General features: G+C 34.6%; 66 protein-coding genes. 3 read left to right on the top strand and 63 right to left on the bottom strand.

The features are described 5' to 3' along the window. Positions 1-193: 193 nt before the first annotated feature. The 18 genes from AC1TPB_RS23065 to AC1TPB_RS22980 form a co-directional block, all read right to left on the bottom strand. The gene (locus AC1TPB_RS23065) at positions 194-565 is read right to left on the bottom strand and encodes a hypothetical protein (RefSeq protein ID WP_482078634.1); all 372 of its coding nucleotides are present in this window, start codon (positions 563-565) and stop codon (positions 194-196) included. 238 nt (positions 566-803) lie between these two features. Further along, the gene (locus AC1TPB_RS23060; protein WP_482078633.1) at positions 804-1013 is read right to left on the bottom strand and encodes a hypothetical protein; all 210 of its coding nucleotides are present in this window, start codon (positions 1011-1013) and stop codon (positions 804-806) included. A 32-nt stretch (positions 1014-1045) separates the two neighbouring features. Then, positions 1046-1597 carry a hypothetical protein gene (locus AC1TPB_RS23055; protein ID WP_482078632.1) on the bottom strand — a complete coding sequence of 184 codons (552 nt, stop codon included), beginning with the start codon at positions 1595-1597 and terminating at the stop codon, positions 1046-1048. 587 nt (positions 1598-2184) lie between these two features. Then, the gene (locus AC1TPB_RS23050) at positions 2185-2400 is read right to left on the bottom strand and encodes a hypothetical protein (RefSeq protein ID WP_482078631.1); all 216 of its coding nucleotides are present in this window, start codon (positions 2398-2400) and stop codon (positions 2185-2187) included. A gap of 22 nt (positions 2401-2422) precedes the next feature. Next, a complete protein-coding gene (locus tag AC1TPB_RS23045; RefSeq protein ID WP_482078630.1) occupies positions 2423-2641 on the bottom strand; it encodes a hypothetical protein in 219 nt (72 codons plus the stop codon). A 188-nt stretch (positions 2642-2829) separates the two neighbouring features. Then, positions 2830-3000 carry a hypothetical protein gene (locus AC1TPB_RS23040; protein ID WP_482078629.1) on the bottom strand — a complete coding sequence of 57 codons (171 nt, stop codon included), beginning with the start codon at positions 2998-3000 and terminating at the stop codon, positions 2830-2832. A gap of 19 nt (positions 3001-3019) precedes the next feature. Further along, complete coding sequence (locus tag AC1TPB_RS23035; protein ID WP_482078628.1) at positions 3020-3202, bottom strand: hypothetical protein; 183 nt, start codon at positions 3200-3202, stop codon at positions 3020-3022. A gap of 477 nt (positions 3203-3679) precedes the next feature. Continuing rightward, positions 3680-3949 (bottom strand): hypothetical protein, encoded by a 270-nt coding sequence (locus tag AC1TPB_RS23030; RefSeq protein ID WP_482078627.1) that lies wholly within the window; start codon positions 3947-3949, stop codon positions 3680-3682. Positions 3950-4018: 69 nt separating this feature from the next. Further along, on the bottom strand, positions 4019-4429 hold the full coding sequence (locus AC1TPB_RS23025) for a hypothetical protein (protein ID WP_482078626.1): 411 nt from the start codon (positions 4427-4429) through the stop codon (positions 4019-4021). Between the two features lie 251 nt (positions 4430-4680). Further along, the gene (locus tag AC1TPB_RS23020; protein WP_482078625.1) at positions 4681-5658 is read right to left on the bottom strand and encodes a DNA adenine methylase; all 978 of its coding nucleotides are present in this window, start codon (positions 5656-5658) and stop codon (positions 4681-4683) included. Between the two features lie 41 nt (positions 5659-5699). After that, positions 5700-5957, bottom strand: a complete 258-nt coding sequence (locus tag AC1TPB_RS23015; protein ID WP_482078624.1) for a hypothetical protein — start codon at positions 5955-5957, stop codon at positions 5700-5702. A 115-nt stretch (positions 5958-6072) separates the two neighbouring features. Then, positions 6073-7215 carry a hypothetical protein gene (locus AC1TPB_RS23010; RefSeq protein ID WP_482078623.1) on the bottom strand — a complete coding sequence of 381 codons (1143 nt, stop codon included), beginning with the start codon at positions 7213-7215 and terminating at the stop codon, positions 6073-6075. An 18-nt stretch (positions 7216-7233) separates the two neighbouring features. Continuing rightward, entirely contained in the window at positions 7234-7794 is a 561-nt protein-coding gene (locus tag AC1TPB_RS23005) for a hypothetical protein (RefSeq protein WP_482078622.1), read from the bottom strand. A gap of 145 nt (positions 7795-7939) precedes the next feature. Next, entirely contained in the window at positions 7940-8233 is a 294-nt protein-coding gene (locus tag AC1TPB_RS23000; RefSeq protein ID WP_482078621.1) for a LuxR C-terminal-related transcriptional regulator, read from the bottom strand. After that, the gene (locus AC1TPB_RS22995; RefSeq protein ID WP_482078620.1) at positions 8212-8553 is read right to left on the bottom strand and encodes a sigma-70 family RNA polymerase sigma factor; all 342 of its coding nucleotides are present in this window, start codon (positions 8551-8553) and stop codon (positions 8212-8214) included. Before AC1TPB_RS22995 ends, AC1TPB_RS23000 begins: the two co-directional genes overlap by 22 nt. Positions 8554-8585: 32 nt before the next feature. Further along, positions 8586-9752, bottom strand: a complete 1167-nt coding sequence (locus AC1TPB_RS22990; protein WP_482078619.1) for a DUF1173 family protein — start codon at positions 9750-9752, stop codon at positions 8586-8588. A gap of 32 nt (positions 9753-9784) precedes the next feature. Beyond that, positions 9785-10486, bottom strand: coding sequence for a hypothetical protein (locus tag AC1TPB_RS22985; RefSeq protein WP_482078618.1), 702 nt, complete (start codon positions 10484-10486; stop codon positions 9785-9787). Between the two features lie 16 nt (positions 10487-10502). Next, positions 10503-10952 carry a hypothetical protein gene (locus AC1TPB_RS22980; RefSeq protein WP_482078617.1) on the bottom strand — a complete coding sequence of 150 codons (450 nt, stop codon included), beginning with the start codon at positions 10950-10952 and terminating at the stop codon, positions 10503-10505. Positions 10953-11251: 299 nt separating this feature from the next. On the opposite strand from AC1TPB_RS22980, the gene AC1TPB_RS22975 reads away from it, so the two are divergent. Then, entirely contained in the window at positions 11252-11914 is a 663-nt protein-coding gene (locus AC1TPB_RS22975) for an HD-GYP domain-containing protein (RefSeq protein ID WP_482078616.1), read from the top strand. 49 nt (positions 11915-11963) lie between these two features. On the opposite strand, the gene AC1TPB_RS22970 is transcribed toward AC1TPB_RS22975, so the two are convergent. The 17 genes from AC1TPB_RS22970 to AC1TPB_RS22890 form a co-directional block, all read right to left on the bottom strand. Next, the gene (locus tag AC1TPB_RS22970) at positions 11964-13343 is read right to left on the bottom strand and encodes a helix-turn-helix domain-containing protein (protein WP_482078615.1); all 1380 of its coding nucleotides are present in this window, start codon (positions 13341-13343) and stop codon (positions 11964-11966) included. Between the two features lie 602 nt (positions 13344-13945). Further along, entirely contained in the window at positions 13946-14158 is a 213-nt protein-coding gene (locus AC1TPB_RS22965; protein WP_482078614.1) for a hypothetical protein, read from the bottom strand. Between the two features lie 89 nt (positions 14159-14247). After that, positions 14248-14976: a hypothetical protein gene (locus AC1TPB_RS22960; RefSeq protein ID WP_482078613.1), complete on the bottom strand. Its 729-nt coding sequence runs from the start codon at positions 14974-14976 to the stop codon at positions 14248-14250. A 126-nt stretch (positions 14977-15102) separates the two neighbouring features. After that, entirely contained in the window at positions 15103-15381 is a 279-nt protein-coding gene (locus tag AC1TPB_RS22955; RefSeq protein WP_482078612.1) for a hypothetical protein, read from the bottom strand. Between the two features lie 53 nt (positions 15382-15434). Further along, positions 15435-15620 (bottom strand): hypothetical protein, encoded by a 186-nt coding sequence (locus AC1TPB_RS22950; RefSeq protein ID WP_482078611.1) that lies wholly within the window; start codon positions 15618-15620, stop codon positions 15435-15437. Positions 15621-15650: 30 nt separating this feature from the next. Beyond that, positions 15651-16130 carry a hypothetical protein gene (locus AC1TPB_RS22945; protein WP_482078610.1) on the bottom strand — a complete coding sequence of 160 codons (480 nt, stop codon included), beginning with the start codon at positions 16128-16130 and terminating at the stop codon, positions 15651-15653. Positions 16131-16232: 102 nt separating this feature from the next. Next, positions 16233-16427 (bottom strand): hypothetical protein, encoded by a 195-nt coding sequence (locus AC1TPB_RS22940; RefSeq protein WP_482078609.1) that lies wholly within the window; start codon positions 16425-16427, stop codon positions 16233-16235. A gap of 200 nt (positions 16428-16627) precedes the next feature. After that, the gene (locus AC1TPB_RS22935; protein ID WP_482078608.1) at positions 16628-16906 is read right to left on the bottom strand and encodes a hypothetical protein; all 279 of its coding nucleotides are present in this window, start codon (positions 16904-16906) and stop codon (positions 16628-16630) included. 65 nt (positions 16907-16971) lie between these two features. Continuing rightward, positions 16972-20484, bottom strand: a complete 3513-nt coding sequence (locus AC1TPB_RS22930; RefSeq protein ID WP_482078607.1) for a DNA translocase FtsK — start codon at positions 20482-20484, stop codon at positions 16972-16974. A 129-nt stretch (positions 20485-20613) separates the two neighbouring features. After that, positions 20614-21777 (bottom strand): stalk domain-containing protein, encoded by a 1164-nt coding sequence (locus AC1TPB_RS22925; protein WP_482078606.1) that lies wholly within the window; start codon positions 21775-21777, stop codon positions 20614-20616. 103 nt (positions 21778-21880) lie between these two features. Next, on the bottom strand, positions 21881-22309 hold the full coding sequence (locus AC1TPB_RS22920) for a hypothetical protein (RefSeq protein WP_482078605.1): 429 nt from the start codon (positions 22307-22309) through the stop codon (positions 21881-21883). Between the two features lie 203 nt (positions 22310-22512). Next, positions 22513-22818 carry a hypothetical protein gene (locus AC1TPB_RS22915; protein ID WP_482078604.1) on the bottom strand — a complete coding sequence of 102 codons (306 nt, stop codon included), beginning with the start codon at positions 22816-22818 and terminating at the stop codon, positions 22513-22515. A gap of 15 nt (positions 22819-22833) precedes the next feature. Continuing rightward, on the bottom strand, positions 22834-23649 hold the full coding sequence (locus AC1TPB_RS22910) for a hypothetical protein (RefSeq protein ID WP_482078603.1): 816 nt from the start codon (positions 23647-23649) through the stop codon (positions 22834-22836). Positions 23650-23657: 8 nt separating this feature from the next. Then, a complete protein-coding gene (locus AC1TPB_RS22905) occupies positions 23658-24227 on the bottom strand; it encodes a Holliday junction resolvase RecU (protein WP_482078602.1) in 570 nt (189 codons plus the stop codon). Positions 24228-24955: 728 nt separating this feature from the next. Continuing rightward, positions 24956-25132 (bottom strand): hypothetical protein, encoded by a 177-nt coding sequence (locus AC1TPB_RS22900; RefSeq protein ID WP_482078601.1) that lies wholly within the window; start codon positions 25130-25132, stop codon positions 24956-24958. 59 nt (positions 25133-25191) lie between these two features. Next, positions 25192-25314, bottom strand: coding sequence for a hypothetical protein (locus AC1TPB_RS22895; protein ID WP_482078600.1), 123 nt, complete (start codon positions 25312-25314; stop codon positions 25192-25194). Between the two features lie 53 nt (positions 25315-25367). Next, complete coding sequence (locus tag AC1TPB_RS22890; RefSeq protein ID WP_482078599.1) at positions 25368-26222, bottom strand: zeta toxin family protein; 855 nt, start codon at positions 26220-26222, stop codon at positions 25368-25370. 1007 nt (positions 26223-27229) lie between these two features. Here AC1TPB_RS22890 and AC1TPB_RS22885 point away from each other — a divergent pair. Then, positions 27230-28444 (top strand): protein kinase family protein, encoded by a 1215-nt coding sequence (locus AC1TPB_RS22885; RefSeq protein ID WP_482078598.1) that lies wholly within the window; start codon positions 27230-27232, stop codon positions 28442-28444. A gap of 378 nt (positions 28445-28822) precedes the next feature. Here AC1TPB_RS22885 and AC1TPB_RS22880 read toward each other — a convergent pair whose 3' ends face one another. From AC1TPB_RS22880 to AC1TPB_RS22790, 19 genes are all read right to left on the bottom strand, one after another. Beyond that, positions 28823-29215: a hypothetical protein gene (locus tag AC1TPB_RS22880; RefSeq protein WP_482078597.1), complete on the bottom strand. Its 393-nt coding sequence runs from the start codon at positions 29213-29215 to the stop codon at positions 28823-28825. Between the two features lie 140 nt (positions 29216-29355). Continuing rightward, positions 29356-29772 carry a hypothetical protein gene (locus tag AC1TPB_RS22875; protein ID WP_482078596.1) on the bottom strand — a complete coding sequence of 139 codons (417 nt, stop codon included), beginning with the start codon at positions 29770-29772 and terminating at the stop codon, positions 29356-29358. Positions 29773-29901: 129 nt separating this feature from the next. Next, positions 29902-30294 carry a hypothetical protein gene (locus AC1TPB_RS22870; RefSeq protein ID WP_482078595.1) on the bottom strand — a complete coding sequence of 131 codons (393 nt, stop codon included), beginning with the start codon at positions 30292-30294 and terminating at the stop codon, positions 29902-29904. A gap of 274 nt (positions 30295-30568) precedes the next feature. Next, positions 30569-31249 (bottom strand): hypothetical protein, encoded by a 681-nt coding sequence (locus tag AC1TPB_RS22865; protein ID WP_482078594.1) that lies wholly within the window; start codon positions 31247-31249, stop codon positions 30569-30571. Positions 31250-31405: 156 nt separating this feature from the next. Then, entirely contained in the window at positions 31406-31732 is a 327-nt protein-coding gene (locus tag AC1TPB_RS22860) for a hypothetical protein (protein ID WP_482078593.1), read from the bottom strand. A 28-nt stretch (positions 31733-31760) separates the two neighbouring features. Beyond that, positions 31761-33389 (bottom strand): stalk domain-containing protein, encoded by a 1629-nt coding sequence (locus AC1TPB_RS22855; protein WP_482078635.1) that lies wholly within the window; start codon positions 33387-33389, stop codon positions 31761-31763. A 139-nt stretch (positions 33390-33528) separates the two neighbouring features. Continuing rightward, positions 33529-34176, bottom strand: coding sequence for a hypothetical protein (locus AC1TPB_RS22850; protein ID WP_482078592.1), 648 nt, complete (start codon positions 34174-34176; stop codon positions 33529-33531). Positions 34177-34185: 9 nt separating this feature from the next. After that, positions 34186-34539 (bottom strand): hypothetical protein, encoded by a 354-nt coding sequence (locus AC1TPB_RS22845; protein WP_482078591.1) that lies wholly within the window; start codon positions 34537-34539, stop codon positions 34186-34188. 58 nt (positions 34540-34597) lie between these two features. Continuing rightward, positions 34598-34831, bottom strand: a complete 234-nt coding sequence (locus AC1TPB_RS22840; protein ID WP_482078590.1) for a hypothetical protein — start codon at positions 34829-34831, stop codon at positions 34598-34600. Between the two features lie 14 nt (positions 34832-34845). Next, positions 34846-35037 (bottom strand): hypothetical protein, encoded by a 192-nt coding sequence (locus AC1TPB_RS22835; protein ID WP_482078589.1) that lies wholly within the window; start codon positions 35035-35037, stop codon positions 34846-34848. Between the two features lie 370 nt (positions 35038-35407). Next, the gene (locus AC1TPB_RS22830; RefSeq protein ID WP_482078588.1) at positions 35408-35776 is read right to left on the bottom strand and encodes a hypothetical protein; all 369 of its coding nucleotides are present in this window, start codon (positions 35774-35776) and stop codon (positions 35408-35410) included. A 56-nt stretch (positions 35777-35832) separates the two neighbouring features. Beyond that, positions 35833-36126, bottom strand: coding sequence for a hypothetical protein (locus tag AC1TPB_RS22825; RefSeq protein ID WP_482078587.1), 294 nt, complete (start codon positions 36124-36126; stop codon positions 35833-35835). A 104-nt stretch (positions 36127-36230) separates the two neighbouring features. Further along, positions 36231-36404 (bottom strand): hypothetical protein, encoded by a 174-nt coding sequence (locus AC1TPB_RS22820; RefSeq protein WP_482078586.1) that lies wholly within the window; start codon positions 36402-36404, stop codon positions 36231-36233. 48 nt (positions 36405-36452) lie between these two features. Then, positions 36453-36641 carry a hypothetical protein gene (locus AC1TPB_RS22815; RefSeq protein ID WP_482078585.1) on the bottom strand — a complete coding sequence of 63 codons (189 nt, stop codon included), beginning with the start codon at positions 36639-36641 and terminating at the stop codon, positions 36453-36455. A gap of 39 nt (positions 36642-36680) precedes the next feature. After that, positions 36681-36917 carry a hypothetical protein gene (locus AC1TPB_RS22810; RefSeq protein ID WP_482078584.1) on the bottom strand — a complete coding sequence of 79 codons (237 nt, stop codon included), beginning with the start codon at positions 36915-36917 and terminating at the stop codon, positions 36681-36683. A 46-nt stretch (positions 36918-36963) separates the two neighbouring features. After that, a complete protein-coding gene (locus AC1TPB_RS22805) occupies positions 36964-37620 on the bottom strand; it encodes a hypothetical protein (protein WP_482078583.1) in 657 nt (218 codons plus the stop codon). Positions 37621-37683: 63 nt separating this feature from the next. Further along, positions 37684-37890: a hypothetical protein gene (locus tag AC1TPB_RS22800; RefSeq protein ID WP_482078582.1), complete on the bottom strand. Its 207-nt coding sequence runs from the start codon at positions 37888-37890 to the stop codon at positions 37684-37686. Between the two features lie 46 nt (positions 37891-37936). Then, entirely contained in the window at positions 37937-38077 is a 141-nt protein-coding gene (locus AC1TPB_RS22795; protein WP_482078581.1) for a hypothetical protein, read from the bottom strand. Between the two features lie 140 nt (positions 38078-38217). Beyond that, on the bottom strand, positions 38218-38454 hold the full coding sequence (locus AC1TPB_RS22790; protein ID WP_482078580.1) for a hypothetical protein: 237 nt from the start codon (positions 38452-38454) through the stop codon (positions 38218-38220). A 432-nt stretch (positions 38455-38886) separates the two neighbouring features. Between AC1TPB_RS22790 and AC1TPB_RS22785 the strand changes: the two genes are divergently transcribed. Continuing rightward, positions 38887-39132, top strand: coding sequence for a hypothetical protein (locus AC1TPB_RS22785; protein WP_482078579.1), 246 nt, complete (start codon positions 38887-38889; stop codon positions 39130-39132). A 74-nt stretch (positions 39133-39206) separates the two neighbouring features. Here AC1TPB_RS22785 and AC1TPB_RS22780 read toward each other — a convergent pair whose 3' ends face one another. The 9 genes from AC1TPB_RS22780 to AC1TPB_RS22740 form a co-directional block, all read right to left on the bottom strand. Then, positions 39207-39548, bottom strand: coding sequence for a hypothetical protein (locus tag AC1TPB_RS22780; RefSeq protein WP_482078578.1), 342 nt, complete (start codon positions 39546-39548; stop codon positions 39207-39209). Positions 39549-39839: 291 nt separating this feature from the next. Beyond that, positions 39840-40316 carry a JAB domain-containing protein gene (locus AC1TPB_RS22775; RefSeq protein WP_482078577.1) on the bottom strand — a complete coding sequence of 159 codons (477 nt, stop codon included), beginning with the start codon at positions 40314-40316 and terminating at the stop codon, positions 39840-39842. Positions 40317-40361: 45 nt separating this feature from the next. Next, positions 40362-40487, bottom strand: a complete 126-nt coding sequence (locus AC1TPB_RS22770) for a hypothetical protein (RefSeq protein WP_482078576.1) — start codon at positions 40485-40487, stop codon at positions 40362-40364. A 54-nt stretch (positions 40488-40541) separates the two neighbouring features. Next, positions 40542-40892: a hypothetical protein gene (locus tag AC1TPB_RS22765; protein WP_482078575.1), complete on the bottom strand. Its 351-nt coding sequence runs from the start codon at positions 40890-40892 to the stop codon at positions 40542-40544. 294 nt (positions 40893-41186) lie between these two features. Continuing rightward, positions 41187-41441, bottom strand: coding sequence for a hypothetical protein (locus tag AC1TPB_RS22760; RefSeq protein ID WP_482078574.1), 255 nt, complete (start codon positions 41439-41441; stop codon positions 41187-41189). A 65-nt stretch (positions 41442-41506) separates the two neighbouring features. Further along, complete coding sequence (locus AC1TPB_RS22755) at positions 41507-41929, bottom strand: hypothetical protein (RefSeq protein WP_482078573.1); 423 nt, start codon at positions 41927-41929, stop codon at positions 41507-41509. 23 nt (positions 41930-41952) lie between these two features. Next, positions 41953-42105: a hypothetical protein gene (locus tag AC1TPB_RS22750; protein WP_482078572.1), complete on the bottom strand. Its 153-nt coding sequence runs from the start codon at positions 42103-42105 to the stop codon at positions 41953-41955. A gap of 181 nt (positions 42106-42286) precedes the next feature. After that, the gene (locus tag AC1TPB_RS22745; RefSeq protein WP_482078571.1) at positions 42287-43324 is read right to left on the bottom strand and encodes a hypothetical protein; all 1038 of its coding nucleotides are present in this window, start codon (positions 43322-43324) and stop codon (positions 42287-42289) included. A 138-nt stretch (positions 43325-43462) separates the two neighbouring features. Next, positions 43463-45871, bottom strand: a 2409-nt coding sequence (locus AC1TPB_RS22740; RefSeq protein ID WP_482078570.1) for a glycoside hydrolase family 78 protein, incomplete at its 5' end; no start/stop codon positions are given.

The raw sequence follows: 45871 nt of genomic DNA, 5'->3' as shown, positions 1-45871 counted from the left end.
ATATCAACAGCTTACTCAGAGAGATTTATTCTAATGAAACTGGCACCCATGGGTGCCTATTATTTCTGCCAGGGTGGTCAACTTTTAGGTTAGCAAGGTGGTCAACTATTTGATTGACATTTACACTATTCAATATGTTGCATAATATCTAACTTGTTTAGCAAATATTTTAGTTTAATTAAATTAATTAAGATCATTCTAGAAAGTTTACAGAAGTAGAAAAAAGATAAAACTCCTTTTTGACTTCACTTTCCCATGCCCACTTATTTATGACGCTATATTGAGGATCAACATAAATCTTAATTGAAATTAATGATTTAAATGGCACTGGATATGAAGGTGCTTCGATTGATATGTTTTCGAACCCGGCTAACTTGAACATATTTTCGAATTCCATTTTTTCTGATGCTGATAAGTAATTATTAAGCTCAACTTTCTCGACCAATTCGTTACTTATATGACGAAATGTTTTTGTTTCAATGTGATAATACATTTTAATGAAATTTGGAATTGAAATTAACAGAAAAATTATGATCAAAATATTGAAGATTTTAATTTTTTTCATATAAAAACCTTCTTTCTATGAACGCTATTATTCAATGAATTACATTGTTTAAAACCATAAGAAGCATAGCCATTAATGACAGCAGCCAACATACGAAAATAATTCTATCCTTATTATCATGATCACCGTAGTTTCGGATTCTCCATAACGATATGAGAGACGATACTATAATCATTAGATGGGCAATGGGAAAACAATCACTCCTAGTCCCTCCCATTTTTAGCGAATACCATCGATATTATATTGTTGTACGAGTCATTGATAGCTTGCGATACATTGCAATTATAGCAGGATTATTTTTCTCGTATGTCTCGTTTTTAATGAATGGTATATCGAAAATTCTCTCCATATACGTCATAAGTTCTACATATTTCAAATCTTTTTTTTCGACCGGAAGATCTGAATGTAAAATTTCCTCATACTGTTTGTTTATTTCTGATAACTTCATTTCAATAACCCTCCTTTTTCTAATACACTAGGCTATTCAATATGTAGCCTAATAACAGCTCGTCCACATTTAGGACAATATTTCATTGTTTTTTCAATTCCATCATAAAAGCACCAACCACATTCTCTTTCTATTTCATTTAATATCTCTTTACTCTTTATAATTAAAGTTGTTTGATTTGTACGCTTTAAATATGTTTTGAAACATTTCCATGAATGTCTCAAATAACCCTTAGTATTTATTTTGTGTTTTTTGCAAATAAAATAGCCAATCATCCAGGCATTTATTTCATCTATCCATATATATAAGAAATAACGGTATTGCCCAAGTCTCCACTTCTCTCTTATACTTTGATAACGTATTATTCCATTATCATTTAATTTTTTGAAATATTTCCAATGTGCAAGTTCATGCGCAAGTGAAAAAAAGTTTGACTGAGATTGTTCTACTGGTTCAAACGGCAAATAAATAATTGGTTTAGAATCAACAATATTTAATGAAAAACCATCACTAATTGAATGTCTGATTGAAACCTTCAATTTTATTCCTTCTTGATGAATTTCATTCAATAACTGTTCTGTCATTGTAGTTTAATTTATACCTTTCTTATGAACGATTTTATTCATTGAGTTACTTCAAGGAAAAAACTTCGATATTGTACCCTGCTTCAAGTAGTACATTGCCCATTATGAAGTATAGAGCGGAACAAATTATAGCTAATACTAAAATTATCTTAAGATTATGACCCATCGTTACACACCACCTTATTCATTTTGATGTATCGTCTCTTTCTTCAAATCTGAAAAAGTCCAACACATATCCGACAATGCAACCTATCACCAAAATAGCTATAATCAATAACATCATACCAAGCAACAATTTTTCTAGAGGACTGTACATTTTCACACACCTTTCTATTCTTTTTGTTGCGTCGTAGTTGTATTCGAACTGCGACACTCACTCTGTTTCAAGCTCTCCTGTCCAACCACACTTACATTTGTAGTTCCAACAAGTAACCTCCATAAACCCATGATTTTTCAAGACCTTACCTGTTCGGGCGGAAATGGTTTGCCCCACAGCTATCTGCTGGAATATCTGCAAGTTCTTATTGCCACACTCAGGACACGCTTTGTCGTCCATTCATTCTCACCGCTTTCTGTCGCAATATGTGTCATATCCGTTTAACTTGTTCCCAAGCTAACATTAGATTTCTCAATTTCCGTACCATCTCTTTATCTGAATCAAAATCCGATGTAAGAACACTCTTTGTATAAGAAATCACCACTTGCTTCTGATATTCGCGCTCTGTTTCTTCTAAAATTTCTTTTTTGTAATACTCTACCGATCCAAATTCCACATTTTCACCTTCCTTCGCAATATGTGTCATATTCGCAATCGTACTGCGACAATTAAATATTGTTTAACTCTACTTCCAAAAGTTCAATTGCTTCATCTGTATTGTGATGAGTTTCGTTATCTACTAAAATATCTGTAATTGGTAAATCAACTTCATTTTCCATTTCCATACCCTGCTTGATAAACCATGTTTCAATTTCAACTCTTGCTTGTTCAGCCCTTTTTGCATACCTACTATGCAGATGTACTTTGTCTACAATATGTTTAGGCAATTTCCTACTGCTCATGTCTATTATCCTTTCCTACTGTCGTATTTTGTGTCATATTCGCAATCGTACTACGCATTACTTTTCTTTGGATGTGCTACTTGCATCTAGGACATTTAAAACCTTCACTCCCACCGTAAACGGTATAGACCATTTCACAATCTAAGCATCTAGCCATATTTAACATACCTTCTTTATTCCAAATGTTTTATTTTATCAAATTTTTCTTTCACGACTTTATAGTAATATCCCATAGCCCTGTTTTCACCCCGATAAGTGACTTTAAAAATTTTGTTTGAATTCTTTTCAATGCTTTCCCAAAGTTTGAATTTCCCATAGGATTCAAGCATTTTGTATTTTACCATTTGATAAACCACCTACTTATTATTTTTCGTTGGATGCCCAGTGAAATGTTACTGTCAGATGCGACAAATTCATATCATCAATTTTATTTAACAAATCATCACTACCTTTTTCCGATCTTACTAACTCACGTTCCGATCCATTCTCTACCAACATAGCGACCAGCTTACTTCCATCAAAATTTTCATAAACATTAATTTTCATTTTCCTCGCTCCTTCGCAATATGTGTCTACTAGACAACAGGTTATTCAAAATTATGGATCTACAACTTACAACCAGGTATTCATTTAAAAAGTGAAGCTTTGAAAAAAATCTACAAGAAAAGGTATCACAAAATAGGAGAATAAGAACGTACACGTTAAGCTTAATTTTTTTGTGTTTCCTTTTAAGTTGATTATCTGTTTCTTTAGAAACCAACCCAACTAATATTACGATAACAATTGTTCCAATTGAGACAAAAGTTATAGGATGAGCAAATTTTTTAATGATGTATTCGAAAATGTTCATTGACTGCAAATTAATACTATCGACTAAGCTTGGCAATGTAAATGTGCTTTGAATAACTCTCAACAAAAGCATAATCCCTAATAATTGAATTAAACTTTTAACAAATTTTATTTTTCTTAGGTTCATCCTTTTACACTCTCCTTTTTTCAATACACTTTTATATTCATTGAAGATCATTCGTGTTCTCTCTTCATAATTTTGAGATAACTTTTGATATATCTTTCATTTTCATTTAATATATTCTGCATAAAATCAATAACCGTTTCAAAAGCCACGCTTTGGTCATCTGTTAAGATTTCATCGTTACGGCGTATATAAACTAGCCATTCCCATATAGCTGCTGTGTTGGGAGACTCTTCTTTATAGATTATATCGTTACTGTTCCAATGAGGATAAAGCTTGTTATTATTTTGCTCGCTCATATACACCACTTGATTATCCATACGTTTGAGATCCTAATCGAATTATAAACTTACCTTACACATCACTTGAAAAACAGAATAATTTGAATATTATGACTTAGAATCCTGATAATCGCAAAATAATTGAACTCCTTTATGAAATACACATAAATTTTGACTTGATCTTTTTTTACGATAGACAGACTCATGGGAGAGCAGATTACCTTTTACTTGATCGAAGTATGCCCATACAGTGCTATTACTAGGCTGATAAGGTATTAATTTTTTTGTATAGATATGAGTTGTTAAAACATCATGCTCTTTTAGGAGCATCAACGTTTCTATCCAATCCAGAAATGAAATTTTAGGAGCTTTAACCCATACTTTATACTCTCTGGATACATCAATAACTTCTCTATCGCCGAACTCATCAACGTTCGAGCTGTATTCATAGCTGATTTTTTCCATAATAAAAGATGTTTCCATAACCTCTATTAACGGAGGAAGTAAATTTAGTTCCATTGCTCTACACTCCTGTAATCATTATTTTCACAATTATATAATTTTGATACTGCAGCTCAATATCTAGCATGATCTAAACACTATGTAGTCTGACATTTTCGACCAAGTATAAATATTATATTGTTCTTACATATTCTAACACTTTTTCTATTCCGTTGATGATTAAAACACTTGTAATTAGAAGTATTGGAGTAGAAAAAACAATGATTCCAAAGATATTGTCTTTCATTATCAAGAACCCACATCCTTAATTAAACTGAATATTTCCTAGAGATAATTTCTTTCTTTGGATAATCGTAAAGATTGACTAACCACTCGTTAAAATCGTAAGTGACAAGAATATCAGCACCAGGACAACCGTAATGTAATGACTCCAATAAAAATGACAGATTTCTATGATCTTGTTCAGTATAATAGCAATGATATAAATCCTTCCCCTTTTCAACGTAAGGGGGATCAATAAATATAGTTGTATTCGATTGCCAATATGATTCCTCAATTAAATCAAGGGCATTTTCTTGTGTAATTTCAATTTTGTCGCTCATTGCATGAATTATTTCAATTCTCTTTATTAATTCAGTTGGATTCCACCGAGATAATAAATCTTTTTGCTTTCCATTTCGACCACCTAGAGGATTCGCTTTCGAAATTCCGCTATATGCTAATCTATTGACCAGCAATGAGGCCCATGCTGCATCAATAACATCAGTGTCTAAATAATCGGATTGAATGATAGTCTTTGCCTTAAAATAATCATCATGTGTAGGAATTATCGTTGTTAATTTTTCTACAAGAACATATGGCATATGTTTTATCGTCCACCACAAGGCATAGACGCCTGTATCAAGGTCGTTCATATGAAGATGATCGATTAGCCCTGCATGAAGTAAGGCTAACTCAAAGCTCCCCCCACCAGTGTAAGGTGATACAAGCTTTTGCAACTTAGACTCTTGAAGATGTGAAAATAAGTAATTTACTATTTTAGATTTCCCACCTGGATACCGATAAGGGGATAATCTTTTTGTTAATTGAACATCAGGGGGATTAGTGATAAGATTTTTTGAATTTTTTTTTTCTAAGATGAGTGTGAATGTATGTTTTATCGAGTCATCATTAAGATAAGTATATCCATCACAATGATCGCACCAAGAACCTTTACCAGCAGCATCGATCTGAAAGCTGTCACCATCACGTACATCTTCGTGACCACAGAATTGACACGTTACCATAATGATAATTACCTCCCGTTAGTCATGGTGCTAGCGTATAACTAAACCCAAACTTCAATGATTACGGGATCATCATCATCGCTTCTATTGAGCTTGGTAAAGTTGAAGGGAATGACGGCATGTAAGGCTTCTAGCGTATCAGCTATAACGGCATACGGCGTACCTACGTTCATATCAAACAATCTCGCGACATATTTAGTAGGACGATCAATGGGATGATCGTAAACCACTATCATAGGCAGCATGAGTTCTTGTAGGTTAACTTGCTCAAATGAAGTAATTATCGTTGTATCTAACATAATTATACCTCTCTTCTATTTGTTAATAATGAGTAATCAGTAAAGGAAAATGGAACAAAGTAAGCCATTGTTTTATTGAATAATGGCTTACTTTGTTATGTATTAATAAAATTAATCAACTTTGAAATAAAAGTGGATTGGTGCTGCTCTCCAGCTTAGATAATAAACGGATATTATCGAACAAACATTCTTCGGGCGATATATCCCTATTGATACGAGTTGAGATATCTTCACCATTGAAGTAATAATGTTGATTTTTCTTCCTTCCTTGTAAATAGCCTGAAGAGTCTGCAGAGAACATAGGATACTTATATAAAAGATTAGATGAACCACCAAGCCAATGAAAATTCTGTTCACTGAAACGATGATAGATTCCATTAAACAAGGCATCTTTGACTTTATTCATACTACGTGGACCCGCTTCAATCCCCATATGTACCGTACCGCCAATACCTATTAAGGCATGATCTTGCTTAACTAACCCTTCTAGAGCTTGCCAGTCGCTCTCTCTCCAATCGCTTACATTAGGATGCCATACCGGTATAGGTTTACGACCTGTTAGCTCATAGAGCTGTTCATAGTTCCGCTGAGACTGCTCGGTATTATTCGTGACATCTAAGTTAAAGTAGTTCCATATTAAGTGATCATATCTCTTAATGAAGTCGGCATACGCTACAATATCTATGGGATCTTGTTTTCCATTCTTCATTCTTGCTTTATAGGCTGAAAACTCTCCCGAATCGAGAAGCAGCTCCATGTTGTTTTCTTCTATAAATTGAAGCAATTTCGGATTGGCCGACTCTCTTAGGTAGTAATAAGAGGCTAATATCGATTTCGCGCCATTCTTTTTAATCGCCTCTTTATCTTTACGTGAAGCCCGTTCAAGACCGCTAAAGAAGTATCTCACACCCTTGATCGTTAAGCGTAATATCCCACTAGCAGTAGTGGCAATCTTCGCAGTCTCAATAAATAGATGCTTCAGTAAGCCAAGTAAAGCAGAATTCATATGACTATACTTTTCCAACTCTTTACGAGTAGCTGTCTTCTTAGCTAGTAGGTATGCAATAGATTTACGCAGCTTTATTCTGTTAATATATTGAGTAACCTTACTTTTGCTTGTTCTAAACGCAATGCGATCGCTAGTAAGACCGCAGATGACATTCTCGCTGCCTTTTCCCGTAAGGAAGATAGAACGTTCACTCCATTTACTTAGAAGTCTACGTTCCACCTCTCTAGCTTTCGTATCATAATGATTCATACCATTCACCCCAATTAGTTATTCACCTAGCCTGCCAGTATCTTTAGCAAGATTCCAAATTTGCAAGGAATGATAGTCTTTCCAAATCGCAGTGATCCATTGCCTATACTTAGCAGTGAATCTCTCCGTTTTTGTTGCCCTAACAACTAATTGCATAAATTGTTTTCTGAATTCCATAGGGAATGAACATGCTCTAAGATACTTAATGCGGTTATCATCTTTGGGATCTACGACTACAACCGTTAATATATTGGAACATTCGTTAATGTTTTGAATCATATGACTAGGGTATAAGGTCGCATCGAACGAATTTTCAAGTACATATGACGTTTCACCGAATCGGAATAAGAATAGTGCTTTTCCACCTTCTTTGAATATTCTAGTTTGTATGGATGACTTTTCGAATAGAGCTATTTCATCCTTCGATGTATTAGGAACGAACATGACCAAAAATGGTTGTATAGATTGACCCGCTTCATCGGAAAGCAATTCAAATGCTGCTTGAAACTCTTGCCCATTATGCTTTACAAGTGTGAATGGCTCACCAATACGCAATGCTGTAAAAGATGGTTGATTCATTTATATAACCTCCAAGTAGTTTATAAGTTAACTGTACTGGAGATTAGCGAACTTGGATAATTTACAACACCCTAAATTTACATCCCATCTCAAAGCAAAGACGATAGATCATTTTTTACAAGAATCTACCGTTTTAGCGGCAATTTTATACAACTTTTAATTCTAGTTGTTTCATATTTTCTATTTTTACTTTGATACGCGTTAAAGTGTTATCTATAGATTTCACACTATAGCCAGTCGATTGAGAAATTTGTTTATTTCGGAAACCGTATAAATAATAACGCAGTACAGTCCTTTCTTTGGCTGAACATTTAGAGACAAAGGCACGATATGTCAATTGCCGATCATACATAACTTCCTTCATAAGCAGTATCTCTTCAGGTGTTGAGACTTTAGAACGTAAAACATGTTCAAACGTCATTGTTTCATTCTCGTCCATATAGTTATTGTAAGAAAAAGCCTCATTAAGAATTTGATGTTTTTTCTAGTGGCAGCCGTAATTTGATTCTTCAATCGACTATGTATATGCAAACTAACATATTGGTTCAGATGCCCTTTACTTGGATTATATTTTAGTACCGCAATATATAATCCGATAGAAGCTTCCTGCCACAAATCTTCCTTTTCTATGGAAGGGCCAAAATAACGATTACTAATAGTTTTGATCATGGGCTGGTATCGTTCATATAACTGATTAAACGCATCTTGATCACCGTTATTAAAGCGTTCAATCAATGTTAGTTCTTCTTGATCTATCATGTCATATCCTCCAAAGTATACTACTGAAGCTATTAATGTTTATCTTTGATGATTGGGAAATCGTTTAGGTTAAGCCCTTTATGTGCATCATATAAAACAAAGTGATACCCTTGATTTTCGTATAGTTCTTTAAGCTGCTGTACATTTGTACCACTACGCTTTACATGTACGACACTTCGAGGAATCGTGTTCTCTACAGTAATGTCAGGCGTATCTTGCTTACCATCATGAATTAATGGACTAAGAAATTGTAGATTATGTTGTACCAGTTCACTAAATAGTGATAGATCATCCGCTCTATGAATCGGAATAAAAGTTTCTGGACATGCAGGAATGAAAACGAGTTGCGTATCCGATAATTTTTTATTGTACTTAGGGGTTCTGTATAACACCCAATAACCTTCATCGACATTCAGATTAGTAAGATTCGCTTTTTCATATACTGATTTGAATACTGATACATATCGATAAGGCTTCTGAGGCTTGTCTTGTTGTTCCAAGGAATAGAAGGGTATATTTACAACCTGGTCGTTCTTCACGTTTGGTTTTACGCCCCCTGAGCGCTTTCCCCATCCTATCAGGAGGATATTGGTATTGAAGTTGAATTCGCTTTTTGCATTGCTTAGATAGATATGTTTTTTTTCAAGTTGTACTCCATTTAACCGTGTACGCATGGCAGCGCGATACAAACGACCAGCCACATTTCGGGGAGCCCCAGGAACATATTCATTTACCTTCAGTTCCGTTAACCAAGACAACACTAGGTATCGAATGGTAGTAGCTTGCTGTGAATCATAGGATATATGTGCTAATAGCGGAGCGGGTAACTTAGTAAAGTCTACTGTACCGTTGTCTCTTGGTGGTGGGTTAACTTTAGCGTTAATAAGTCCATCATCATCATTTATTATAATCCCTAGCCCCTTCAACTGGCCTTTGTAGCCCTCGGAGTCTCGATTAAAAGTACAATGATAATCATGTGCTTGGCTTTGGTTGCGAAAGTTAACAAGATGAAATTTATTACTTTTTTTACGGACAAACAATTTGGGATACGGCATCGTATTTTTACATTTGCAATAAGGTTGTGTTTTTGTTGTATGCCAATTATTCAATTGTTTATTGAAAACGATAATTTCACTTTCTTTCATATCACTAAAATGTTTGAACTGAACTGTCTCTCCATTTACTAATAACTTAATCACCTATACCCTCTCCTTATTGCTATGTTTTTTTATTATGAGTAACTGTTCAACCTTAATATGTTGAGTGCAGTAATTGTACTTTTTGACAAAACAACATCGCGGTCATTCAAGTTCCAAATGTTAAATTTTTGATTTGTATGATTGATCAAATGGCATATGACCCCATCGATACATCTGTAGACATTTAACTCATAAGTGGTTGATGTACCTTCAAATAATAAGTGATGGCTAGGTATGGGTAGTATATTGCTGTTTGTTAGTTGTTCCTCGGATACCACTAAGGAAATCCGATCCTCTTTTTTACCTAAAAACTCTAATAGTACATTTACATCTGACAAACCTGGCGTATTGGTTATTCGACCATAGAAAGAAATGATAAAGAGTTGATGATCCTTTATTTCATAATGAAAGATAATATCTTCATCAATTGCAGCAAAAAAAGGATTTAGAAATCTTATTCTACCAAGATGAATTATGCAGCTGGTTAAATGCACATGTAATTGCTCAAATACCGGTATGACTGTAGATACACGCTCGTTCCAACGCTGCCATGCGTGATTTGTAATACTAATGGAAGTAATTCTTTTTAGTTTCTCATTAAGCATATTCGTGATGTGAGAATGGTCTTTACTCAATAGCAGTGGTTTAAGATCATCAAATCCAATGGGTATACTTGATTTATCAGCGATATATTTATTGGAAATTTGAATCGGCTTACCTTTTCTTACTTTCATAATTATTACCTCCACTCTATGAAGCGACTTCACTTTCTCTTCGCTTATACAATTTGTCTAACTCATTAGTAATAATGAATACATTAAGTTTAAACTTGTCAATGTGGAATCCGTTATTATTCAGTCTTTGAAGAAGTTCTTTTCTATTTAAATACGGGTAGTGTCCAATAATATAAAACGATACTTCTTCTGGAAAATTAATATCTATTTCGTCAAATAGCTTTGCTTTATTCTTCTTACGATTTTCCGTTACTACTTTTGTAGGTAGTACTTTATATGAACTAATGATCACTTCATATTGCTTTGGTTTCACTTTTCGAAGAAAACCTAGTGAAGTAAGCCGCTGACAAATATTCAATAAATTGCGTTCACTCAAAGTATATTTGATTAAGCAATCATTAAAGCTTGCTCCTGATCTAATGTCTTCCATTATGTTTGCTTCTTGTTTACTTACGATTTCTGTCATGTGGTATTCATCCTCCTTTATAATTACTTGTATCTTAGCACTGTCTATATGGAACCGCATTTTTGTATAGTATAGAAAAAGCAGCACAACAGTACAGGAATGACCTGTACCAGAAGTGCTGCTTCTAGTTCGAGAATAGATTATAAGTTTATTAAAAAAATCATTATCTTGTTTAGATAAACAACAATTATATGCTATAATCTATCATATCATCGGCAGAACCGATATGTACATGTTTATTTACGTGTACATATCGGTTCTTTTTTTTATAAATTTAAGTGAGGGTGACATATAAGATAATGCTGAAGGATACATACATAATTACCATTCCACATGCAGAAGATCGCGAGTATTTGCAATATTTAGTGAAATTATTTTCGAGGTTATTAAGCAAAAAAGATCCGTATTTATGGATGCATTCCGTTAACGTAGCCACTTATGCTTACTGCATAGCAGATGCACTTAAACTAAATGACGATCAAAAATTCATCATTTATATTGGTGCCATTCTACATGATATTGGAAAAATAGAAATATCAGATAGTATATTGAACAAAAAAGATAAATTAGTATATGAAGAATGGAAATTGATGAAAGAACATTCTCTTTTAGGTTATGAAGCTTTAGTACCATTAATAAACGAAAACAAAACCATATTGGATATAGTCCTTTACCATCATGAAACGTTAGATGGTAAAGGATACCCTTATCAGCTCAAAGGCGATGATATTTCACTACCAGTTCGTATTGTTTCTATTGCAGACAGTTATGATGCTATGACTAGGAATAGAACTTATCAACGAGCGAAAGATAAGAAAAGTGCCATTAATGAACTACTTATTAACGCTGGAACTCAATTTGATAAGGATTTAGCACATCTATTCATAGAAATTCTTAACTCAGGTAGAGCTATCCCTGAAGTGCTTTATTTGAATAGCGAACCTCTTATCCAGTCATCATAAATAAACCAAAAAAAGCATATCGTGAGATATGTTTTTTTTGGTTTATTCTTCAAGTAATTAATTCAGGCAGCATTTTTATAAGGTTCATTTTATTATAAATGCTAATGTTGTTTTCAATAAACTCTTTAATGAATAAAATTTGATTATTATCCATAAGTGGGATGATCGCGGTTTCTGTCATGTAAGCTAGAGTGATAATACACCTTTCATATTCTCCTAGATTACTTGGTAAGTTGATAATTAATTTTTCAAGTTCTTTAACATATGTTTTTTGATTACTATCTAAACAAAAATTAAGTTTTAATTCCAAATACTTTGTGTAGCTATCATAATGATTCGTTTCGCACATTTTTTCAATATAAATTTTGGCCGAATGATATTCTCTTTTCTGAATTAATGAAGCTATGTATTCGTTGATAACTAGATGATAATGAGAAAATTTTGTACAGTCATCGTCGCACTGTACCATAGAATGCAATATTTCACTCTCTATGTCCTGAAATAAGTGGTGAGTCTTTTCAGGGTGATTCATTACAAAATAGTACAATAGAGTCGAAGCTTTTAATACGATATTTATATTTTCTTCATGTCGTAATTTAGAGAAAGATAGTTTAATTGAAGTTACAACTTCATCCCAGTTTTCATGAAAATAATGAATAATCGCCATTAAATAATCAAAATGAACGTGTTGAACATGACAACCAGCATTATACTCGTATCCCCTGATAGCAATTAATTTTGCTTTATTAAATTGGTACATATGTATATAGATTATGGTTAAGTTATAATGAGCAATGACTTTATATTTAGTCAGTTCTTCTTGTTTTTCTAACTTATCTAAACGCTCCAAATAGCTATTATATTTAACGATCGCTAATTCTGTATCTTCAATATAATGTAGGGCGTTAATATAACTGATTTCAGTTCTAAGGACCTCGTGGTCGATAGTATCTTCTGAATTGTAAGAGAAATTTATTTTCTCATATATGCTGATTGCGGTATGATAGTGCTTTATAGAACTATAATAGTGACCAGAGATGCGATATAAGGTATTTTTATATTTATGATCATCATAGTTATGTTGTAGTAATCGAACGATTCTATCTTTTACAGCGAGTGGTTTATTTATTTTAATAAAGGCTTCTATTAATTCTAATTCAGTGAGCAAATTTATATCTTCATCTTTGTCTATTGTTGAATTGATGTTTAAGACGCTGTCAGTAGGAACGTTTAATGCTGCACAAATTAATTCTAGATCATTTTTTTTAAGCTTTTTAATCAATCCATTTTCAAGATAACTTAATTTCGCATGTGATATTTTTGTTATATCGCTTATAGCTTTAATGGCCAAAGATTTTTTTAACCTAATATTACGAATTTCCACTCCAATTTTCACAGGATCATAGTTTTTGTCAATATATTCACTCATCCAAATATCCCCTATTTTTACATTCCTTTTTACAATAGAATAAACGATATTATTTGTTTTTACTACAGTTTAATAGGACATTCCTATTGAAATGTAGTAAATAGGTCTTAAATAGATAAAGAAGCACTTTTTGTAGTATAAGTGCTTCTTTATGATTCATTAGCTGCAAAATTCTTACGCAAAACCATTACAAAAACTTTCATAAATCCGAGTAACAATTTTTCGAGAGAGTCATACATTTTCATTCTCTCCTTCTCTTTTGCTTAATTCAACGAACTAATTTAGTTAATATGTAGTATATAAGCATTCTCAAACAGATAATTGTTAGTCGATTAATTCCCCGACTGACCTATATATACAGACTTACTACAATCAAAATATATCCTGTAATTCCACGTATGAAGGATTTCTTAGCATAGTCCCTTGCTCTAATATTTCCATGACGATAAGGGATAAATGAAATAACAGAAGCTATAAGATTATAAAATAATCCAACTAAGAAGAACAATGGCTGCACGAAAGATCAACTCCCATTACAAAAAATCTAATTCCAATATATCAGATGATTCAAGTTAGTGTAGTTACATTCGTTCTGCGACACATTAACAAGAATATGGCTTACTTGTATTCATGTTGTCGATTCTCTTCTCTCTTTCCTGAAGAACAAGGTTAATATCTAACTCGTATTTAGTTCCTTTTGCCATTACAGATAGTAAAGTGGCAATACAAGCATCCATATCACCAATTGTTGAACTACATTCAGCTTCTGCACATAACTTTAAAACTCGGTGAAATTTTGTTTTACTTTCTGCCAATTCAAAAACTTCCTTTCATTGCGTAGTTTGTGTCTTACACGCAATACACTAATTTATTCAATATGTTGCTAGATTTGCATTTTCTCCTTCTATAGATGTAAGTGTGGCGTGTACTTTCGCAAATATTGATGAACGACAGTTTCACTTTTTATCGAAGGATCAAGTTGAAGCCTCTTCCCCGTTTTTTGCTCTATCATTTGTAACAAATGAGCAAAGGTAGCATCGGTAAACCATTGCTTAGGAATAGCAATCGATTGACGGATCATCACTTTACTTTTGGAATATACCCACAATACATAATAGTTTTCGTCATAATAAATTTCAGGAATGACTACAGATCCTAGCGACTTCGCTTTTTTATTTATTAGCACAGGTAACTTCAACCTCTTATGGCCATACCTTAGCGTCCGAATTGCAATACCGTCAATTTCATCTAGCTTAATGTGATGTGAAGTGCTGCCATCTGGTCTAAAAATATGGCACATTAGATGCTCACAATCTAAGCTAATATAAGGAATTTGCTGCTGCGTCGGAGCAGCAAATTCATATTTTTTTACTAATTCCTGATAGATTCCCGTATAGTGATGCTGATAGCAAATAAGGAATAAAGGGAAGGAGATTAATATCCCAACAAGCCAAATCCAGTGCATATGAATGATAGAACCGATTCCACTACCTATTAAAACAATAAGTGGCATCACATACCAACGATGATTAACCTCTTCAAAATTTCGATATGACATTGCAACATCGCTATATGTTCTTGCCATATGCCAATCTGCTGTAGGGCAGTAAAAGGTATCTGTTTGGGTTGTCATTTATTTTCTCCTATCATTTTTTGCTTGATTAATTAAATCATTCAATTCTTGTTTAAGTTTTTTTGTATCCAAACTAATACACTCTCCTTATTCATTATGAAGTATGTGATGTTGTTGATTTATCTATTAACTCTCGGGCTTCTCCAAATCTATTATCTTTTTTAATTTCCAAAACTCGTAACCGAAAAAAACTAATGTTAGTAAAACACCATAAATAATATAACCAATGAACAAATACTTCAATGTAAGCATGTTCTCAAGTAGTTCTTTTCCATCAAAGAAAAATGAAAATAATAACATGAAAATAATAATAGGTATAAAAAGAAGACTGATAAAAATTATCATGTTTTTATGTGACCACATATCAAGTTTTCGATATTCTTCAATTAATTTATCAGTACTCATATGTTCACACTCCCTATTCAATTTATATTTTTTTCGATACAACCAGGTATTCATTATGTAGCATTAAGCAATCTCACAACAATTGAAACTAAATTTACTGCTACCACAATAAATGCAAGAAAATAATTAATTGTTTTGTAATTCTTGATCTTCTCTGTCTCTCTAGCAATCATAAATATGATTATTCCCATTACTAGACCAGCTATATTAAGCCACATAGTTACACTCTCCCTATTCATTTTGATGTATTCACCTTATTTTTTTCTGCTCTATTTCGAAAATATGACCGGTAACATTTTTCTAGCTATATCTGATAAAGTTGTCTTTTTATTCGGAGAATATTCTATCACTTTTTCAATTAAAAGAAGTGCAATAAAGTCTTCTATGTTGTATTTATTTCCGTTTGGATGGATATTCTTTATTTCGGTTAGATCTTCAACTAAAGATTTGTCTAGAGATATAATTACTGGTTCTTGAACTTCCTCAAAAATAGGAGCATATAGTTCTTGTATATTCATTAATCTCTTAGGATCATTAAAATCTTTAGATTTCGTGTGACTTATTGATTGTTCAACTAATTGTAATTTACTATCCATAAAGTTTTTTAAATCTACTATATTTGAACAGTTACGAGCCTCTTTATATGTTTTTTTCAGATCTAATAAATCTTCGAGTAAAATTTCTTGATCACTTAAATCTAGATATGGTAAGTTATTGATTATTCTCTTTAGTTGATTAATTTTCCTCACTCTATACACTCTCCCTTTTAATACACCAGCATATTCATTATGTTTCCTGGTAGTCGATTAATTCCGACTGGCCGTAGTAGGGAACTGAATATATCAGGTTATTCATTGTGTTACCTTAAAACGTGCTTGTGTACCTGACATTCCCGGAATTTTAATTTCAGATTTATTTGACGGTACATATTTTTCACCGTCCCAAATTTCAAAGGATTCAATAGAGTCTAAAGAATATTCTTCACGTCCTGCATCGATGACGATATTACCCTTAGACAGAAATATGTGGCCATTAATATAATCCATTTACAATGCACTCTCCTATTCATTATGTTTCATAAATCATTTTAACTTACCTTAGAAGAAATTAAGTGATTTTGTAAATATTTTTTTTGATTTTTACATACTCAGTTACTACTTTCTTCACTGACTCAACTTAGCTTATTCTTTGCAGAACTTACCTTTTGGAGATAAACTACACCTTTCCATTGGAACACCAGAAGAAACTAAAGAAACACCTTCTTTTCCGTATAAGGAAACACCCTAGTGATCTCTTGATACGTAATCCCCATCTTCTCATTGGCGATATCGTGTATTTCTCTCGGAATTCCATTTCTTACTTTATGGAAATAATGATGTGACCCTTGCGCAGAACGCTTTCTTAACGTAATGGAATCAGATACACTTGCTTTACATAATAGAACCATTTCGGCTATTAAAGCAGCCGATTCTTCTGTATTCATATCTAAGATAGGATAAGCATTTTCTTGAGTTATGGACTTCATATTAAATCCCCCTTCGGCAGTACTATATCAGCCATCTTAGTTCAGAATCATGTTATTCAGCAACTTTACTCTTCCTCAACATGTTCATATGTATTTTTTCCATAAGTCATGGTAATATTGGAAACAACGCGATATATTTCAGCATCACTGATAAAGGGAGATACTAAACGAGTTTGACCTTGTGGCGTTTTGAAATAGCCATCACCCTTACCAAGTAAATTTTCAGCGCCCTTAGAATCCAAAATCACTAAACTTTCAACCACTGATGTAACAGAAAAGGCAATTCGAGCGGAAAGATTGGCCTTAATCGTCGGTGGAAAAATTTTAGCGACTGGTCTTTGTGTAGTAAGTACCATGTGAATGCCCGCTGCTCTCGCTTCTTGTGTAAGCCTTGTAATAATGGCCTCTCTCGTCCCGTCTTGCGCTTGCAACATCAATGAACCAAACTCATCTATGATCACTACGATATACGGCAATGATGGATGTTTAGTGTTTTCTAACATCACTTTAGCATTATAACCATCAAAGTCTTTAACCTTCAAATCCTTCATTAAGGCATATCGTCTTTCCATTTCGTTTAATACTTTTTGTAACGTTTTATCTGCAAATCTAGAATCTGTAACTACAGGCAGCATTAAATGTGGTATATCATGATAAGCATTTAATTCTACCATTTTCGGATCGATCATCACGAGTTTCAAATCATCCGGTGTGTTACTCATAAGTAGAGTAGTAATAAAGCTATTTAAAAAAACACTCTTCCCACTTCCAGTCGCTCCTGCTACTAGTAAATGTGGCATTTTTGCTAGATTTGCAAAGATTGACTTCCCACTTAAATTCATTCCTACCGGAAATGATAAAGCCTCCTTTTTCGACAAGAACTCTTTATCTTCAAGCATTCCTCTTAAATTAACGACATAAGGTGTAGGCGAAGGGATCTCAATTCCTATCCTAGAGGTTCCAGGAATCGGAATTTGTAAAGCTATACGTTCCGATTTTAGTGCCATTTGTAAGTTCGCCTTGTAGCTATTAAAGCGATTCATGTTGACTTGCATGTTAGATGGCTCTATCTCAAAGCGTGATACCATTGGACCATTCACTATATGCTTTACCTTTGCTGGTAGTTTAAGAGTGACACACATCGCTTCTAGGTCTTTGACCTGATTCTCTTGTGCTACGCTTAATTTACGGTCTGAAGTATCCTTTGTGAGTAAATATAGTGGTACTCGATAGGAGTTACGATTTGGAAACTTGAATATGATTTTTCTATCTTTAAGTTCCAATACTGCGTCAAAGGTTTGGCCATTACTATTCTTTTTTTGAAATCCCTCGATCAAAGGGGTTTGCCCTTCTTGAATTAAATCAAGAACGTATGCCCTAGTTATCTCTACACCGAGTATTCTCTTCTGTAACGTAAACCTACATCCATCTTTATAAGCCGTACAACCGTAAAATTCGCCTTTATCTACTAGCTCACCTCTATTACATTCTGGACAATTACCTATACGATGATCGCTATTCAATTCAATACCCGCTTCAATGGTTTCTATTACCATTGTAGATACCGTAAAGGTTTCTCCATCGACTCTATGAACTACGGTGCTCTCTTGTGGAGCAGGAGATGGCGCAGACGTCGCTTTTTTTGATGGCGCTGGTGTTTTAGCTTTAGGTGGTGTAGTATCTTTTTTGGTAACCGGTTTAGCTGCAGATTTAGATAATTCTTTGTCAGACCATTCATTTGCAGGTAGTTTAGCGACGTTCAATTCACACTCATGAAGTAATTGAGGTAAAGATTCTTTAATTTCGCTAAGGAATTGTTCTTTAGACAGTGTTCCTTCACTAATTTTAGCAAGTTTCACTTCCCAATCCGCAGTATAATCGACATTACCTATAGCAGATTCCCCAATCGCTTGTATAACTAAAGAACCTAGCTTCGTGATATGTACGATATTACCTGTTACCTCTATATAACCACGCTTGATTAACGTTTGAATAATGGAGCTTCTAGTTGCTTCCGTACCAATGCCATTCACTTTATTAAGAATACGGCCCGCTTCCTGATCCTCCACCTTACGACCAGCGTTTTTCATTAATGGAATGAGTTGACCTTCTGTATAGCGTGAAGGTGTCTTCGTTTTGCAAGCTTTAGCACTTGTTTGTTTGACACTACCCGTTTGTCCTTCTACTACATTCGGTAATATCAAGTCATCCTCTTTATCTTGACCTAAGTGAGCATAAAGAACTTTCCAACCTTCAGAGTGCATCATACGCCCTTCTGTCTTAAATGAGAATTTATCATTCACATAGGTTTGGATAACTGTCTTATCATAGGAAGCGTTGGGATAATGAGCTGCTATTAACCTTCTAACGATCAAGTCATACAAATTCTGTTCGATTTCTGATAAGGCATCTAGTTGTGGTATAAGTTCAGTAGGGATTAGACCATAGTGATCTGCTACCTGGTCATTGTCCGTATAACGCTTGTTGTTTCTGATACTAGGCATTTCATCTAATATAATTGCCTTATAGTTCTCCAGTGATGTCAGCTGCTCCAAGATTAGAGGAATCATATCCGCATCTTCTTCAGTTAAATATCGCGAATCCGTCCGAGGATAACTAATATACCCTGCTAAGTAGAGTTGCTGCAGGTGCGTATCGGTATCTGCTATTTTATATTTATAGATTCTGTTTGCATCGGCTTGTATATCACTTAACGCATACAATTGAGGTGGTTGTTCTTCTTTACGCTCCGTAAACGCCCGTTCAATTTGGGCTGGCTTATTCAAACAATAACGTGATAGTGATTCGGCTTGTACTTTATCTTCGATACGATCAACGTCACCAGAAAACCATTTACCCGTTAGCATGTTACCATTGATTTCAAATTCAGCATACACTTCATAATAGTCGTGTGGAATGAAGTCTTTGATAGCTTGTTCATTCGTATGTATAAGTTTTAACAATGGGGTAACGACTCTACCGATTGACACCGCTTGTTTGTAGCCCTTCTCATTCATCTTAACGGTATAGCCGCGACTTAATGACATACCAACTAACCAATCGCCTATACTACGAGCCTTAGCCTCATGAAACAAACCTATTTTCTCTTGTTCATCTAATAAGTTTTCAAAGGCATATTTCACCGCTTGTTCGGTTAAAGATTTAGCCCAGAAACGCTTCACAGGCTTTTTATTCCCAAGCACATTCATAATATTATGAAAAATCAGACTGCCTTCGCGCGCTGGGTCCATACAATTCAGTACTTCAGTAATGTTGGGATCAGAGAGCAATGTTTTAATATTTTGAAACAATTGTTTCTTATCATTACTCACTAGGTACTTAAATGAAGTGGGTAAGATGGGTAAGTCTTGCCAGTTCCATTTTGCATATTTTTCATCATAGTTTTCGGGTTCCGCTAATTGCACTAAATGTCCCGCTGCCCATGTAATATAAGCGCCATTAGGAAACGTATTACAAGGCTTTAATTCAAAATTCATTTTATTTTCGACATGTTCATAGGGCGCAGCTAATTTTTTGGCTTGATCTCGTTTTTCTGCTACACAAAGTATTGATGCCATTTATAAGTCAACCTCCTACAAAAAAAAGAAGCACTTCTCCCCCTAGATTAGAGGTAGAAGTGCTTCTTCATTCCGTTGTACTATTTATTTGCTTCATTATAACATAATTCACATCAATGAAAAGATATTTTAGCGATATTCACTGATTAAGGTACTGTTCATATCGTAAAGCTCCACTGGATCACTCTTGTCGTTGTTATGAACATTAGCGGTAGTCCACTTTAGGTAGGTATCATTTTCTTTAGCATTTTTACCACTCGTCACATAAATGGTATCACCTGGTTCTATCGTATATCCATCAGGGAAGTCATAGACTTGATTCCCTTTTACGCTAACAAGAGTCCATCCCGTTAAGTTGATACTCTTTGTATCTTTATTGGATATCGTGACAATCTCACCAACGTAATCAACACTATCTACGGAGAGCTTACCTGTTGTGCCTTGAACGGTTGAACCGTCTACCTCATCATAAGACCATAACCCTCGATCTTGCTGTCTAGCATCGGCTACAAGCGCTCCAAATAGTTTCTCCCATTTCACGTTAGGTTGATAGGTCATCTGATTAGCATACCCTTCAGCAGCGAGCTTAGCATTGTACATTAAGCCATTCACATAGACATAGGCTAATAATCTTCCATATTGGTCCCGCTGCCCTACATCGAACTCTAACAGTACCTCTTTATTGGTTAATTGGTCTTTCGTATAATCCGAAGCCAAAATACCATTGCTGTTATTCTTGTCTTGGTTAGGGTGTACACTTTCCGGTCCATTTACTCCGATGAGCCTTAATTTTTCTAAGGTACCATCCGATAGCATAACCTCTAGAGTGTCTGAATCTATAATTCTTTTTACCGTAGCGGGAATCATAGAAGCTGAACTAATAATAACCGTTCTACTTTTACTCTCCCAACCTACTACACTACCTAACGATTCACTTACAAAGCGTAAAGGAACAAGTGTAGAGCCATCGATCACCTTACCAGGCGTGCTTAACGGTATCGCTTTACCATTTACTATTGCTTGCTTATGCCCGATCGTATATGTAATGGATACATCGTCTTTTGTGGCTGTCACCGTCTGATTCACTTGATCCCACTTCACATTAGCACCTTGCTTTTCAAAAATGACACGCATAGGCACTAGAGTAGATCCATTTTCTATGATAGGGTCCGTTGTAAAAGCTAGTCTTTCCCCATCTAAGTAGACACTCGGTACCGATGGAGCAGCTGATACTTGAAAGGTTGGTACTAGTAGTGCCGCGCACATTACAATACTGAATATTTTCAATTTCATTAGTTAACCTCCAATAATCTTATAAAGGCGACTTATTTCAATTAAGCTTAATATGACGTAGTATACATCGGCAAAAATCACTCGTCATTTATGGAAGACCCTATTATTCTGAAATTAAGTTGTTTATAACCGTACTATAGTTAATATCAATTGCTTTGATAGCTTTCCAAGCCAACTCTTCTGAATGAATAGAGATCCTTATAACAAAAATATCTAATTGAATATTTCTAAATACATAGTGGCCATCTTCCTGTGATTCCAAAATCCAATTCTCATTATCATTACCATTCACAGGTATTGGCATCTCTACAGTGATCAATTCTCTATAGTGGCTACTAGCCTTAGATATTAAGTTGTACAAACGCTGTATTTCTTCATCACATTGATCTTTATCTAATGAAGATAATATATGATTGTTCTCTAACTCCTTCATTAGCTCAGTATATTTTATTGCTTTTACTAAATCACTAATTTCATCCTCTACTATCATAAGCTTAGAAAATTCAACTCTTATTTCGTTTATGCTGCGCACTATTGCTCAACACTCTCCTAATCCATATTTATGTTGCCTTAATTAATTCATTTTTCTGATAAGTAGCCACTAACGCATCTTGATAATAAATAAGGTAGGTTTTATCTTCTCTTTTGATGCGATCCAAGGGAATATGTTGTTTTTGACATAGTAAAGAGTGCGCTGGAAGTTACTTCACTGCTCACTCTTTACATGTTACTAAATTATTGTAATGTCATTGCCTTAAATGAAAGGTATTCTTCTTCACTCAACACACCATATGTAAACCAAAAGTCTAATTCATCAAGGTTGATATTATCAGGAGAAGCATACCAATAATCGGTCTTATTCATCAGTTGATAATGATAAACTAATAAATACTGATGATGAATGTCGCGACATTCAGAAATTGCCTCCTGTAGTTCTTCTTCCGTCATCATCAAAGGCTCTCGATCCTCAGTACATAGATAGATTTCATCAAATTTCCGAAAAAATACTTTATGTGTAATAGAAAGTGGAAACTGTAGCAAAATGGTTCACGCTCCTTATCGTTTTAGAAGGTATTGAATCCCGTTGAGGTATATTAGCATTTCTTGTAGCGATTTGATCACTTCTTTTCGTTCATGTTGCAAAATCTGTCGTCCTGCAGGTGTAATATTGTAGCGACATTCTCTTCTAAATCTCGGATCATTCCATTGGCCGATAACCCATCTGATATCCTCATGCTCCAGCTCTTTGGTGATTTGATAGAAATAAGAGGAATTAAAAGACCAATTATGTTCCTTCAACATGGATTGCACAAAATCTAATCTCGTCACATCATCATGATTCATTAGATACTCCAGGAAGAAGTATCGCAGCATGAGTTGTACATTAATCATGCGATTAAACAGTTTCATTTCTTTATCGTCAAGGGTTGATGAGTGAAGTTGTTTATCACGAATAATGTAATGATGAAAATGATGCACTTGCTCAATAATTTTTTTGAATGTAAGTAAGTAGGTATGTTCAAACCAATCTAATTTTTCTTTTCCTTCATTGGTTAATCCTAAGATACGCGATCGATTGTATGTTGACTCGGTTTTAATCCATTTGAACATTTCCATTGAATTAATTACATCATAAATATGTGTTTTCTTAGGAACTTTGCCGAAATCACTTAGTAAATTATTTATATGGGTAGTTAGTTGTGAGACATCGCAACTTTCATTTTCTAATTTACGAAAGATAATGAGATATAAAATTTCAGTTTTACTCATACCAAAACGCTCAGGTTTAGAACGTTCATTTTTATTTACCGACATAGTTTCACTTCCTTTAACCATTAAATTATAATCTAGCATAGTTGAATTCTCAATCATAGTGCTTACTATTGTTCAGTTAACATGATCTCTACAGCCACTAAATAGTCTAAAGGAACACGACGAGTGGATGGTATTTGTATGGCTTGTTTTTGGAAAACATCAAAAGGGATGCTCTTATTCCCTCGAATGCTAAGATTTCGTTGATTCCAATATGGTAAGAGTGTGTTCAATGGTAACAGAAAATGAAGATTAAGTTTTGAAAATTGAACGATAAAGAAACAAGCAGCCCCGCAGTTCTGATGGAGTCTAAGGCGTTCAACTTGATGATCATCAATATTTTTTAATGGAAAACTTGTTTTATTGTCGGTGCTTTTTGCATCAAACCATAAGGACCTACCTTGATAGGTACCGGTATAATCGACTGAGCTCTTCTTTGTATAGAAAGCTTCTATTATTTTAGCACCCTCACTCCGTATAACCTGTATTGGGGTTGGAATTTTCTCGATGATAGCAATTTTCTTGTTCTCATAACTGGAATTGATCCACTCTATATACGTTTCGAGATCCATTCCGCGATTTCCATAGATTACGTCAGTAGATGCACTTACTTTCTGGATACCTCCAGGATAGTTCATAACTGTTCACCTTCTAAATTCGACTTGTTCATCTATTGTCAATCAAAAATAGGTCATATTCAAATTTGCAAGTACCTAAATTATATAAACAGAAGGAATGAAGTTAAAAAGTAGTCTAACACTATAGTTTCATTCCGTTCAATGGGATCATAAAGATTAGTTTATCATAACAAAAAAGCATAGGATTATGATTCCTACGCTTCTTTATAGCTAGATTCAAAGTGTTTACGTTCAACTTGTTCCATAAATGCCTTTAATTTTAATTGATTTACTTTGCTGATACCATCAGCTTCAAGACACCAACGTTGAACAGTTCTTTGACTAACTTATTGTAGTATCCTTATAGTTGTTGGTTTGCTCTCTTTTTCGTGATTGACGAAGTGATAACGGTACACAATGAAAACATTTGGTATCGATGCGCAATTGGCCACACCGTTGACATCTACCATTTGCTTGTCTTTTAGCTCTCAATCTCTTCATATAAATGGCTGCTCGCGTTGGAGCATTCTCTTCTGATGACATAATAATCCTTCTAATGACTGATTCCTATAAGTATGAGGATGTCTACACCGAAAGGTAATGATAATATAACAAAAGAATGCTATGAGTTCATTTATCCAAAGAGTAGATTTATGATTCTTCATGATTACGTACATTTATACAACAAAAAAGGAAGATCAAACTGACTAATCAGTTGATCTTCCTTGAAAATCAGCAAAAATTTCGTATTACGCTTGAACAGCTTCACGTTTTGTTGAAATAGCAGGATCATTAGTAGTTTGTCTAAGCTCATATTGTTCTTTAAACTTACGTTCAATCATTATCATTGCAAAGTTTTGAGAAATTTTACGATCCTGTTCAGAACTTTTACGTAACTCATTTTTTAATGCTTGACTAACTGCCATACTATCAACTCCTTATTAACTAATTAGCCTCATTGTATCATAGGAATTAGTCGTTGACACTATTTCTTTTTCTTATCATCAATGGATTTCGCACGATCAATAATAATATTAGCGAAGTTAGCCGATATTTTTTTATCCTGCTCATACGATTGCTTTAATTCCTGTTTTTTCTTTTCATCCATGCTACTATCACCTCAAATTATAGATCATAGTAGCATCATGGTCATATCTTACATTAGATATTCAAGAAATCATGTTCAGGGTCATCAAACTCGACGTCATACAGCCTCAATTTATCGGTAAAGTTATCATATTGACCAGCAAACAACATATTAATTTTTATACCATCTGCATATTCCACGAAAATATCAGAGGTTTGATGTACGACTATCATTTTAAGAAATATATTACGATATAATTGCTGAAGAACTTGGTTTATCTCTAGTATTTCATTTGGGTCATTTGGAGGTAGTTCTGTATTGTTATCCCAAAACGTAAATATATCAATATAAGGGAACAACGCTATGATATTTGAAGGGATTACGTTATGGATATGCTTAATCGCTTCTTCTGGTACAGTATGCTTGTCCGTCATACCGCGATTATAAGCTCTTATTAATGCAACGGGTAGTTCAACATGGACGAGATGTAAATCAACTCTGTAATCAAGGCTGTGAGCCTTAATAAAGTCGAATATCTCCATATACTTGCTTGGATTCCCTAAAGTAGCATCGTAAATCACATTATGTCCTCTTAGAAGTGACTGAAACAGTGCTTCTTTCGTAATCTCCCATGCTTCATTCTGATAATCTTTTCGCCATTCAACTTCGTGTTCCTCCGAAATGCCTAGTCGTTGCATAACTTGTTCTTTCACATCGTCCGGTGATATGGTGAAATCAAAACTGTCTTTATGATTTTCATCAGCCGCACTTGCTATCGCTTTAAGGATCGTTGACTTACCACTCCCCGGCACGCCGCCCAGAATGGCTAGCTTAGGTCGCCTAATAGGAACAATATTACTAATAACCTCTCCTTTTATTTGTTCATACTCTTCTTCAGACTTACCGTAACGCAAAAAATCATCTACCATTTCTAATTTCCTCCTTTGTTATTTGGTAGTGTAAAAGGAGAGATACGGAACAACATCCTTATCTTAATTCTACACGATCCCATTTTTTTTAATATTTTAGACACCCTCTAATTCTTTTAATATCGCTATCATTTGTTATTTGTGACTTAATATATTTATAGTCCTTTATCTTGTTAATTATTCATGTTGTTAAGAATTAAATTATTTGTAACATTTATTACTGTAGAAGTTACAAGTGTGTCTATCACGCTGAGACTGTCACACTATTAATAGTGACCAGCCAGCCCGTTATTCAGAGCTTGGTGTTACTAGTTTAACTGTAGATGCCATAAGCGTATTTATCACTCTAAGGACATCTTACTAATTAAAGGTTCAAAAAAGCCAGTAATTCCGATCATGGTGTTACAAGCAGCAGCCAAGAACAAAACCAATGCACCCGCACCGATCCAACAAAGCTAAGACCACTTCATTCCATCTAATAATGACTGTGTTGAGTGGAATAAGGTCTTGTTGTCTGCCTATGCGCTGTGCTTCCTGCTACGCTGCCCCTCTCCCCTCTTCATTTGCTCGTATCCTTTTTATTTAGACTGCCTTTTGGTTTGTTATTTCTTTTTTGGCTGGGTCTAGCCCAGGTGGCAGAATTCTTCTATTTTTTTCCGAACGTGGTCATGACGAGTTGCGCGCGACAACCCCCCACCCCAAATAGCCATATAAGGAACTAGAGAGTTATCTAGGAGTAGGATTGCTGTCTGCCACTAAGTCCTTACTTAGTGGGACCAGTGGCAAACCAGTAGAAAGGAGTAGGGAAAGGCGGTCGGTAGGAAGAAACATCGGAGCGGGACACCCTATTCCACTCAACACAGTCATTAATGTGCGGAATGAGGTGTCGTTAAATGCGGATTTCTTCGTAGTCGATTATCTGCCTTTATCTTTTGACATGTTTCATTTTCATTCGCCTACTTGTGGTATTATGTATGAATGATTACTACATAATAAGGAGATGATTTATGATGACACTTCAAGCGACTACGGATGCAGAAAAATTAATTAATAGAAAGTTAATTCAATTAAATAATTTATTTAGTACAGACCATATCAAAATACTGATTGATAACTACCAAGACGTCCCCCATGAGAATCAAAAAAAAATATTTTCATTCCTTCATTATGAGCTAAATGAACTTTTTAGATTTATGTATACTAAACGTAATGGTCACTTCAATGCAAAGGAAAGTCGTGATCTTTTGAGTATCATTGAAATAGTAAAATCCATGAAAGCAAACTTAAATGAAACTCCATACAATTTCCAAATCGATACTGACTACGAAGTACTGCTCAGCCAATGCAATTCATTTCTGCAGCCAAGCAATGGCAGCGATCTTCCATATGATCTGAAGCGTATAGAATTAATCGAACACAAGTCGATTTTCCATCTTATCGACAGTGTTTCTCTTCCTGGAAATCCAACTGTATCATACACTATGAATTATAAAGACGAGGGTTCTTACGCACATGTTTACACTTATTTTGACAAACAATATAACATACCAGTCATAGTAAAAAAAGCTAAAAAGGACTTAACTGATATTGAATTAATTAGATTTCGTAATGAATTTACTGATCTGAAAAGATTAGATTCTCCTTATATCATTAAAGCCTATCATTATAATGAGGATAAGCTGCAATATAGTATGGAACAAGCAGATGAAACTTTAGATAAGTACATTAATCGAATGAATGATCGTCTACCTATGAATGATCGAATCAATTTAATCACGCAACTTCTTCACGCTTTCAAATACATTCATGGTGAAAGTTTGTTGCATCGTGACATTTCATATTTCAATATCTTGATTAAATCATATCCCGACGAAAGCATCTTTATTAAAGTTGCCGACTTCGGATTAGCTAAGCATCCTGATCGAAAGCTGACACGACAAGGAACAGAAATCAAAGGCGTACTAAACGATCCCAACCTTTCAAAAGTCGGTTTTGATCATTTCGAAGCAAGACATGACATCTATGCCATCATGTATATTATTAATTTTATTTTAACTGGTAAAAAAAATGGAATCCAAATTACAGACCAAACCGTTCTAGAATTTATCGAGAAAGGTATCGATCCAGACATTAACAAACGATATTCTAGTCTTGATGAACTTCTTATAGCATTTGAAAGCATCACACCTTTGATCAGAAACATAAGTACTACAAAACTTTAATAATAAGTATTCGCTTACTATACTGTTTAAGAGTTTTAATACATCAACACATTATTAATATAAGAATCAAAGAAAAAGGTAATTGGCATGTTTTCAATTACCTTTTTGTATTTAAAATAAATTGTTTCTTTACGAGTAACACCTTTCGATATTACTCTATTTTCAATGCATTTTTCATCATTTTAATTATGGTTATCGTACACACCGACTACAACTCTCACTAGAAATGAACAGCAGTCTGTCGGATGACTATGAATCAGATCCACTAATCAAGCGTGTGAAGTAATAGTATCTACCGTAGACGTAAAAAAGACAAGAAGCGGCAGCCTCTTGTCTTTTTCGGAATTTGTACTTATAGCTCTGTCTGATTATGCTTTATTAATGCCTTCCATAAATCATCGAGTACTTCAATTTCAATAGGCCCCCCCATATATGGGTACACCGCATGATATTGAAGTGTTTGCTGTCATTATAAAATATTTGAAAATCTTCACTTTTCGTATATTGATTGTATTTACCAATTACGTAGTAAATAAAGTCATCACTCTGTAACTTATAGGTTAATATTTGATTACCGTCTGTTCCTGCACTCTTATGATAGGTACTTTCTTTCATACTTAGTGCTTTGAAATTAGTGATCATAAATAGATATACGATTTCAATTTCTCGTTCATACTCCGAAGATTTCATATTCATCGTTGGTTTTGTGACTAATACTCGCCCCGATTTGACATCACTGATTATACTTTTCACAATTATTCCTGACACCATTCTCTATAATTGCACAAAAAAACGCCTTGTTGAGTAACAAAGCGTTAAGATCGTGAACTATATAGTTGTTTTATTAATAAAGTGACATTTTCAGCTTCTTCTTTATTAAATTTAATTGAGTTATCGACTAGAGTTCACAACTACTTATTCTTTTTGAACCAAAATCTAAATCCTTTCTCGCTAGAATTATCGCAATATATGTAATACTTAGGATTTTCAAAACTTCCAGAACTCGTACTAGCTTCTATCCTAGAAATATTAAAATCAAGTGTATCAATATTGTCGTTTATTTCAACTTCAAGTTTAAGTGGTAACAAAGCATTACTAACTAAAGCATCAATATTAATTAGTGCATCTTTCAATCTGTAAGTAGTACCTTTTCCATCAAGAATATTCGTTATTTCGAGACGGTATACTTGCTCAATTGCTAAAGAAAAATCTTCAAGCAAAAATGGATCAAGTTGCGATATAACTTCATCTGTCTTGGATTGTAGCTCAATCCTAACATTAGCAGCATTGACTTTTGTTGTTATCTCTTTAATTGATTGATATCCCATTGGAAATCGCCCCTTTTGATTTAGTGTTTTTTGATTATAGGTTGAAAGACTATTCGAATTCTTGTAATTCCTCTCCCTACTCCCATTTAATTGTAATACGTGGATTCCAATATTAAGTTTCCAATTCTACTATATATAGTAAACATATTTGTCAAAACAGATAATAGATTCTGCTTCAGTAATGTGTTCTCTTGAATGATAGTCTACAAATTGAGACACCAGATACGGGTTGTAGTAGCCTGTTTTGTAGCCTTCATATTTTCCTGCATCTACTCCATCATACAATCCTGTTACATAGGCATGTACGTTCCTTCTCTGATCTCTAAGCACTCGTTGTCGTGACTTTTCACTGACATGAAACTTTATAACTCCGTTCAATTGAACATTCATAGCGTAGCCCAAGACAAGCCCTGTCTTACAATCACATATACTAAAGTACCCTGCTTTATTTAAGTTGCGATACACCTTTACACGTTGACCATGCGCAAGCGTCTTGCCCTCATTTATTATCAATCCATCCATGACCCGCTTCCTCATTTCCTTTGCTTATACTATAATTTTAACTCTAAATTTAGGTACAGTCATATTCGTAAGGGTGCATAATGCGGAATAATGCAACTTGAATTTTATCAGTACGCAACCTTGATTTTCATATTACGGCGCTTAATGCAGCGTTTCAATAATTTATACGTTGCATTCAGCAACACAAATAAGAACCCTTATTCCATAAGGGTTCTTAGGCATTCATCTTTTTTTACGCTACAACTAACTTTTATATCATAGCTTTAACTTCGTTCTAAATCTTGTTCTTTGATTTCTGAACAGGTGTTAAATTATGTGATACTATAACAAGGTTCATCGCTAGTAATAATGTCGTTATCACTATCAATAGAACGATAACATTAGTAAATAGCATATAAATAAGTTCACTCATAGATGAGCTGCTAGCTACTAATTCATTACGGATATCAATGATCCACTTTGGTTGAATTAGTTCCATTTCATCGCTAAGCATCAAGAATCGAACCGCTACTACGATCGAGATATAAATACCTAATACATATTTACCAATGTGTACTAATGTTGAAACTAAATAACGAATATATGATGCAACAGAAGATACAGCTAAACCAATGAAACCTTCTCTAGAAATATTTTCTTCCTTACAAATTTTCCACGCTTTAATCCAAGCATCAACTTCTTCCCACAGTAGAATCGGGAAAAATATTATCGCTCTGTATTTCTTCATTCTTGCCAGGGTGCTCAACAGATGCATTATAAAACCATAACGCGAATATTGATAATGATGACCAAGTTCATGAGCCAAACTGAACATACTTTTAGAATGATCCATGTCTTGAAAAGCGGGATGGCTTATAATATTTCTTCCACTATGATAGGCAAAGGGCTCCCCTTCCCCATAATGTTTTTCAAGTGATACATTTTCCTTATGAATTCGTTTAATGATCTTATTCATATTTCCTCCTGTAAATAACACTCTTTTTATTATCATTCAAAAAAATATTTATATTACGCTTTTCGTTTGAGTTACCATCTTTATTGTCAAGATACTAACTTTGTTGTAATGGCACCGACTATAATGTCAAGGCACTAACTTTAATGTCACCAGATTCTACAAATCATTTTCTTTGCGACGCAGCTGCATCTCTTCCCACAGTACAAACACCTTATTGAACGATTGCATCCATGACATTTTATTGGACTTGACCAGCTTCCTGTCTGTATAGATAGAAATGATTACCGGTAGCCAAAGTATTGTACCTAGAAGTAAAAAGCTGAATACGCCTTGTAGCGAGTTTAGATAGTCATTCCACAAACTATCTTTCAAATCGATACATTTGATTCGTGCTTCAAACAACCACTTCCATGAGAGTACATGACCGATGACAACGTACCCTACAATGCTATATACAATAATATCTAATATTACCTTCCACATAATATCCTCTTTCCTAAAACCGACTCTATTACTCTGAATCAAAAACGCGATATGCTTCTTCTGCAATTTCTGATGTATACTCTCTTGCTGTTTCCTCGGTTGACTCTACCAATTGATTTACTTCCTCTTGACTAGGCTTTTTGGAGAAGATACCTGATATCGAATCTTTTACCCACCCTGCAAGACTCGTAGCAGTCGATTTAAGATTCTCAACACTAAAGGTGTTGCCTAGTGATTCGCTGATACTTGTCCACGTTTCTGATCCCGTTACCTTGCTCCCCCAGCCTTCTAGCGTAACTAAACTCGTTTCTAAAACAGATGACTTCGTTTTTAAGGATTCAATCGTTGGCATGAATGCCGCTAGTTTATTAATGGCTTCTGTTGCTTCAGCTAATGTTAATGGTCTATCTAAGCTAGGGATTAAACCTAGATTGTCTAAGCTAGTCGTAATCAGTGAATTTTCTTTTAATCCTAGTGCAAGTAGTATGACCGAACGCAGCTGCTCACTTGTTACGATTTCCGTATTTTTATTGAATTTCTTATCACTTAGTTGAGTAACAATATCTCTTACACCTCCATCAGTGATAACCTCATATGCCTTATAGCCCATCATGAGCTTTCTTGATTCCGGATAGAGAAGATACATCAATAATGACGATGCTTCTGACATCGAGACAGGGCTAGACAAGTTATTGGCATTAACATTAATTCCTGCAGTAGATAGAGTATCCAGGATACCATTAGCTTCAGCCTTATCTAATTTTCCATAAAGCGCAGGATTCCACAGCTGGCGCTCATTGGTTTGAGCTGATTTCTGCAAGTTATCAAAGTAAGACTTCCATTTTGTATTCGGTGCAATGGTCATTGTCTTACCATATCCTTCAGATAATATAGAAGCATTAATAAACTCACCACTGGCCATATGAACATAGGCTAAGGTTCTACCATACACATCATTACTCGTGTCCTTCGTAACATAGACCTTCTGCTTTAATACCTTCGATTTCGTATAAGCTGAAGCTTCTTTACCTCCCGCTTCAATTCCTGCTGCTTCTGTACTCTCAGGAGTATTGACACCGATCAAACGAATTCTTTCTTTTGTCTTATCTGCAAATTCAACATCGAACGTATCGCCATCAACGATATAGGTGACTGTTCCAACTCTATACGGAGCTGTACTTATCGAGATGGAACGGCTGCCTTTATCATAACCAACAATGTAATCAAAGGATTCAGCTATAAAACGTAGCGGGATATATGTTGTGCCGTTCTCGATCATACTCGTAGCAGTTAAGTTTACTTTTTTCCCATTAACGGTTGCATTACTCGCACCAGGGACCATCTTGATGACTACATCCTCATTAGAAACCGTAATCTCTTTATTCGATTGATTCCAAGCCACTTTAATTCCCATCTTTGAGAATAAGGAACGCATCGGTACTAACGTAGAGCCATTTAACGATACTGGAGACTGATCGAGCGCGGTTTTGGTACCATCAACATAGATATCTAGTTTAGACTGGATAACGGTCGATACGGCAGCCTTAGCAGTAGGTAGTGCTGTCATGGTAGGCGATACATTTTTACCCGGTACGACTACGGTATAACTTGCGATCATTACGAACAAACCTAGCAAAACAATTCCAATTTTCTTCATCACGATATAAATCCTCCCTCTGAATGCAAAAAAAAGCACGTAACATACCTCCTTGCCATAGCAAAGGGATACGTAACGTGCTTCGTCACGATTCATTTCTTTATTTGTTCACTATTATAACAAACATCTGCACATTGGACTAGATGTACTTTGTATGAAGCGGGTATAAAGGCAAGCCGAGCGATTTTGCTCTGCTATTACGTTCTTGATCTTCAGATAAGAATACGACATTCGTTAATCGATAGCGATCAGCGACAATATATGGAGCAATACTTCTATCTGATTGTGATAATGGGTTCATTCTCATAGCGTTCATTTGCAATTCATCATATTCTAAAATTTCAAATACATCTGGTCGTTTCATGGATACTTCATCTATCAGCTCTAACAAACGTTTTGAAATAAATCCATATTGAGTATCCAGTTTTAATTGTTGCAATTCTTGAATCGTTTCTTTGTTAACCAACATTTTAGCTGGCGCACCTATAGGTAAATAACTGAGTCCTTCAAATAGTTGTTCATAATGTTTTAACATAAACGATTTATCCAATGCCAAGCTGTGTCCAATATGAAGATATGTATTTAATAGGTCCGGTAGAGAGTGCTGAATCGACTGAAAGTTCACATTTAGAAAGGATTGATCGGTCACACTACTTTTTTCATATGGTCTGATTGGTTGTAATGCCGTTAATCTGTATATATACGACACCACAAAAAATATAATAAAGATAGCAATAATCTTGAAAGTTCCGAATGTGTAGAAATCCATCACTTGTGCTTTCGTCATAATTAACACCTACTCCCCGCTAGTTAATATTCTTCTATTTTCATGTATTAACTTATGCAAAGCTTTCAAATCTTTTTGTCTTAATGAACGATAACGTTGTGGCTGCAATCCCATAGCTTCTAACTTACTATAGTCTAAGAATACTCTTTCCTCTTCTACCATTAACAAGGATGGTTCTTCTATAACATAGGGATAGAGTTCATTTAATCGTTTATGGTAAAAGTTAATGATGATTCCACTACCAATATGATAAATGAATAGCATACATAGGATATAGGCAATCGAAAATACCCATTTTACTTGATCTGTTATCGCTCCCGCTTCTTTCTTGTCCAAAAAATCAATGAAAAGGTACACATTCACTAGTATCAGTACCAGCACGATCGGTATACCTAAAATCCTCCACCACTTACTTTCTATCTTAAACGGCAACTCGTTCAATTTGCATCAATTCCTCATTTGTATAATCTAAGCGATCTATCGCGATCTGATACGCCTGTTCGTTTACGGATTGTTCAATCAAAGGCATCAATGTTTTCAACATGCCTCTAGCTTTCTTCTTTTCTTGCTTTGACCCATGACATAACTTCATCATAATATAACTTAACTCTGAAAGTATGACGGCTGGATCATTTTGCTTTATATTGAAGTTCATGCAATTGCACATCCTTATATTGAATTCTTTTGTATATTGGTCACTACCTCTAAGATATCAGGACTAAGAATGTCTTGTTCTACCATCATTTCCGCAATCTCACGAATCATGGCCATAATAGCGGTTCGATCTTCTTTTGTCTCCGCTAATTCAAGACTCAGCACTAATTCACGAAACGCTTGATCCAAACTTAACTTGTCAGGCATATCAAACACGCTCCTTTATTTCTACTATATTTCTATCTTAAACGTAATGGTGAAATATGCAACTTTTCAAGCGATAAAGAAAATTTCAAATAAAATTCGTTGCTGCGACATTCGTGATTATCAGTATCGACATCATAGATCTTACCGTTCCTTCGCATATAATCAACTATTAATGAACACTATTATTCATCATGATTACGAACAAACATTTAGTTGATTAAGCTCATTCTGAACTATTGAAACCAATTCGTTACATGCGCTTAACGTCCTCCATACTTTAATTTAGCCCACATTCTTACATTCCCCTTATGAACGATACTATTCAATATGATACTTTGATGGGTTTTACCGCGTACTCAATCGGTGTTCATCAGACGATTAAACTTCTTTTTATTTTCCTAGTTATGTGTAAGTATGAATAAATACTAGCACCAATTACCCCTACACTTAACAATTGCCATTTCCACCAATATGAATTTGTTGCGTTTTGAGGATTATCGATAATGTTTAATATTGTTATCCAAATATAAGGACTTAATATTGAAGTAATTAAAGAGTTTATAAACCATTTTGTAGGATATTCTTTACTTCTGATAAATAGAGCTATGGATAATGTTAAAAATATCAAACTGATAGGCAACCAAAATAATAAACTATCCATGACTAAAGAGTACTCTTGATGTGTTGAATCTCTATTAAGTTTTATAATGGTTATAGTAGAAATTAAATTAATAATCATAGAACACGTTACAATCAGTTTAGCAGATCTCAATATTATCATAATTATGTACCACCCTATTCACTGAGCATCATTAGTTTTACTAACGCCCTTAAAGTTTTTCGTTTTTGACGTTTAATAAAATCTATTATTTCGCCTATTGTTCCTAAAATAATGATTATTATTATAGGTGATATAATCATATATAATCCAACTTTACCAAATGTGAGTTTAGCTGCTTCATTAAAAATTGGATCGGGTAAGTTTAGTGTTACATCAAGTAATAATATTCCTACTGCTGCCAATAAATATAGGATAATAATATCTCTTAAATTTAAACGCTCTGAGAAAAAATCTCTGAATTGACTCATTACACACCACCTATACAATATCTTTAATTTTTTTTCTTCACCTGTGCTAGGATCGAATACACCAGGCTATTCACTATGTATCGTATTTTATTTCGTACTACGCATCAGCAATTTTTTCTTTTTTCTTCTTCTCTTTCCCCACGACCCGACCAATGTAAAGCTTTGTTTCTATACTCGCCTGCTTTGTCATACTTACCTCTTGCTACCGCTTGTTGACTTTTAGTTTCCCAATGCCCAGCTCTTTCATAGCAGTAAGATGGTGTAACTCTTCTCTCCATCACTCATGCCACCTCTCTGTCGCCTTATGTGTCATTCGTACAGTGACACTACTTTGAATTTTTCGCATTATCAAAGTCGTTCAGATGTTTAATAGCGCGTTTAACTCTGTCTGAGGGTGTCTTATCCCCATATGTGAGAATAGATTCAAGACCACCTAATAATTGCTTATGCCGACAAATTTCATCAAAACGTTCATCGGCTATTTTCTTATAGTATTCAGCTAATTCATTCGCCAAAATCGTTCACTCCTTTCCTGGTGTCATCGTACTACGACACTACTTATCAGAATTTTTATTCATCAAATATTTCGTGAAAAAGTGTATTACCTCAATTTTCTCAATATCACTCAGCGAGTTATAAATAGTGGAAATTCGTTCGGAAACAGATTCATAATCTTCTTCCATTTCCACTAAATTTTCTTTGAAATTACTTCCATCAACTGTTGTAACTTCTTTGAGATGTTTATAGATAGCTAACTGAGATAAATTTAGTTCATTCAAAAAAATTTTCAATGTAATACCCCTTTCTATTGCGCAATATGTTCATTCGTACTATGCATTAAGCTGCTTTACGTAACTTGAAATAAGTCTTTCTATTATCAACCTTCCACTCCAACCATTCGCTGTTCCATTCTGCTTTTAATGTCTTCATTAACGATGGTTTGGGATTACTGTAATAAGTTTGTATATTCTCTAATATTTGATCTACAGTAACCCAATCTTTTCTTTTCAAAAATAACTTAATAGTATCTATCATTTCACTATATTCTGTAATTCCTTCGCCACTCTTCACACCAGCTATCGTGCGAGTATGAAACTCATGGTTAATATTTTTCTTTATATCGTAAGATTTTTTTCTAGTTCGCTTCCCCCAAAATTTAATAATTGAACCATTGATGCTGCTGTCATATTTGTATGGTTCATCTGTTGTATAAATTAATCCTATACCTTCTTGCCTTAATAAATTAAGAGCTACATTTGAATGTTGTTGTTTCGGTTTAGGCACTGCTATAAAAACATAGTCGGAACAATGTTTTGCTCCAATAGCTTGTTCAATAACCTTAAAACTAAGTTGTTTTTTCATTTCAACGATAATAGATAAATTATTTTTTATAGCTACAACATCAAACGTACTAACTTCCGCATAGACGTTATCGCATTTGATTAATTCCAATAAAATGTACTTTACATGTTCGTACATGTCTTTTTCTTTCAAGGTTATCATTCCCCCTATTACTATGTTGTTTGTGTCTACAAGCAGCTGCCCAGCAGCCACTTACTACGCATCAATCTTTTTCAAGTGTGCTGGTCTAATCCAAATCCCCTTATGCTGCCCATCCAAATAAATTCTAATATTGTGATCAGATAGATTTGAGCTTTGATCACTATCAACTACGCCTTTGTGTCCGACTTTAGCCATTACTCTTTTTTCATTCCAAGATAATTTCGGCTTAATGACTTCTACCCTTTGCCCTTCTTTTAACAAGTAATTTGACCCTCCTTTGTCGTATAATGTGTCGTACTGCGACAAGTTATTCAGCTTGGTTCACTGGTTTTCTTCTTGTTTCAAGTGCATCATAGTGATCTACTTGACCTGTTGTATATAAATCCTGTAGTACATCAAATAATTGAGTGATTGTCATATGACCCAATCCATCTGCTTCATTCTGCATCAGCATTTTTAATGGGATAGAGTTTCTAATATGACTCTCAATACTCTCACCTATTCATGTACATAAGCCATTATATTTATAAGTTGGGTTTGTTTTATCAGATCGCCCACAATATCCCCCCATCAGTTGCATAGTTTGTGTCAACCTCGATTATCTTCCAACCAATTTACTGCCAAAGAAAATCCTTCTTCCAAGCTATTTACCGATCTAGACCAAAGCTGTTTTTCATTTTCAGAAATCACAAATGTATACGTATATTTGGGGATATTGCCTTGTAATACATCATCTCCATAACCGTTTTCTATTTGGTTGACACTAAAACAATTAATTTCCAGTCCTTTTTGCACCCATTCATTAATCTTCTTTAGTACATCCATTTCTACAACCCTTTCCTGCACAATATGTGTCCACAACGCTATACACTGTTTTATTCATTTTGTTTCTTTCCAGTGATCCAATCAGTAAAAAGTTGTAATCCTACATATATAAAATAAAAAGTGATCATGAGTCCTAATAGCGCCAAAGGAACTGCTATGAATAATTTCCAAATTTTAATGAACACTCCTTATTTAATGAGTTGTGTCGTACTAACATTCGTAGCGCATTAATAGTGTTTCTTTCGTTCTTAAAGAGCGCTACTTGAATCATATAATATTAGGATCTATCAATATTCCAATAAAAAACACTTGACATCATTTTCTTAGTTTTTGTTGTCCCATCAACGCGCTCGGCGCCCACCATTAACCAAATTTCATAAAAAACGCATTTGATACACTACAGTTGTAAGATAATTAGATGGAGGCGATACTATGTTGAAAACTGATGGTGTAATGAAAAAAGCTGCAGACACGATTTATTCTAAATCAAACAGAATGACGAGTACATGTAAATTTCAAGTCCCAAATTCTACTGAGAGTTACACTAAATCAGAATTGAAGTCTATTGCTGATAGCATAGTCAATTATAATAATTCAATTGACAACGGTGGAGGTAGCGACTCAACTATGAGAAGATTGTATCCTGGACATGCAGCATGGGCTGGTATTAAGTTTTAGCAAGTTTTACAACATTGGGGGTGGTTGTCCTGTACAATCTCCCCCTTTGTTCACAGTTTGTGTCTACACAACTATTAAATATAAATGTTAAACTTATCCTTCCACTCTCCACATTCGGGATAATTTTCCCCAATATCTAGCACATCTTCAATATCATCAAATGAAAAATACTTTACTTCATTTGCTGTATAGCAAGGAATAGGGTTACTTCTAAACATTCCTTCAAAAGGATAAATAGAAATAGAGTGAACGATCATTGAAAATCCTGCCTCATGTACTTCTGTAATTTCACCTTGGAAAATCCTTTCCCAGCGGTCTTCGCATGCATGAATAAAGCTAGTGCCAATAACTTTTACTAGTGATCCTTTTTGAAATTCAAACTGCTTATTCTTAAACAACTTATAATTCACTAACATTTGATCTCTCCTAATATGATTTTATATTAAATTATTTAGTGTATTTCTAAATCAGCAAGACACTCTGTTACTTTTTAGATGATCTTATGAAAAATAAAAATAAGGTTAACTAAAACATAACAGAGTAGTGATATAAATCAAATTTCCCATAAGCTAAAAAAAAGTCATAGTCTTTCCAAGATCTAGTACTAAAGTGAAGTTATTTTACATCGTAATGATGATTATATTACCAGAAAAAAATAAAGAGAAATTAACATTCAATGTCGAATGTTAATCCCCCTGTATCCATTTTTAATTAAAATATCCTTGCTCTTTAAGGCTAACATAGGAATCATTTTCACCTATAATTAGATGATCGTATAAAGGTATACCCATAATTTCGCCAGTTTCCATAAGTCTTTTTGTTATTTTTATATCTTCGGGTGAAGCTTGAAGCTCACCTGATGGGTGATTATGAAAACAAATATATGCCGCGGCATTATTTAATACTAAGGCTTTGTAAACCTCTCTTGGATGAACAGGCGCAGAATTTAGTGTCCCTCTAGATAGTGCGTGTAATCCCATAACATTGTTTTTTATATCCAATGAAATGATTCCGAATACTTCAACTGATTCATTTGATAAATCGAATGCTTGGTTAATTATTTCTACTGCATGTCTATGTGTCCTTAAGGTGGTAACATCGAAATCATAAAGAACAGAACGTTCTTTCACTTGTCTAACTGTACATACATCAATGGAATAAATTTTTGTGCTTTCTGTTGTCATTTTAAGTTCCTCCAACGATTTTCACTTGTTTTTTGATTGTTTTCCCTAAGAAACTTTGAGTGTCTCTCTTGCCGTATGTATCAAAGAAAGAATTTCTTCTCTCTCTGATTCCGTTTCCGATAATTCAAGAGCCAATATTAAATCGCGAAAAATCAATTCATTGACAGACATGATTATCCTCCTTCAACATGTATTACACTAATTAGACATAAAAAAAAATGGATTTTATTCTTTATTCTTCGTGAAACTATCCATCAAATCTTTCGCTTGCTCAACAACTTTTTCTGAACTCGCAACAAGTAACTTGCTTCCAGAAAAACCAGCAGCAATAGATAATGATAGTATTTGTAATCCAGTAAATGAATAAGGTATAAAGGTAATCAGTCCAACAAATACGACGCTGGCACCAATTCCCATAAGTACATTTCTTAATACACCTGGCTTAAACACTTTACCGTAAGTTTTACTAGTTTCAATTCGCGGGAATTGGATACTTGCTTTTTTATACAATGCATTAAGTACACCACCAAAAGCACCGCCAACTACAGCAATTAAAAACATTTTGACAAAAAACATACGCCTCTCCTCCTTTTTTAGACGCAAAAAAGACGAAAGGGATTCAATTAAGAATACACCTTCCGTCTTAGGTTGCGGAATATTGTCTTACTATTTTACAGCACAAAAAAAGCTATGCTTTTTGATTGTTTCGCATAGGGATCTACGTAAAGTAGAAACATTAGAAATAATACGAAACGGATCAGGCTGCATAGCTACATCCGCTGGAAAAAAATAAAATAATAAGATGACTTTATTATAGTCTCTATTCAAAATATTGTAAATGTTTATCTATATTCACTATATATAGCGCATCTATAAAACTTGTTGAATTTTTATAGATAACCTTTTGTACCATGGAAAATAAGAATTATCCAACTCAGACACCTTAAAACGTGCTCTTGTACCAGACATTTTAGGTACTTGAATATCTTCTTTCTTAACGAGAATGAATTTCTCACCATTCCAAATTTCGAAACTTTTAATTCGTTCTAAGGGAATTTCATTTTCCCCTATATCAATGATTAACGTATGATTTGATGGAAATATGTAACCAGTTATATACTTCAATAATTGATCTCCTTTATATTTTTCTTCGATTATTCTGCTACCTCTTGACGACAAAATTTATTGGACTAATTAAAACGAATCCACTCTAAAGGGAAAATATATTGTTGGGCTATGACTTGAACCACAATTTCATCATCTGAATTAATTACCCTTATTTGACTATGTGAATATTTATTCAACTCACAGAAGTCCAATATATCTTGCGTGTTGTTAAATTTCACAGGAGTTCCATAATTGTTTTGTTCATCAAAACAATAAATAGAATATATTCCCGTTCTATTCCTAATCGATTCAACATCCATTCTGTTATCATCATCTTCGATAACTTGACCTGATATTGGTTTAACTAATCTATTGCTTTTAGAATGATCTGGTCCTTCCCAATAATAAGGACATTCTTCACATGTTCTAGTGGCATACCAACATCCCAATTCTTTTTCAAATATCCAATTTTCAACTTTTTCTTTACAATTACAATTAGTAGTCAAAGAATCTTTACTCCCTCACCTTATTATTTTTTGTGGGAATCTAATACAACCTCTAACAAAATAATTGCTTCATTATATGCTTCGGTTGCTGCATAGTTTCCATAGCTGTGATGTAGAGTACAATAATTCTTTTTTGCCTTTAATTCATCCACTACATTCTCAATATCTCTTTTCAATTGTGTCAACCTCCTAATATTTCATTATTATCAGCGTACACAATTTTGTTTGTATTGAATAATTTAGAAGGACTGAAATTTTAAAATCGAATGGTATTAACACACTAATCCCACATTCGGCAATGATAGAACCTTAAATCATAATAATTGATCTATTTTTTCATTGATAATCTACCGATTACTAATCAAGTTCATTTATCTTTTGGTTTTTTTCAGCAATTTGTAATGCTACTATAATACTTTCCCTACTATACTCGTCATATATAAACGCCGCTTCTTTATTACCAGCTTCCCACTCTTTGAATATACGCTCTCCGAAAAACTGTTTATTCGCTTCAGCATAAACATCAAAATCTGTATCTACTGTCTGCAGAAATATTCTTGTTCTCATATTCAACTCAGAAATAGGGAAAAACGTTTCTAGCGATAAAATAAAGCTCAACGTAACTTCTTCCGTTATTTCTTGAATGGTTTGTAATATTTTAACGATATAATTTTTCAACTCCGTTTGATGCTGATCACTTATCAACATGTCTTTAGGCGGTTCAATAATTAACAAGAATTGTTGCGGATCGTCAAGCATACATATTTGAGCCCAGAAATCCCATAATGCTAAAACTAACTGTGACGCTTTCTCTTCAGGGTTCCCAACTTTCGGTATCAGAAATTTTTTACCGCTTGGTGTATCGTTCCATACAACGGACTTAGTGGCTTTAAGAGCCTCTTTCATTATATTAGCTTGATTGCTATCAGCAATCGTTTCAAACAGCCTAGAATATCCATGTGTCGGCCCCTCAACGTTCGCTCTATAAGAAAGTGGTGGAGTATTACCTCTATACGTAAAACCTAGCTTTCCTTGCGTAATTAATTCAAAGTATATGGCAGGAAAAATGTTCCTACGAGTTCTAAAAACTTGCTGAGGGTCAATAGCTTTCTCTAAATCTCCCTCGTATTCCAACTGTTCAATGGCATTACTTATTGTGTTCGTACTAAGTAAATCGCTATCATCATAAGTAATCCAATAGACTGCTTTATTGTCAGCGTTATGAATTAAATTAGCGATATCCTTCACCTTATCTTTACGTACCGAAGCTTCACTATCTCCTAGTATTGCTAGTGATGCAAAACTAGGATTTAACCAATCCCATATAACACTTTGATTCTCTCTTTCCGTAGGATCTAAAATATCTGCTATTTTGATTTCTTGTATTTGATTCATTCTTATCTCTCCTTGAAAATAGTAAAAGCACCTAAAAACCATAGTTTCCTATGATTATTAGGTGCTTCCCAATAATTGATTTATATTTTATTCTTTATCTATATTTTAACCTTTAATCCTTGATAACTCAAATGATCTTTAGAAATCTTTATGGAATCTGAAATACTCCAGCCAGTTATTTAAGATATAGATTCTCACAGTATCCGTTTTTAATACTCCATTAGAGTAGGTGACAGTAAATACAAAATCGTATGCCCCATTAGATATTTTTTCAAGATCCACTGTCGTATGTTCTTGACCAAGATATGCAATCCATTTAGCTGCGCTTTGACGAGCTAAGTTACGCTTGCCAATATGATTTGCTACAACTTCAACCTTAGTAGCTACTGTTGTACTTCCACCAGCATTTGAAGTCACTGTAGGAGAGCCTACCAAGTCAAAACCTTCACCCGCCCAAAACGTATCAACAGGTCTAATGCTATCTGGTTTTCCATTATTCCATTTCAACCTGTTTGTTTCCCACTCAGGCGTATGATTTACAGCTCCATTAATACTTAATGGAAGGACCACCACACTACCTTTAGCATCATTTTCATTCGTTGCACCATTACTATCTGTCGCTATTAAACTGATGTTATAGGTACCAACTCCATTTTCAGTTACAGATTTCGGAATTACAATATTAGTAGATGTATGTGTAACGGAATAGGATTTCGGTCCTGTTACAGTCCAAATATAATTCATTGAGTCTCCATCTGGATCAGTACTAGTATTCGTACAATTCACTGTATCACCTTCATATGCTGGATTAGGTGAACATGTAAAACCTGCTACTGGTGGTGAATTTCTAATAATGTAGAAATATTTCAAACTCGACCATGGACTCCAATCGTAGCCATCAAATACCTGTACGGATACGTTATAGACCACTCTTTCCTCTAAGTTCGCACTATCAGGAATTAACATAGCATTACTACTACTTGGCACCGATCCAGTAGCATAGACTTGCTGCCCACTTGCATTACGAACGACAACATTGTAACGTTCCTGCGGATCGTTATCGCCATCCGAATACGTCCACTCGATTCTAGGATTAGCACCAAGTTTAGTTGCCGTAGCTGCACTTGTCGCAGGTGGTTCTATGATATTAGCCACTGGAATGTGATTCCGAATCACTAAATCCTTAGTAATTTCTGCACTAGCTCCATCATTATCCACTATAACTTGTTTAATCGTAAATATGCCAAGAGTACTGAATGGTCTCTTAAAATCACTGGCACCATTAATCGCTACCGTAGTCCCGTCTAATTTAACGATAAAATATGTAAATTTATCAATATATCCATCCAAATCTGTAGCTTGGCTGACAAAATTAATATCAATCCCCCGATATGTGGGATTCGGATTCATCGTAAATCCTGGTATTGGTGCTAGATTCAAAATCGTTATCGTCTTAGTATCTACTATACTTTTCGCATCCAATTGATCGACTACCCAATTTTCTAGTACATAAGAACCCTTTTCAACGTAAGTAATGGATATGTTTTGTGTATACCATTCCTTTACTTTTCCTGAAGGTGACGTTAAGCGCCAAAAGGATTGTAGGCTTGCTACATCTTCCGTATCGGCATCGGACCGACTAGAGGTGTAAGCATATGGTTCATTAATGTATCCCGTAGAGCGACCGCTTGTAATGGTCGTTGTTGGCACTTGGTTGACCACATTAAAAGCATGAGTCATATAACTACTCGCACCTAATGGATCACTCGCTTTCAATTCTAGCTGCCATGAACCTATGGCTAATTTACCTAGTCCTCTATCCTTAATTTTGAAACTCGGATGCTGGGCTGTTCCTAGATTATAGGATTTATCACCATAATAGAGCTTCCATTGATACGTTACATTATCTCCATCTTGATCAGGATTATTCGTTAGATTGGTAACTTTGTTCACCGTATCTCGATACGTATCTTCTAATGGTTCAAAATCGGCAATCGGTGGATAGTTAATGATCTCTAAGAAATCCGTATACGTTTCCGACCATAGTTTTTGTGAATCTTGCACACGTAATGTAAGCTTATAATTGCCTAAAGCGTCTATCCCTGCTGCTACGGCTGCTGCCTTAATTTGATTAAATGTAGGGGTTGTACCACTACTTAAAATAAGCTTGTTCTCTCGATATATTTTCCAATCTCTTGTAATGATTGGATCACCATCGGGATCATACGAACGATCCGTAACAACGGCTTGCTTGCTCCAGGAGACTGACTTCGGATCAATCGTGAACAAAGCAACTGGTGGCTGATTAAATGGATTGGTCGTCACATACTTCACAACTTCACTTGACCAAGCCCCGTCAATATCTTTTACCTTTAACGCTACAAAATAATCGGTATTCGCTTGCAGTTGACTAGGTGGCTTACCAACGGTCCAATCTGTATCATCGACCTTCTTCCACTTCCAAACCCATGTGGTAACCCCTTTGTTACGTTGTGAATAGCGGTCTAGGTCATAGCTGTAATCTTGAATCGTTAATCTCCTGCTCGA

The organism is Paenibacillus sp. Y951, from assembly GCF_056786395.1.
The sequence above is the reverse complement of the archived record's forward strand: the minus strand, read 5'-3'. Positions and strand labels throughout refer to the sequence as shown.

What these genes read in the sequence shown, in the direction of transcription:
- AC1TPB_RS23065 (WP_482078634.1), bottom strand. Translation starts at nt 565, where the DNA reads ATGAAAAAAATTAAAATCTTCAATATTTTGATCATAATTTTTCTGTTA.
- AC1TPB_RS23060 (WP_482078633.1), bottom strand. Translation starts at nt 1,013, where the DNA reads ATGAAGTTATCAGAAATAAACAAACAGTATGAGGAAATTTTACATTCA.
- AC1TPB_RS23055 (WP_482078632.1), bottom strand. Translation starts at nt 1,597, where the DNA reads ATGACAGAACAGTTATTGAATGAAATTCATCAAGAAGGAATAAAATTG.
- AC1TPB_RS23050 (WP_482078631.1), bottom strand. Translation starts at nt 2,400, where the DNA reads ATGACACATATTGCGAAGGAAGGTGAAAATGTGGAATTTGGATCGGTA.
- AC1TPB_RS23040 (WP_482078629.1), bottom strand. Translation starts at nt 3,000, where the DNA reads ATGGTAAAATACAAAATGCTTGAATCCTATGGGAAATTCAAACTTTGG.
- AC1TPB_RS23035 (WP_482078628.1), bottom strand. Translation starts at nt 3,202, where the DNA reads ATGAAAATTAATGTTTATGAAAATTTTGATGGAAGTAAGCTGGTCGCT.
- AC1TPB_RS23030 (WP_482078627.1), bottom strand. Translation starts at nt 3,949, where the DNA reads ATGGATAATCAAGTGGTGTATATGAGCGAGCAAAATAATAACAAGCTT.
- AC1TPB_RS23025 (WP_482078626.1), bottom strand. Translation starts at nt 4,429, where the DNA reads ATGGAACTAAATTTACTTCCTCCGTTAATAGAGGTTATGGAAACATCT.
- AC1TPB_RS23020 (WP_482078625.1), bottom strand. Translation starts at nt 5,658, where the DNA reads ATGGTAACGTGTCAATTCTGTGGTCACGAAGATGTACGTGATGGTGAC.
- AC1TPB_RS23015 (WP_482078624.1), bottom strand. Translation starts at nt 5,957, where the DNA reads ATGTTAGATACAACGATAATTACTTCATTTGAGCAAGTTAACCTACAA.
- AC1TPB_RS23010 (WP_482078623.1), bottom strand. Translation starts at nt 7,215, where the DNA reads ATGAATCATTATGATACGAAAGCTAGAGAGGTGGAACGTAGACTTCTA.
- AC1TPB_RS23005 (WP_482078622.1), bottom strand. Translation starts at nt 7,794, where the DNA reads ATGAATCAACCATCTTTTACAGCATTGCGTATTGGTGAGCCATTCACA.
- AC1TPB_RS23000 (WP_482078621.1), bottom strand. Translation starts at nt 8,233, where the DNA reads ATGGACGAGAATGAAACAATGACGTTTGAACATGTTTTACGTTCTAAA.
- AC1TPB_RS22995 (WP_482078620.1), bottom strand. Translation starts at nt 8,553, where the DNA reads ATGATAGATCAAGAAGAACTAACATTGATTGAACGCTTTAATAACGGT.
- AC1TPB_RS22985 (WP_482078618.1), bottom strand. Translation starts at nt 10,486, where the DNA reads ATGAAAGTAAGAAAAGGTAAGCCGATTCAAATTTCCAATAAATATATC.
- AC1TPB_RS22980 (WP_482078617.1), bottom strand. Translation starts at nt 10,952, where the DNA reads ATGACAGAAATCGTAAGTAAACAAGAAGCAAACATAATGGAAGACATT.
- AC1TPB_RS22975 (WP_482078616.1), top strand. Translation starts at nt 11,252, where the DNA reads ATGCTGAAGGATACATACATAATTACCATTCCACATGCAGAAGATCGC.
- AC1TPB_RS22970 (WP_482078615.1), bottom strand. Translation starts at nt 13,343, where the DNA reads ATGAGTGAATATATTGACAAAAACTATGATCCTGTGAAAATTGGAGTG.
- AC1TPB_RS22960 (WP_482078613.1), bottom strand. Translation starts at nt 14,976, where the DNA reads ATGACAACCCAAACAGATACCTTTTACTGCCCTACAGCAGATTGGCAT.
- AC1TPB_RS22955 (WP_482078612.1), bottom strand. Translation starts at nt 15,381, where the DNA reads ATGAGTACTGATAAATTAATTGAAGAATATCGAAAACTTGATATGTGG.
- AC1TPB_RS22950 (WP_482078611.1), bottom strand. Translation starts at nt 15,620, where the DNA reads ATGAATAGGGAGAGTGTAACTATGTGGCTTAATATAGCTGGTCTAGTA.
- AC1TPB_RS22940 (WP_482078609.1), bottom strand. Translation starts at nt 16,427, where the DNA reads ATGGATTATATTAATGGCCACATATTTCTGTCTAAGGGTAATATCGTC.
- AC1TPB_RS22935 (WP_482078608.1), bottom strand. Translation starts at nt 16,906, where the DNA reads ATGAAGTCCATAACTCAAGAAAATGCTTATCCTATCTTAGATATGAAT.
- AC1TPB_RS22930 (WP_482078607.1), bottom strand. Translation starts at nt 20,484, where the DNA reads ATGGCATCAATACTTTGTGTAGCAGAAAAACGAGATCAAGCCAAAAAA.
- AC1TPB_RS22925 (WP_482078606.1), bottom strand. Translation starts at nt 21,777, where the DNA reads ATGAAATTGAAAATATTCAGTATTGTAATGTGCGCGGCACTACTAGTA.
- AC1TPB_RS22910 (WP_482078603.1), bottom strand. Translation starts at nt 23,649, where the DNA reads ATGATTGAGAATTCAACTATGCTAGATTATAATTTAATGGTTAAAGGA.
- AC1TPB_RS22905 (WP_482078602.1), bottom strand. Translation starts at nt 24,227, where the DNA reads ATGAACTATCCTGGAGGTATCCAGAAAGTAAGTGCATCTACTGACGTA.
- AC1TPB_RS22900 (WP_482078601.1), bottom strand. Translation starts at nt 25,132, where the DNA reads ATGGCAGTTAGTCAAGCATTAAAAAATGAGTTACGTAAAAGTTCTGAA.
- AC1TPB_RS22895 (WP_482078600.1), bottom strand. Translation starts at nt 25,314, where the DNA reads ATGGATGAAAAGAAAAAACAGGAATTAAAGCAATCGTATGAGCAGGAT.
- AC1TPB_RS22890 (WP_482078599.1), bottom strand. Translation starts at nt 26,222, where the DNA reads ATGGTAGATGATTTTTTGCGTTACGGTAAGTCTGAAGAAGAGTATGAA.
- AC1TPB_RS22885 (WP_482078598.1), top strand. Translation starts at nt 27,230, where the DNA reads ATGATGACACTTCAAGCGACTACGGATGCAGAAAAATTAATTAATAGA.
- AC1TPB_RS22880 (WP_482078597.1), bottom strand. Translation starts at nt 29,215, where the DNA reads ATGGTGTCAGGAATAATTGTGAAAAGTATAATCAGTGATGTCAAATCG.
- AC1TPB_RS22875 (WP_482078596.1), bottom strand. Translation starts at nt 29,772, where the DNA reads ATGGGATATCAATCAATTAAAGAGATAACAACAAAAGTCAATGCTGCT.
- AC1TPB_RS22870 (WP_482078595.1), bottom strand. Translation starts at nt 30,294, where the DNA reads ATGGATGGATTGATAATAAATGAGGGCAAGACGCTTGCGCATGGTCAA.
- AC1TPB_RS22865 (WP_482078594.1), bottom strand. Translation starts at nt 31,249, where the DNA reads ATGAATAAGATCATTAAACGAATTCATAAGGAAAATGTATCACTTGAA.
- AC1TPB_RS22860 (WP_482078593.1), bottom strand. Translation starts at nt 31,732, where the DNA reads ATGTGGAAGGTAATATTAGATATTATTGTATATAGCATTGTAGGGTAC.
- AC1TPB_RS22855 (WP_482078635.1), bottom strand. Translation starts at nt 33,389, where the DNA reads ATGAAGAAAATTGGAATTGTTTTGCTAGGTTTGTTCGTAATGATCGCA.
- AC1TPB_RS22850 (WP_482078592.1), bottom strand. Translation starts at nt 34,176, where the DNA reads ATGACGAAAGCACAAGTGATGGATTTCTACACATTCGGAACTTTCAAG.
- AC1TPB_RS22840 (WP_482078590.1), bottom strand. Translation starts at nt 34,831, where the DNA reads ATGAACTTCAATATAAAGCAAAATGATCCAGCCGTCATACTTTCAGAG.
- AC1TPB_RS22835 (WP_482078589.1), bottom strand. Translation starts at nt 35,037, where the DNA reads ATGCCTGACAAGTTAAGTTTGGATCAAGCGTTTCGTGAATTAGTGCTG.
- AC1TPB_RS22830 (WP_482078588.1), bottom strand. Translation starts at nt 35,776, where the DNA reads ATGATTATTAATTTAATTTCTACTATAACCATTATAAAACTTAATAGA.
- AC1TPB_RS22825 (WP_482078587.1), bottom strand. Translation starts at nt 36,126, where the DNA reads ATGAGTCAATTCAGAGATTTTTTCTCAGAGCGTTTAAATTTAAGAGAT.
- AC1TPB_RS22820 (WP_482078586.1), bottom strand. Translation starts at nt 36,404, where the DNA reads ATGGAGAGAAGAGTTACACCATCTTACTGCTATGAAAGAGCTGGGCAT.
- AC1TPB_RS22795 (WP_482078581.1), bottom strand. Translation starts at nt 38,077, where the DNA reads ATGCAGAATGAAGCAGATGGATTGGGTCATATGACAATCACTCAATTA.
- AC1TPB_RS22790 (WP_482078580.1), bottom strand. Translation starts at nt 38,454, where the DNA reads ATGGATGTACTAAAGAAGATTAATGAATGGGTGCAAAAAGGACTGGAA.
- AC1TPB_RS22785 (WP_482078579.1), top strand. Translation starts at nt 38,887, where the DNA reads ATGTTGAAAACTGATGGTGTAATGAAAAAAGCTGCAGACACGATTTAT.
- AC1TPB_RS22780 (WP_482078578.1), bottom strand. Translation starts at nt 39,548, where the DNA reads ATGTTAGTGAATTATAAGTTGTTTAAGAATAAGCAGTTTGAATTTCAA.
- AC1TPB_RS22775 (WP_482078577.1), bottom strand. Translation starts at nt 40,316, where the DNA reads ATGACAACAGAAAGCACAAAAATTTATTCCATTGATGTATGTACAGTT.
- AC1TPB_RS22770 (WP_482078576.1), bottom strand. Translation starts at nt 40,487, where the DNA reads ATGTCTGTCAATGAATTGATTTTTCGCGATTTAATATTGGCTCTTGAA.
- AC1TPB_RS22765 (WP_482078575.1), bottom strand. Translation starts at nt 40,892, where the DNA reads ATGTTTTTTGTCAAAATGTTTTTAATTGCTGTAGTTGGCGGTGCTTTT.
- AC1TPB_RS22745 (WP_482078571.1), bottom strand. Translation starts at nt 43,324, where the DNA reads ATGAATCAAATACAAGAAATCAAAATAGCAGATATTTTAGATCCTACG.